Consider the following 56,354-nt stretch of genomic DNA (forward strand, 5'->3'; position numbering starts at 1 on the left):
GCCACCCCGCCCTGGCAGCCCCCGCACGCACCGGTATCCGACCCCACTCCCCCGCCCGTCCCGACACCGACAGCCACCCCGCCCTGGCAGCCCCCGCCCGGCTACGGCCGCACACCCACCCTGCCCGCCACGGACGTACCGGACAGCGCCCCCGCCACCGACGCCGCCGCCGGCACCGGCACTCGGCCCAACGGCCCGGAGGCAAGCGGCACATGACAACGCTCGACCCGACACCCGCACCCGCGCCCGCCCCCGCATCCGCCGACGCCCTCGTCCCCCTCTGTGAGCGCCTCCTCGCCGACCTGCGCACGGAGGTCGCCCGGGCCGACACCAAGGCGTCCGTGCTGGTCGCCGCCCTCGGTATGACCGCCGGTGTCCTCAGCGGACTGCTGGTCGGCCGGGACTGGACGCCGGCCGCGCTGTCCGCCGTCGGCACCGTGATGTGGTGGACGGGAGCTGCCGCGCTCGTCCTGTCGCTCTTCGCCCTGCTGCTGGCGGTCCTGCCCCGCTACCGCTCCCCGCACTGGTCCCCCGGCCGCCCGCTGTCCTACTTCGGCGACATCCAAGAGGCCGTCCGACAAGGGCAGTTGGAGACGGCGCTGACGGAGACCCGCCGCGCCCCCGTCGCCGCACTGACCCTCGCGCTCACCGAGATGAGCCGCATCGCCGTACGCAAACACCAGTGGATCCGAACCGGCCTGATCGCCTTCTGCGTCGGCACGGTCCTGCTCCCCGCCTCGCTGCTGCTCGGCTGACACCCGGCCGACCGGCCACCGCTCCCGTGAAGGACCCGAGATGACCCAGCCGCCCCAATACCCCGACCAGCCGCCGCCCCGGTACCCCGAGCCGCCACCGCCGCATCCCCACCAACAAATCCCACGGCAGTACCCCCAGCAGACCCCGCCCCAAGCCCCGCCGCAGTACCCCCACCAGCCCTACGCCCCCATACCCCCGCAGTACACCCAGCCCGCAACGCCCCCCGACACCCCACCCGCACCCACCGACCCGGCCCACCCCAACCACATCAGCACGGCCCCCCGCCGGATCCACCTCTCCAACCAGCAGCGCCGCACCGACGCCACAGCCGTCGGCAATCTCCTTCTCCATCTGCCGAACTTCCTGTGCAGCCTCTTCGTCGTCGGTCTGGTCTCCGCACTCTTCGGCGACTTGGCCCTCGTCGTGATCCTGCTCTGGATCGCCAGCGGCGCACTCGTCTTCCACCGCCCCACCGAAAGCGCCCTCGCGCGCCATCTGCTCCGTCTGCGCTACCCCACGCCGCAAGAACGAGCCAAACTCGAACCGGTCTGGCGCGAGGTGACGGCACGTGCCGGCGTCGAGGGCCGTACCTACGAGCTGTGGGTCGAGGACAGCGACAGCCTGAACGCGGTCGCCGCCGCGGGCCACATCGTCGGCGTCACCCGCTTCGCGATGAACCAGCTCCCCAACGGCGAGCTCGCCGCCGTCATGGCCCATGAACTGGGCCACCACGTCGGCGGTCACGCGTGGTCAGGTCTCCTCGGCTACTGGTACGCCCTGCCGGGCCGTATCGCCTGGCGCGTACTCAAAGCGGTCTCCACGGTCGCCTTCCACGTCTCGAAGGCCTTCGGCTGCTTCGGCGTGGCCTTCGTCGTCCTGCTCGTCGGCGGTCTGGCCTTCGCGACCATCAGCACCCTGTACGGGCTCCCGCTGCTGATCCTCGGTGTGCCGTACGCCCTCGCCGCCGTCGGCCGCCGTTCCGAGCTCCGCGCGGACGAGCACGCGGCCGCCCTCGGCTTCGCCCCGATGCTGGCCGCCGTCCTCGACAAACTGCACCGGCAGGAGCAGTACGACCAGGCCGAGGTCACCGCCCGCAACGGCGGCATCCCCGTCGAGGAGGGCGCCTTGAGCCGCCTCCTGTCCTCGCACCCGGACCACCACACCCGGCTCCACCATCTACAGCCGTACCTCCAGCCGCAGCAGCCGTACTGAGCCCGGACGTCCGGACACGCCCGCGGGCGGCCGCCCCGAGAGGAGACCGCCGCCCTACGGAACACGTCCGCGCGGAACACGTCCGCGCACCGCTCACCCGCTCCCGATGGCCACCGCGAGCATCAGCGTCAGGATCACGGTCCAGGCCGCGACCGACATCCACCCCAGGACCAGCCCGATCAGCGCCAGCCCGTCGCCGCCCTCCCCCGTGCGCTGGATCTCCGAGCGCGCCGCCTGTCCGAGCACGACCGCCGGAATGCCGGTGAACCCGAAGGTCGGCAGACACAGCACGCCGCACACGGCGGCCCCCACGGCCTTCCCGTTGGTCCGCGGCCGGGGCAGGGCCACGAAGGTCCGCGGCACGGCCATGGGCTGCGTCAAGGGCCCCTGAGGCAGATCCCCGACGAGCAGGGCCAGCTCCCCGACGGTCCGGGCCGCGTACGCCCGGGCGACCCGCTTGTCGAACTCCGCCTTCTCCAGCCGCCCCTCCCCGTACCCCGCCCTGAGCACGTCCACGGCCCGCTCCCGGTCGGCGTGGGAGGCGAGCATAGGCGACGGAACGGAATAGGGCTGCCAGGGCTGCGGGACGCCGCCCTGCCCCGGCTGCCACGAAGGATTCGACACGGAGTACCTCCCCAACCCCCCGAGCTCACTCCATGATGCGCCGAACCGGCATTCCGGGACAGACGGCGTAGCCATTCCGGGCATGCCGAAGGGCGGCCACCCGTACGAAACGGGGTGACCGCCCTTCAGTGCTTCAGAGCCGACGCCTACTGGTTGTACGGACCGTAGTCGTAGTCCTCCAGCGGAACGGCCTGGCCGGAGCCGGTGCCGAACGGCGAGTAGTCGATGTCGTCGTAACCGACGGCCGAGTACATCGCGGCCTTGGCCTCCTCGGTCGGCTCCACCCGGATGTTGCGGTAGCGGGACAGACCCGTACCGGCCGGGATGAGCTTACCGATGATGACGTTCTCCTTGAGGCCGATGAGGCTGTCGGACTTGGCGTTGATCGCCGCGTCCGTCAGAACTCGGGTCGTCTCCTGGAAGGAGGCGGCCGACAGCCAGGATTCCGTCGCCAGCGAGGCCTTGGTGATACCCATCAGCTGCGGACGACCGGAGGCCGGGTGACCGCCCTCCTGGACCACACGACGGTTCTCGGTCTCGAACTTCGAGCGCTCGACCAGCTCACCGGGCAGCAGCTCGGCGTCGCCGGACTCGATGATCGTCACACGGCGGAGCATCTGCCGGATGATGATCTCGATGTGCTTGTCGTGGATCGACACACCCTGCGAGTTGTAGACCTTCTGGACCTCGCCGACCAGGTGGACCTGGACGGCACGCTGGCCCAGGATGCGCAGCACGTCGTGCGGGTTGGTGGCACCCACGGTGAGCTTCTGGCCCACCTCGACGTGCTCGCCCTCGCTGACCAGGAGACGGGCACGCTTCGAGATCGGGAACGCCGTCTCGTCGCTGCCGTCGTCCGGGGTGACGACGATCTTCTTGGTCTTCTCGGTCTCCTCGATCCGCACGCGGCCCTGGGCCTCGGAGATCGGGGCGACACCCTTGGGCGTACGAGCCTCGAAGAGCTCGACGACACGGGGCAGACCCTGGGTGATGTCGTCACCGGCCACACCACCGGTGTGGAAGGTACGCATCGTCAGCTGGGTACCGGGCTCACCGATGGACTGGGCGGCGATGATGCCGACCGCCTCACCGATGTCGACCAGCTTGCCGGTGGCCAGCGAACGGCCGTAGCACATCGCGCAGGTGCCGACCTGGGACTCGCACGTCAGGATCGAGCGGGTCTTGACCTCCTCGACACCGTGGTGCACGAGCTGGTCGATCAGCACGTCGCCGAGGTCCACGTTGGCCGGCGCGATCACCTTGCCGTCGATGACGACGTCCTCGGCGAGCATGCGGGCGTAGACGCTGGTCTCGACGTCGTCCGCCTTGATCAGGACGCCGGCGGCGTTCTTCGAGGCGATCCGCAGCTTCAGACCGCGCTCGGTGCCACAGTCCTCCTCGCGGATGATGACGTCCTGCGAGACGTCCACCAGACGACGGGTCAGGTAACCCGAGTCGGCGGTACGCAGGGCGGTGTCCGCCAGACCCTTACGGGCACCGTGGGTGGAGATGAAGTACTCCAGCACGGACAGGCCCTCACGGAACGACGCCTTGATGGGACGAGGAATCGTCTCGTTCTTGGCGTTGGACACCAGACCACGCATACCGGCGATCTGACGCATCTGCATCATGTTTCCTCGGGCACCCGAGTCAACCATCATGAAGATGGGGTTCGTCTTGGGGAAGTTCGCGTTCATCGCCTCGGCAACCTCGTTGGTCGCCTTGGTCCAGATCGCGATGAGCTCCTGAGTGCGCTCTTCCTTGGTGATCAGACCGCGCTCGTACTGCTTCTGGACCTTCTCGTCCTGCGCCTCGTAGCCCTTGACGATCTCCTTCTTCGCCTCGGGAACGACGACGTCGGAGATGGCGACGGTGACACCGGAACGGGTCGCCCAGAAGAAGCCGGACGCCTTCAGGTTGTCGAGCGTCGCCGCCACGATGACCTTGGGGTAGCGCTCGGCCAGGTCGTTGACGATCTCGGAGAGCTGCTTCTTGCCCACCGAGTAGTCGACGAACGGGTAGTCCTCGGGAAGCAGCTCGTTGAAGAGCGCGCGGCCCAGGGTGGTGTTCAGACGGAACGAGTCACCGTTCTGCCACTCCGGCTCACCCTCCTCGCGCACCGGTGGGGTCCAGCCGCGCGGCGGGATGGTGCCCACCGGGAAGCGGATGTCGACCTGCGACTGGAGCGCGAGCTCGCCGGCGTCGAACGCCATGATCGCCTCGGCCGTGGAGCCGAAGGACCGGCCCTCGCCCTTGGTGTCACGCAGTTCGCCGTCGGTGGTGAGGAAGAACAGACCGAGGACCATGTCCTGGGTCGGCATCGTCACCGGACGGCCGTCGGCGGGCTTGAGGATGTTGTTCGAGGACAGCATCAGGATGCGGGCCTCGGCCTGCGCTTCCGCGGAGAGCGGCAGGTGGACGGCCATCTGGTCACCGTCGAAGTCCGCGTTGAACGCGGTGCAGACGAGCGGGTGGATCTGGATGGCCTTGCCCTCGACCAGCTGCGGCTCGAAGGCCTGGATGCCGAGGCGGTGCAGGGTGGGAGCACGGTTCAGCAGAACCGGGTGCTCGGCGATGACCTCTTCGAGGACGTCGTACACGACCGTGCGGCCGCGCTCCACCATGCGCTTGGCGCTCTTGATGTTCTGCGCGTGGTTCAGGTCGACCAGGCGCTTCATCACGAACGGCTTGAAGAGCTCCAGCGCCATCGCCTTCGGCAGACCGCACTGGTGCAGCTTCAGCTGCGGACCGACGACGATCACGGAACGCGCGGAGTAGTCCACACGCTTGCCGAGCAGGTTCTGACGGAATCGACCCTGCTTGCCCTTCAGCATGTCGCTGAGGGACTTCAGCGGGCGGTTACCGGGACCGGTGACCGGACGGCCACGACGACCGTTGTCGAACAGCGCGTCGACGGCCTCCTGAAGCATGCGCTTCTCGTTGTTCACGATGATCTCGGGAGCACCGAGGTCGAGAAGCCGCTTCAGACGGTTGTTGCGGTTGATCACACGGCGGTACAGGTCGTTCAGGTCGGAGGTCGCGAAGCGGCCACCGTCCAGCTGCACCATCGGGCGAAGGTCCGGCGGGATGACCGGGACGCAGTCGAGGACCATGCCCTTGGGGCTGTTGGAGGTCTGCAGGAAGGCAGACACGACCTTCAGCCGCTTCAGCGCACGGGTCTTCTTCTGGCCCTTGCCGGTACGGATGATCTCGCGGAGGCGCTCGGCCTCCTCGTCGAGGTCGAAGGTCTCCAGGCGCTTCTGCAGCGCCGCGGCACCCATCGAACCGTCGAAGTACGTGCCGAAGCGGTCGCGCAGCTCACGGTAGAGCAGCTCGTCGCCCTCGAGGTCCTGGACCTTGAGGTTCTTGAACCGGGTCCACACCTCGTCGAGACGGTCGATCTCGCGCTGCGAACGGTCGCGCAGCTGCTTCATCTCACGCTCGGCACCCTCGCGCACCTTGCGGCGCACATCGGCCTTGGCACCCTCGGCCTCGAGCTCGGCCAGGTCGGTCTCGAGCTTCTTGGCGCGGGCCTCGAGGTCGGCGTCGCGACGGTTCTCGACCTGCTGACGCTCCACGGAGACGTGCGCCTCCAGGGAGGGCAGGTCGCGGGTGCGGCGCTCCTCGTCGACGTACGTGATCATGTACGCCGCGAAGTAGATGACCTTCTCGAGGTCCTTCGGGGCCAGGTCGAGCAGGTAGCCCAGACGCGACGGGACACCCTTGAAGTACCAGATGTGCGTGACGGGCGCGGCGAGCTCGATGTGGCCCATCCGCTCACGACGCACCTTGGCGCGAGTGACCTCGACGCCGCAGCGCTCACAGATGATGCCCTTGAACCGGACACGCTTGTACTTGCCGCAGTAGCACTCCCAGTCCCGGGTCGGACCGAAGATCTTCTCGCAGAAGAGTCCGTCCTTTTCGGGCTTGAGCGTGCGGTAGTTGATCGTCTCGGGCTTCTTGACCTCGCCGTGGCTCCACTGACGGATGTCGTCAGCGGTGGCCAGACCGATCCGGAGCTCGTCGAAGAAGTTGACGTCGAGCACTATGCGTCAATCCCTCTCAGGGTTGTAAGTCATGGGGTCTGATACGGGGGTCCTGGGGCCGGAGGCCTTCATGGTGAAGGCCTCCGAACTCCCGTCAGACCTCTTCGACGCTGCTCGGCTCGCGCCGGGACAGGTCGATGCCAAGCTCCTCCGCAGCGCGGAAGACATCCTCGTCGGTGTCGCGCATCTCGATGGACATGCCGTCCGAGGACAGCACCTCCACGTTGAGGCACAGGGACTGCATCTCCTTGATGAGCACCTTGAAGGACTCGGGGATGCCGGGCTCGGGGATGTTCTCGCCCTTGACGATGGCCTCGTAGACCTTCACGCGGCCGGTGACGTCGTCGGACTTGATGGTCAGCAGCTCCTGGAGGGCGTACGCGGCGCCATAAGCCTCCAGCGCCCACACCTCCATCTCACCGAAGCGCTGGCCACCGAACTGGGCCTTACCACCCAGCGGCTGCTGGGTGATCATCGAGTACGGACCGGTCGAACGGGCGTGCAGCTTGTCGTCGACCAGGTGGTGGAGCTTGAGGATGTACATGTACCCGATGGAGATCGGGTCCGGGAACGGCTCACCGGAGCGGCCGTCGAACATCCTCGCCTTGCCGGTCGGCTGCACCATGCGCTCGCCGTCGCGGTTCGGGATGGTGTGGTTCAGCAGACCCGCGAGCTCGTCCTCACGCGCACCGTCGAACACCGGGGTGGCGACGTTGGTGCCGGGGGCGACCTGGTCGGCGCCGATGACCTGCAGGCGCTGCGCCCAGTCCTCACCGAGCCCGGAGACGTCCCAGCCGCGGCTGGCGAGCCAGCCGAGGTGGATCTCCAGAACCTGTCCCGGGTTCATTCGGGACGGCACACCCAGCGGGTTGAGGATGATGTCGACCGGAGTTCCGTCCTCGAGGAACGGCATGTCCTCGATGGGAAGGATCTTCGAGATAACACCCTTGTTGCCGTGACGGCCGGCGAGCTTGTCACCGTCGGTGATCTTGCGCTTCTGCGCCACGTACACGCGCACCAGCTGGTTCACACCGGGGGGAAGCTCGTCGCCCTCCTCGCGGTCGAAGACGCGGACGCCGATGACCTTGCCGATCTCGCCGTGCGGGACCTTCAGCGAGGTGTCACGGACCTCACGGGCCTTCTCACCGAAGATCGCGCGCAGCAGGCGCTCCTCCGGGGTCAGCTCGGTCTCACCCTTGGGCGTGACCTTGCCGACGAGGATGTCACCGGCGACGACCTCGGCACCGATACGGATGATGCCGCGCTCGTCGAGGTCGGCGAGGACCTCCTCGGAGACGTTCGGGATGTCCCGGGTGATCTCCTCGGGGCCGAGCTTGGTGTCACGGGCGTCGACCTCGTGCTCCTCGATGTGGATCGAGGAGAGGACGTCGTCCTGCACGAGGCGCTGCGACAGGATGATCGCGTCCTCGTAGTTGTGACCCTCCCACGGCATGAACGCCACGAGCAGGTTCTTGCCCAGGGCCATCTCGCCGTTCTCGGTGGCCGGACCATCGGCGAGCACCTGGCCCGTGATGATGCGGTCGCCCTCGTTGACGATGACCTTCTGGTTGACCGAGGTGCCCTGGTTGGAGCGGGCGAACTTGGCCAGGCGGTACGTGATGTACGTGCCGTCGTCGTTGGCGGTGGTGATGTAGTCCGCGGAGACCTCCTGGACCACACCGTCCTTCTCGGCCTTGACCACGTCGCCGGCGTCGACCGCGGAGCGGTACTCCATGCCGGTGCCGACGAGCGGGGCCTCGCTCTTGATGAGCGGCACGGCCTGACGCATCATGTTCGCGCCCATGAGGGCACGGTTGGCGTCGTCGTGCTCGAGGAACGGGATCATGGCGGTCGCGACCGACACCATCTGGCGCGGCGAGACGTCCATGTAGTCCACGTCGTCACCGGGGACGTAGTCGACCTCGCCGCCACGACGGCGGACCAGGACGCGGTTCTCGGTGAAACGCATGTTGTCGTCGAGCGTGGCGTTGGCCTGCGCGATGACGAATCGGTCCTCTTCGTCGGCCGTGAGGTAGTCGACCTCGTCGGTGACGACGTCGCCGTCGACCTTGCGGTACGGCGTCTCCACGAAACCGAACGCGTTGACGCGGCCGTAGGAGGCGAGCGAACCGATCAGACCGATGTTCGGGCCTTCGGGCGTCTCGATCGGGCACATACGGCCGTAGTGAGACGGGTGCACGTCACGGACCTCGAAGCCGGCCCGCTCACGGGACAGACCACCGGGGCCCAGCGCCGAGAGACGACGCTTGTGGGTGAGACCCGACAGCGGGTTGTTCTGGTCCATGAACTGCGACAGCTGGCTGGTGCCGAAGAACTCCTTGATGGAGGCGACGACCGGCCGGATGTTGATCAGGGTCTGCGGCGTGATCGCCTCGACGTCCTGGGTCGTCATGCGCTCACGCACGACGCGCTCCATACGAGCCAGACCCGTACGGACCTGGTTCTGGATGAGCTCGCCGACGCTGCGCAGACGACGGTTGCCGAAGTGGTCGATGTCGTCGGTCTCGACGACGATGCTCGTACCCCGGTCGCCGACCGTCTCGGTCTCGCCCGCGTGCAGCTTCACCAGGTACTTGATCGTCGAGATGATGTCCTCGACGGTCAGGATGCCGGCGTCGAGCGGAGCGTCCGCGCCCAGCTTCTTGTTGACCTTGTAACGGCCGACCTTGGCGAGGTCGTAGCGCTTCGGGTTGAAGTAGAGGTTCTCCAGAAGCGTCTGCGCGGCCTCGCGCGTGGGCGGCTCGCCCGGACGCAGCTTGCGGTAGATGTCGAGCAGCGCGTCGTCCTGGCCCTGGGTGTGGTCCTTCTCCAGAGTGGCGCGCATGGACTCGTACTCGCCGAACTCCTCGAGGATCTGCTCGGTGGTCCAACCGAGAGCCTTGAGGAGGACGGTCACGGACTGCTTGCGCTTGCGGTCGATGCGCACACCGACCATGTCGCGCTTGTCGATCTCCATCTCCAGCCAGGCACCCCGGGACGGGATGATCTTGGCCGAGAAGATGTCCTTGTCGGACGTCTTGTCGATGGAGGAGTCGAAGTAGACACCCGGCGAACGGACCAGCTGCGACACCACGACACGCTCGGTGCCGTTGATGACGAAGGTGCCCTTGTGGGTCATGAGCGGGAAGTCGCCCATGAAGACCGTCTGGGACTTGATCTCGCCGGTCTCGTTGTTCGTGAACTCTGCCGTCACGAAGAGCGGGGCCGCGTACGTGAAGTCGCGGTCCTTGCACTCGTCGATGCTGTTCTTCGGCGGCTCGAAGCGGTGGTCGCGGAATGTCAGCGACATCGACCCGGAGAAGTCCTCGATCGGAGAGATCTCCTCGAAGATCTCCTCCAGACCGGACTTGGTGGGGACGTCCTGACCTGACTCCAGAGCCTCCTCGACCCGACTCTGCCAGGCGGTGTTCCCGAGCAGCCAGTCAAAGCTCTCGGTCTGCAGCGCGAGCAGGTTGGGAACCTCGAGAGGCTCCTTGATCTTTGCAAAAGAGATGCGCAGCGGGGCAGTGCTGGCGCCATTGTTCGTATTCGCGTTCGAGGCAGTGCGCGAGGCGGCCAAGAGGGGGTCCTTCCGAGGGCTCGGACTCACTACGCGCGTACCGGTCCCACTCCTGCACACGAAGACAGGTACCCCCTGATCTGGCTTTATACGGCCAGGTCAGAGAAGTTCTGATCATCGATGCTGAGGCGAGGGCAGACCCCTGGTGACGGGCAGGGGACAGCTAACAGGCAGCGCAAAGGGTCAGTGTAGCCACATGGCGCACTGATGTCCAGCCCCGATTTTCTGTGACCCTCGTTGTCCTCAACGCCTTCGATGCGCTCGCCCTCAACGCACGTTGATACTGCCCTCTTCGTCGCCGATCCATGCCTCGGATTCGGACCGTTCTGGCGACGCGTCCTGAGAATTGCGCGCCGCGTGCGGTTCGTCAAGGCCTGTCTTGCCCAAACCGGGTGCTGCGCTCGTCACTTGCGGTCTGCCTCCGGCCTGCCACCAGGGGCGCTCAAGGGGCACGACGAAGATCACCATACTCCCCACGACCACGGTCGCAAGGCAGCCGCCACGACGCCCTCGGGAACGCCGAAGAGCGACCACCCGGATGGATGATCGCTCTTCGGTGCGTCAGCGTTACAGCCCTCTTACGAGGCCCGTAGCTCGCGCGAGTCCGTGCGGACCGTGAGGTGTTACTTGACCTCGACGGACGCGCCGGCGCCCTTGAGGGCCTCGGCGGCCTTCTCAGCGGCCTCCTTGGCGACCTTCTCGACGACGGGCTTCGGGGCGCCGTCCACGAGGTCCTTGGCCTCCTTCAGACCCAGGGAGGTCAGCTCACGCACGACCTTGATGACCTGGATCTTCTTGTCACCGGCGCCGGTGAGGATGACGTCGAACTCGTCCTGCTCCTCCGGGGCGTCGGCAACGGCGGCGGGGCCGGCCGGGGCAGCGGCGACCGCGGCGGCGGCGGTGACGTCGAACTTCTCCTCGAACGCCTTCACGAACTCGGAGAGCTCGATGAGGGTGAGGGACTCGAACTGCTCGAGCAGCTCTTCCTGGGACAGCTTCGTCGCCATGTGGGCGATCCTTCCACTAATTCGGCTGGTGCCGGATGTACATGTGAGGCGGGCGTACGTTCGGCCCGCTGCGACCGTCGCCTCAGGCGGCGGTCAATGCGCGAGCCGAATTACTCGGCACCGCCCTGCTCGGCCTTCTTGGCACGAAGCGCCTCCGCGGTGCGGACGAACTTCGAGGGGAGCGCCTGGAAGAGCGAGGCAGCCTGGGACTGCTTGCCCTTGAACGCACCAGCCAGCTTGCTGAGCAGAACCTCGCGGGACTCGAGGTCCGCGAGCTTCTTGATCTCATCGGCGGACAGCGCCTTACCGTCAAGGACACCGCCCTTGATGATGAGGTTCGGGTTGTCCTTGGCGAAGTCACGAAGACCCTTCGCCGACGTCACCGGGTCACCGGAGATGAAGGCAACCGCCGTCGGACCGTTGAACAGGTCGTCGAGCGTGGAGATCCCGGCCTCGTTGGCCGCGATCTTGGTCAGCGTGTTCTTCACCACGGCGTACTGGGCGTCGTCACCGAGCGAACGGCGCAGCGTCTTGAGCTGCGCCACGGTGAGACCCCGGTACTCGGTCAGCACAGCGGCGTTCGAGCTACGGAACTGGTCCGCGAGCTCGGCTACCGCGGCAGCCTTGTCGGGCCTTGCCATAAGCGTGGCCTCCTTCCGGGTGATGAGGACCGCTCAGAAGGGGCTACAGAAAACGAAACGCCCCGGCGCAGGCGCACGGGGCGTAGCTCGACCGGGAATCGCACGCTGTCGAGCAGCGAACTCCGGGAGCACATCCACAGTCACCTGCGCGGGTCGTCCGCGATTTTCAGCGGATCCTTCGGCCACCGAACCCTCTTGCGAGAGCACGGCAACGACCAGCGGTCTTTGGCTTCTGTAGGAGAGTACGTGACCCCGTCGCCGTCAAGCAAATCGGGTCCTACGACGCTCAGCTCCCGCTGAGATCGCCGCTCTCCGCGAGCTCCTTGAACATCTCCATCAGGTCGAAGGTCTCGTCGGCCGACGGCAGCTCGACCTCGGCCTTCGCACCGTAGTCGGAGAGCTTCATGCTCATCTCGACGGTGCCCTCCGGGCTGTCGATGCCGACGTCCATGCGGACCGGGAGGTCGTCCTCGTTGACCCAGACCTCGGTGTCGTAGCCCTTGATGCCGGCCTTCTTCATACCGGCCAGGAGCTCCTTGCGCTCCTTGGGCTCCAGGACGTCCAGCGACTTGTTGGTCGCCATCATCTCCTCGACGGTGAGGGTGCCCTTGTAGTGCTCGGTGTCGGCCCCGTCGATCTTCTCGCTGCCCACGTGCTTGAGGTTGGGCGAGTCGAGGAGCATCGCCAGCTGCTGGGCGGGGTCCTGGTTCATGTCCTCCAGGCCGCCGGTCAGCTGCTTGGTGAGCTCCTTGTCCCCGGACTTCGCGGCCTGCTCGGCCACGGCCCCGAGGTCGAGCTTCATCCAGCGCTTGCCGTCCATCTCCTTGGCGGCGGCCGTGCCCGCGTCGACGTACACGACGTCGTTCTGCCAGATGATGCGGGCGTTCTTGGGCATGTCCGCGTCCGCGGCGAGCCCGGAGCCCTTCATCGTCATGTCCATGAGGGTCGGGTCCCAGCCCATGATCCCGCTCATGGTCATTTTGCCGCCGTCCGCGCCCGGCACCGACATGGTCATGTTGACCCGGGCGGACTTGGCCTCGGCCGTCTTCTTGTACGCCGCGGTGATGACCTGCGTGACGGAACGCTTCTTGCCCGTCTTCGCGCCCGTGTCCGTGGCGTCGTTCTTCTCTCCCCCGCCGCTGCAGGCCACGGCGCCCGCCAGCAGCATGGCCGCCGCGGCGGCCCCCGCACCTCTACGGCGTACCGAGCCGCCTATGGACATGCTCATGAGTCCCCCCTGGACCGAGTGATGCCTGTTGAAAGTTCGACCAGGACCATATCCCCCGCAGGACTCCCCCGTCCCCCGGGTTTCCGGCCCCCTCAGGACGTGGTGCCGGCGACGGTGCCGCCCTGCTTCTCCAGCAGCTCCTTGAAGTCCTGGGTGTCGCTCGCCGCGGGCTCCTCGGCGGAGATCTTCACGCCGTAGTCGCTGTAGTAGGCGGTCTGGGTCAGGTCACCGGTGGCCATCCGGCCCTTCTCGACCTTCTTGACCAGCAGATCCTGATCGTCGACCCAGATGTCGACCTGCTGTGTGGTCACGCCCGCCTGCTCGAGCTGCTTCTTGAGGTCGGCGAGCTGGCTCGCGCTGAGGCTGGAGTTCTTGCCGGCGAGGTCGGCGACGTCGACGGTGCCCGAGTAGTGCGTGGTCTCCTGGCCGCGGACCTTCTCCGCGCCGACCTTCTTCACGTCCCCCGAGGCCAGCAGCAGCTTCACCGACTGGTTGGGCGTGGTGTTCTGCATCTGGTCCCTGAGATAGGCACCGGAGCTGCCACCGAGGTCAGCGAGGTCGTCGTAGTCGTACCGGATCCAGTGCTTGCCGCCGGCCTGCTCGGCGAACTTGTCGCCCATCCTCGCGTAGTAGGCGTCGGGCAGATAGCGGGCCTCCATCGACGTGGTGCCGAGCCGGCGCATGGTGTCGGCCATGGTGCCGCCGGTGTACTCGATGGTCATGGTGCCGGTGATGCCGTCACCCCAGCCGAGGGCTCCGTCGGCGGTCATGGACATCATCGTGCCCATGGTGGTCGTGGACTCGACCTTGGCGGAGTCGGCGGCGTCCGTGGACTTCTCGGCGGAGCGCAGGGCCGCTACGGGGCTGAGGTTGCTCGTGTCCTTGCCGGACGCCTTGTCGTCCTTGCCGGAGCTTTTCGAGTCATCCGAGGACGTACAGGCAGCCAGGCCGGTCAGCGCGGTCGCTGTCGCGATCGCCAAGGCCGTCCGGCGCATGGTCGTGCTCTTCATTCGTCCCACCCCAATGCGGTTGCTGTGTCCGCACGTTAGCGCGGAGCACTGACACACGTACCCGGAAAAGAGACGGGCCCCGCACCTCGAAAGGTTGCGGGGCCCGCGTCAAGAACGCGTATCGCGACGCGACTGCCGTCAGGATCAGACGGCGGCCGGGTCCTCCTCGACGAGGAGGTTGCGGGTGCGGTTCGGGTCGACCGGGATGCCGGGACCGATGGTGGTGGAGACCGCGGCCTTCTTGATGTAACGACCCTTGGCGGCGGACGGCTTCAGACGGAGGATCTCCTCCAGCGCGGCGCCGTAGTTCTCCACCAGCTTCTCGTCGTCGAAGGACGTCTTGCCGATGATGAAGTGCAGGTTCGAGTGCTTGTCGACGCGGAACTCGATCTTGCCGCCCTTGATCTCGGTGACGGCCTTGGTCACGTCCGGGGTCACGGTGCCGGTCTTCGGGTTCGGCATCAGACCACGCGGACCGAGCACGCGGCCGAGGCGGCCGACCTTGCCCATGAGGTCCGGGGTGGCGACGACGGCGTCGAAGTCCAGGCGGCCCTTCGAAACCTCGTCGATGAGCTCGTCGGCGCCGACGATGTCGGCGCCCGCGGCACGCGCGGCCTCGGCACGGTCGCCGGTCGCGAAGACCAGGACCCGGGCGGTCTTACCGGTGCCGTGCGGAAGGTTCACGGTGCCACGGACCATCTGGTCGGCCTTACGCGGGTCGACACCCAGACGGAAGGCGACCTCGACGGTGCCGTCGAACTTGGTCGTGGAGGTCTCCTTGGCGAGACGGACGGCCTCGAGCGGGGCGTAGAGCTTTTCCCGGTCGATCTTGGCGTCCGCAGCGCGGAGGGACTTGCTGCGCTTGCTCACTACTGCTCCAGTGTGTCTTGAGGAGTCGTGGTATGGGCCGAGCAGGCCCTGCCACGGTGCTACGAAGGTGCTACGAGGCTGGGGTTCAGCCCTCGACCGTGATGCCCATGGAGCGGGCGGTGCCGGCGATGATCTTCGACGCGGCGTCCAGGTCGTTGGCGTTCAGGTCGGGAAGCTTGGTCGTGGCGATCTCGCGGACCTGCGCCTCGGTGATCTTGGCGACCTTGGTCTTGTGCGGCTCGCCAGAGCCCTTCTCGACACCCGCGGCCTTGAGGATCATCTTCGCGGCCGGCGGCGTCTTGGTGATGAAGGTGAAGGAGCGGTCCTCGTAGACCGTGATCTCCACCGGGATCACCCAGCCACGCTGCGACTCGGTCGCGGCGTTGTAGGCCTTGCAGAACTCCATGATGTTGACGCCGTGCTGGCCGAGCGCGGGGCCGACCGGCGGAGCGGGGTTGGCCGCACCGGCGTTGATCTGGAGCTTGATGAGCCCCGTGACCTTCTTCTTCTTGGGAGGCATTGCTCTCTCCGGGTCCTAGTGAGAGTTTTCAGCCGTCCGGTCCGGATGATCCGGATGGAGGCATACCGCACAACGATAACGGGTATCTCTGCGCGGCCAAAAACCGAGCAGGTCAGACCGGCTGCGAAAGCCTGTCTGACCTGATCGGAGGCTTGTGCTCCAGACGAAGCTAGTTCTTCTGGATCTGGTCGAAGGAGAGCTCGACCGGCGTCTCGCGGCCGAAGATCTCGACGAGACCCTTGACCTTCTTCGAGTCGGCGTTGATCTCGTTGATCGTGGCCTGCAGCGTGGCGAACGGGCCGTCGGTGACGGTGACCGAGTCGCCGACCTCGAAGTCCAGCACCTGGACCTCGACCTTGCGCTGCGGAGCCGGCTTGCCCTCGGCCTCGGCGGCCTCGCGGGCGGCCTTCTCCTCGGCCTCCGGGGCGAGCATCTTGACGATCTCGTCCAGGGTCAGCGGGTACGGGTCGTAGGCGTTGCCCACGAAGCCGGTGACACCGGGAGTGTTGCGGACGACGCCCCAGGACTCGTTCGTCAGGTCCATGCGTACCAGCACGTAGCCGGGGAGCTTGTTCTGACGGATCGTCTTGCGGTCGCCGTTCTTGATCTGGACGACCTCTTCCTGGGGCACCTCGGCCGCGAAGATGTAGTCCTCGACGTTGAGCGAGACGGCGCGCTGCTCCAGGTTGGTCTTCACGCGGTTCTCGTAACCGGCGTAGGTGTGGATGACGTACCACTCGCCGGGGAGGGTGCGCAGTTCCTCGCGCAGGGCGACGACGGGGTCGACCGGCTCGGCCGGCTCCTCCTCGGCGTCCTCTTCCTCGTCCTCGACGGCCTCGACGTCGCCGCCGGACTCGGCCTCGGCGTCTTCGTCGGACTCGTCCTCGACGTGGAGAGCGGCTTCCTCGGCGGGCTCGCCCGCCTCGGCGTCGGCAGCCTCGACCTCGTCCAGGTCCTCGTCCGCGCCCTCGATGATGTCGAGCTCGTCTTCCACGGACTCGTCCGGCTCGATGGCGTCGTTCAGGTTCTGGTCAGACACGGTGGCTGCTTCTTCCTGGATACATAGGGGTGGAACATGCGAAAGGGGCGCCGGTAACCGCGGCGCCCTTCGCAACGTTGCTCAGCCGAAAACGTACTTGGCGGCGTGGTCGAGTCCATAGTCAATCACGGTGACCAGGCCGATCATGACGATCACGAAGACGATCACCACGGTCGTGTAGGTGGTCAGCTGGCCTCGCGAAGGCCAGACGACCTTGCGAAGCTCCGCGACGATCTGCCGGTAGAAGAGGGCAAGACGCTTCAGCGGGCCCTTCTTGGCACGCTTACCGCCCTTGCGGGTCTTCTTCGACTCTGACGCCTCATCCTGGGCATCAGGCGTGTCGATGGAGCCCACGGCGTCCGCCATTCGTCCTCACCTGTTCCCGGGTCGTGGCCGTGCCGCGCCCGGTCTGAGCCGCACGGCGGTGCATTACCTGTACGTACATGCGTACACATCCTGGCGGTGTGTGTAGCAGGGCCGGAGGGACTTGAACCCCCAACCGCCGGTTTTGGAGACCGGTGCTCTACCAATTGAGCTACGACCCTTTGTGGTTCTCCCCAAACGTACCGCATCCGCCCGGGTGCTCGGTGTGCACCGGATGAGTGCGGCCGTTGTGAGGCCAACGAGGTGAGAGTGTACGTGTTCCGGAGGCCCCCGTCGAACAGAAAGCGCCCGTAAGGGCTTTGCCGACGGAAGATCGTCAGCACGGCGGCCGAAGATCACCCAGGCCACCGCGCGAATCCGGACGGTTGTTCAGCACGTGTTCAGTCTGTGAAACCCGTGTGCCACTGGCGTTTCCGGTCTGGAACGATGGGCCCATGAGCGCTGCAACCCCTCCCACCGCGCGCCGGGTCTCCGCCCGAGTCGGCGCGATCTCCGAGTCCGCCACCCTCGCCGTGGACGCCAAGGCCAAGGCCCTCAAGGCCGCCGGGCGTCCGGTGATCGGCTTCGGCGCCGGTGAGCCCGACTTCCCGACCCCGGACTACATCGTCCAGGCCGCCATCGAGGCCTGCTCGAACCCGAAGTACCACCGCTACACGCCGGCCGGCGGTCTGCCCGAGCTGAAGGCCGCGATCGCCGCGAAGACACTGCGCGACTCCGGCTACGAGGTCGACGCCTCCCAGGTCCTGGTGACCAACGGCGGCAAGCAGGCCATCTACGAGGCATTCGCCGCGATCCTCGACCCGGGCGACGAGGTCATCGTCCCGGCCCCGTACTGGACGACGTATCCGGAGTCGATCCGCCTCGCGGGCGGTGTCCCGGTCGACGTCGTCGCGGACGAGACGACCGGCTACCGCGTCTCCGTGGAACAGCTGGAGGCGGCCCGTACGGAGAACACGAAGGTCCTGCTCTTCGTCTCCCCCTCCAACCCGACCGGCGCCGTCTACACCCGCGCTCAGGTCGAGGAGATCGGCCGCTGGGCCGCCGAGAAGGGCCTGTGGGTCCTGACCGACGAGATCTACGAGCACCTGGTCTACGGCGACGCGGAGTTCCACTCCCTGCCGGTGGTCGTGCCGGAGCTGGCCGACAAGACGATCGTGGTCAACGGTGTCGCGAAGACGTACGCGATGACCGGCTGGCGCGTGGGCTGGGTCATCGGCCCGAAGGACGTGGTCAAGGCCGCGACGAACCTCCAGTCGCACGCCACGTCGAACGTCTCCAACGTCGCCCAGGTGGCTGCCCTGGCCGCGGTCTCCGGCGACCTGTCGGCCGTCGAGAAGATGAAGGAGGCCTTCGACCGGCGTCGCAAGACGATCGTGCGGATGCTCAACGAGATCGACGGCGTGCTCTGCCCGGAGCCGGAGGGCGCCTTCTACGCCTACCCGTCGGTCAAGGGTCTGCTCGGCAAGGAGATCCGCGGCAAGCGCCCGCAGGACTCGGTCGAGCTGGCCGCGCTGATCCTGGAGGAGTCCGAGGTCGCGGTCGTGCCGGGTGAGGCCTTCGGTACGCCGGGCTACCTGCGGCTGTCGTACGCCCTGGGCGACGAGGATCTCGTCGAGGGCGTCTCGCGGATCCAGAAGCTGCTGGCGGAGGCGCAGGACTGAGCCCGCCGTGAAAAGGCACCCCCTCACGTGAGGGGGTGCCTTTTTTGTGCGAGCAAGACCACTAAAGGGGAAAGCGGTACCGGGACACCGGTGACGTACGGCAGGATCCTCGAATGGAGCGTGTACGTGATGTCTCTGAGCTGCCGAAAGCCCATCTGCACCTGCACTTCACCGGGTCGATGCGCCCGGCGACGGTTCTGGAACTGGCCGACAAGTACGGAGTACGGCTGCCCGAGGCGCTGACCGAAGCACTGACCAGCGGGGAACCGCCGAGACTGCGGGCGACGGACGAGCGGGGCTGGTTCCGTTTCCAGCGGCTGTACGACGCGGCCCGCTCGTGTCTGCGCGAGCCCGAGGACATCCGGCGGCTGGTGCGGGAGGCCGCGGAGGAGGATGTGCGCGACGGCTCGGGGTGGCTGGAGATCCAGGTCGACCCGACGTCGTACGCGCCCCGGCTCGGCGGGCTGATCCCGGCGCTGGAGATCATCCTGGACGCGGTGGAGACGACCTCGCGCGAGACCGGGCTCGGGATGCGGGTGCTGGTCGCCGCGAACCGGATGAAGCATCCCCTGGACGCCCGCACGCTGGCCCGGCTGGCGGTGCGGTACGCGGACAAGGGCGTGGTCGGCTTCGGCCTCTCGAACGACGAACGCCGGGGCATGGCACGGGACTTCGACCGGGCCTTCAACATCGCGCGCGAGGGCGGGCTGCTGTCGGCGCCGCACGGTGGCGAACTGGCCGGACCGTCGTCGGTACGGGACTGTCTCGACGACCTGGACGCGAACCGGATCGGGCACGGGGTGCGCGCGGCGGACGACCCGCGGCTGCTGAAGCGGCTCGCCGACCGGGGCGTGACGTGCGAGGTCTGCCCGGCCTCCAACGTGGCGCTGGGCGTCTACGAGAAGCCCGAGGACGTGCCGCTGCGGACGCTGTTCGAGGCGGGGGTTCCGATGGCGCTCGGCGCCGACGACCCGCTGCTCTTCGGGTCGCGGCTGGCCGCCCAGTACGAGATCGCACGGCAGCACCACGGTTTCACGGACCAGGAGTTGGCGGAGCTGGCCCGGCAGTCGGTCCGGGCCTCCGCGGCGCCCGAGGGCGTCAAGGCGGGGATGCTGGCCGGGGTGGACGAGTGGCTGGCTCGCCCGGCCGCCTGAAGTGGGCGTAGGGCGGATACGGCTTGTGGCAGATCATCACCTCGATGGGATGCCCTCCGCCGGGCGGATCGACCAGCTCGGGCAGGGCCGCCATCAGCGACATGTGTCCCTTCGCCGCCCTCTTCTCGCGCGGCCCCCAGCCGGCCGCGAAGGCGAAGTCCGTGGCGGCCTGGGCGAAGACGTCCCTGCTGCCGAAGAGGAAGAACGTCCGGGCGTGGGTGGCGTGCCGCAGGTCCTCGCGGAAGTCCGTACGCCCGCTCCGCGCCCGCCAGGACTCCGCGTCCCGCGCGGTACGTGCCTCGTCGGTGCGTGCGGTCAGCGGGACGCCGTTCTTGAGCTTGCGGCGCAGTTCGGGCCAGTCCCCGGCGCGCAGTCCGAGGCTGTGGTGGGCCATCACGAGGTCGACCAGCTCGCCTTGGCCCTCGTCCGGCGGGACGCCGTCACGCAGCGGCACATGGACGATCGTGTGCCGGGAGTAGGCGGCGAAGGAGAACAGTCCGGAGAGTCGGTTCAGCCCGTCGTGGTCGCCCAGCAGCAGGCCGATCGGGTCGGGGGCGCGCAGTGACGTGTGGCGCAGGGGCTGCCGGGGCTGGACGACACGGTGCTCCTGCGGCCCGGTCCTGGGCCTGAACTGGCGCAGCCTCAGCTGCATACAGGGTCCCTCATGGGCCCAGGGTCGGGGGTGGGCGGGGTGCTCCGCAACGGAGATTCCCGGAGGGGCGGACCTACTACAGGCTGACGCCGACCGTCACCGGCTCGTTGACCAGCGTGATGCCGAAGGTCTCGTGGACGCCGGCGACGACCTCGCGGGCCAGGGTGAGGAGGTCCTCCGTGGTGGCCTCACCGCGGTTGGTGAGGGCGAGGGTGTGCTTCGTGGAGATGCGGGCGGGGCCGGTGCCGTAGCCCTTGGTGAAGCCCGCCTTGTCGATGAGCCAGGCCGCGGAGGTCTTGGTGTGCCCCTCCCCGGCCGGGTAGGCGGGCGGTTCGGCGGTGTCGCCGAGGTGGGTCCTCACGCGCGCGTGGAACGCGGTGAACTGCTCGTCGGTGAGGATCGGGTTGGTGAAGAAGGAGCCCGCCGACCAGGTGTCGTGGTCCTCCGGGTCCAGCACCATGCCCTTGCCCGCGCGCAGCTTCAGTACGGTCTCCCGGGCGGCGGCGAGGGGGACGCGGTCGCCGGGTTCCACGCCGAGGGCGCGGGCGGTCTCGGCGTACTTGATCGGCGCCGAGAGCCCGTCGGCGTCCTCGAGCTCGAAGGCGACGCGCAGGACGACGTATCGCTCGGGGTCGGCCTTGAAGCGGCTGTGGCGGTAGGAGAAGCCGCAGTCGGCGTTGCTGACGGTGACCGCTTCGCGGGTCCGGCGGTCGTAGGCGATCACCTCGGTGATCGTGGCGGAGACCTCCTGGCCGTAGGCACCGACGTTCTGGATGGGGGTCGCGCCCGCGGAGCCGGGGATGCCGGCGAGGCACTCGATGCCGGCGAGTCCTGCCTCCACGGTGCGGGCGACGGCCTCGGTCCAGACCTCGCCGGCGGCGAGTTCGAGACGGGTGCCGGTGAGCTCGAAGCCCTTGGTCGCGATGACCAGGGCGGTGCCGTCGAAGCCCTTGTCGCCGATGACGAGGTTCGATCCGCCGCCGATGAGCAGAAGCGGCGTACCGCTGTCGTCGGCCTCGCGCACGGCCGCGATCACCTCGGCGTCGGTGGTCGCCGTGATCAGCCGGGCGGCGGGACCGCCCAGGCGGAAGGTGGTCAGCGGGGCGAGGGGGGCGTGGTGTCGTTCCTGCACGGGCTCAAGAGTACGAGACGCCTCTGACGGCGAGTGGGGGGATGCCTGCGGCGGCCCGTCGCGGTTCGGTGGGGGCGTGCGTCGCGCACTACTCACCGTCGGGGTCGGCGCCGCACCGGGGGTGTCCGTCCTCGGTCGGGCGGTGCTGTGTGCCGGGGCAGTGCGGTTGGTCGGTCGCCCGACGCCGCGGGCGGACACCCCCGGTACGTCCCGTCCCCTGCTCACCGTTGCGCCGGTGCGGGTGGTGCCCCGCCTGGGGCCTCAGGAGACGGCTCTACGGGCCGGCCGCTCCGGTGTCAGGGGACAGGGCTCGCCATCTTGCAGCCCGTCCGACGTTCGAGGACGAGGCCCTGCCGCCTGATCCCCCACCCATCCGTGCCTTTCGTCCCCCCCCCGGCGTCCGCGGACAAGGACTCACCATCCCAATCCCCCACCCGCAGGCGGCTCCGCCTCCCAATACCTGCTGGCATCTTTCAGCCCGTCCGGCGTTTGAGGACGAGGCCCTTCAGGGGCCGACGGGGGTCTGGGGCGCAGCCCCCAGGAACCGGGGTCGAAGGGGCAGCGCCCCTGGGGATGGGAACGGGTAAGGGCGGCGGGGGCGAAAGACCTCGGACGCACGCCACAGCGACGGGCCACACGCGAGACGGCCCCGCCCCGCAGGGCAGAGCCGTCTCGTGGGGGGGGGGAGGTCAGCCGGCGACGCTCTCCAGCACCGGCGCCCGCTCCTCCGTCGGCGTACCCGCCGCAACCCGCACGGACCGCCTCGACGGGATCAGCAGAGCCGCGACACCCGCGAGCCCCACCACCGCCGCCCCCGTCACCAGCGCGGGCCGCAGGCCGTCCACGAAGGTCTGGCCCGTCTCATAGCCACCCTGGGCGGAGAAGATCGACCCCATGATCGCGATACCGAGGGCACCACCGACCTCGCGAAGAGCGTTGTTCGCACCGGACGCGACACCCTGTTCGGACCCTCGGACGCTGGACATGACCAGGTTGGAGGCGGGAGCGAAGAAGAGGGCCATGCCGATGCCGCTGATGATCAGGCCGGGCAGCTGGATCGAGTAGGAGGCGTCCACCGTGATGACGTATGCCAGGTAGGCGAGTCCTGCCGCCTGGAGGAAGAGGCCGGTGGCGACGACCGGCCGGCCGCCTATCCGGTCGGAGAGGATGCCCGCGATCGGCGCGACCAGCATCGGCATACCGGTCCAGGGCAGCATCCGCAGCCCCGCCTCGGTGGGCGAGTACCCGAGAACACCCTGCATGTACTGACTGAGCAGGAAGATCGACCCGAACATGCCGAGGAACATCAGAAGGCTGGCCGCGTTGATGCCGGCGAAGGCCCGGGAGCGGAACAGCCGCATCGGCAGCATGGGGTTCTTGGCACGGGCGCTGTAGAGGACGAAGCCGACGAGGAGCGCCGCACCGGCGAACAGGGACGTCAGGACGAGGTTGTCCGTCCAGCCGTCCGCGGGACCGCGTACCAGGCCGTAGACGATGCCGAAGAGGCCGCCGCTGGCGAGGAGGGTGCCGGGGATGTCGAGGGGCGCGCCGGTGCCGTAGGACTCCGCGAGGCGCAGACGGGCGAGGGGGAGGAGAGCGACGCCCAGCGGGACGTTCAGCCAGAAGATCCACTGCCAGGAGATGTGCTCGGTCAGGCTGCCGCCGATGAGGGGGCCGGAGGCCACCGCCAGTCCGTTGACGGCGCCCCAGATGCCGTACGCCATCCCGCGCTTGGCCGCCGGCACGGCCGCCGTCAGGAGGGTGAGGGTCAGCGGCATCATGACGGCCGCGCCCACACCCTGGACCGCGCGGGCCACGATGAGGCTGTCGATGCCGGGGGCCAGCGCCGCCGCGGCGGACGCCCCGGTGAAGACCACCAGTCCGGCGAGGAAGAGCCGGCGGCGGCCGAAGCGGTCGCCCAGGGCCGCGCCGAACATCAGCAGAACGGCGAAGGTGAGGGTGTAGGCACTCACCGTCCACTCCAGGTCGTGCAGTCCGCCGCCGAGGTCCTCGCGGATGGAGGGCAGGGCGGTGGTGACTACGAGGTTGTCGAGGGCCGCCATGAACCCGGCGACGCTGGTGATGACGAGAGCCCAGACGGCTCCCCCACGTGGTGTCTTCTGTGCGGCTGGCTGTGACATCGCTCCCCCAGAGCTCCCTGGATAGTTATTGATTACTAACTTTCACGCTCATGAAAAAGGGCGCCGATGACGCCCGTCCCGCTCAGTGCTCCAGTCGGCCCTTGGTCCGCGCCGACGGATAAAGCCCTTCCCACACCCGGTGCCCGGGCGGAAACCCCATGGCGACCAGGCAGTTGACGAGCATCCCGTACGCCATGAAGGTCGTCGTGTCGTCGACATCGGCGCCCAGCGGCAGGTGGACCGTGTCCCACAGCCGCATCCAGCCTTCGCGCACCTCCGTGCCGAACTCGTGGTCGCCCTCCTGCTCGGCGGCCGCCACCGCGACGTACATCTGCATCTGCATCATCAGCCGCTCCGGCCGCTCCGCGATGACCTTGGTGTACGCGTTCGCCATGGAATGCAGGGCGTCTTCGCCCTCCAGCCCCTCGGCGGCCTCCGCGAACGTACGGATCGTGTCCTCCATGCACCGCTGGGCGGCCGCCAGGAAGATCGCCTTCTTGCCGGGGAAGAGCCGGAAGAGATACGGCTGCGAGACCCCGACCCGCTTGGCGATCACCTCGGTCGAAGTGCCGTGGTAACCGCCACGGGCGAACTCGATCGTCGCCGCGTGGATCACGCTCTCGCGCCTCTCCCCTGCGCTCATCCTGACCATGTCCAGTAAGTTAGTACTCAATCACTAACTACGTCAAGAGGGTGCGGAAGAAAGCACGTAAGGGGCGTCCCACCATGGAGAACGCCCCTTACAACACGCAAAGGTCAGGCCAGCCGTACGACCGCCCGGGACATCCCCAGCACCTTCTGCCCGGCGCTGGTCGCCGTGAGGTCCACGCGGACCGAGTTGTCGTCGAGCTTGGCCGCGACCTTGCCGCTGACCTCGATGACGGCGCCCTGGTCGTCGTTGGGGACGACAACGGGCTTGGTGAAGCGGACGCCGTACTCGGCGACGGCGGCCGGGTCGCCGACCCAGTCCGTCACCACGCGGATCGCCTCGGCCATGGTGAACATGCCGTGCGCGATGACGTCCGGCAGCCCGACCTCCTTGGCGAACTTCTCGTTCCAGTGGATCGGATTGAAGTCACCGGAGGCGCCCGCGTACTGGACGAGAGTGGCGCGGCTCACGGAAAAGGTCTGGGCGGGCAGTTCGGTGCCGACCTCGACGTCGTCGTATGCGATCTTCGCCGTCATCCTCGTCACGCCCCCTCTGCCGCGCGCGCGACCAGCTTGGTCCAGGCCGTCACGACATGCTCGCCGGCCTCGTCGTGAACCTCGCCACGGATGTCCACGATGTCGTTGCCCGCCATGGACTTGATCGCCTCGATGGTCGAGGTGACCGAGAGGCGGTCACCGGCGCGGACCGGGCGGGTGTAGGCGAACTTCTGGTCGCCGTGCACGACGCGGCTGTAGTCCAGACCCAGTTGCGGGTCCGCCACGACCTGTCCGGCGGCCTTGAACGTGATAGCGAACACAAAGGTCGGCGGGGCGATCACATCGGGGTGGCCGAGCGCCTTGGCGGCGTCCGGGTCGGTGTACGCCGGGTTGGCGTCCCCCACGGCCTCCGCGAACTCGCGGATCTTCTCCCGGCCCACCTCATAGGGGTCGGTGGGCGGGTAGCTCCGCCCCACGAAGGACTGGTCGAGCGCCATGGGCTCGGCACCTCCTGGTGTCGATAACGAACGTTCGCTGAAGTGACGAAACGACGCGAGGCCGCCCCCTGGAGTACAGGGGACGGCCTCGCGTACGAGCCTGATTTATCGCGTTTCGCGGTGCGCGGTGTGCGCGTTGCAACGCGGGCAGTGCTTCTTCATCTCCAGTCGGTCCGGGTTGTTACGCCGGTTCTTCTTGGTGATGTAGTTCCGCTCCTTGCACTCCACGCAGGCCAGCGTGATCTTCGGGCGGACGTCGGTGGCAGCCACAGGAGTGCTCCTTGACGAACGGATGGGACGATTAACGCATGAAAGAGTAGCCGATCGAAGGACCGACCCCGCAATCGGCTACTGTCAGTAGCGGTGACCGGACTTGAACCGGTGACACAGCGATTATGAGCCGCTTGCTCTACCGACTGAGCTACACCGCTGTGATGTGATCGGTTCCCACCTTGCGGCGGGAACCTCTCACACCAGAGCCCCAATACGGAATCGAACCGTAGACCTTCTCCTTACCATGGAGACGCTCTACCGACTGAGCTATTGGGGCGAGCGATGAAGACATTACACGCTCGGCCGCCGTTCACCCAAATCCGTTTCCGGCCCTCGTCCATGGCCCGTCCGCGGCCCGTCCGGAGGGCCGTCCGGCCGCCTGTCGAGCGGCTTGTCCAGGGGCTCTCCCACCGGCCCCTGAGGCCTCTCCCGTACGACGAACCACACCGGTACGACTATTGCGCTCCTCCCCGCCGCGAGCGGATCACCGCCCTAGGCTCGACTCACTCTGCGTGATCTTGCGTCCCCGTCCGCAGCCCCGAGCCACGAGCCTTGAGCCCCTGGAGCGCGATGCCCGACAGCCAGCCGCAGCCGCCCCACTCCTCGTCCCCGTCGGGCCCGGCCGACACCACCTCACTCCTGCTGTGCGGGGCACGGCTGACCGACGGCCGGACCGTGGACGTACGGCTGGGCGGCGGGCGCATCGAGGCGGTCGGCACGGCGGGCAGCCTGGCGGCGGACGGCACGCGCGCGTGCGGTGCTCGAGTGGACCTCAGCGGCTATCTGCTGCTCCCGGCTCCGGTCGAGCCGCACACCCATGGCGACACGGCCCTGTCGGCCGACGAGGGCGGCCCGGTCTCCTACGACCCCCAGGACGTCCAGCGCCGGGTCACCGAGGCGGCCCTGCTGCAGCTCGGACACGGGGCGACCGCGCTGCGGGCACACGTGCGCGTGGGCGACGTCCAGGGGCTGGGCGCGCTGGCCGCCGTACTGCAGGCGCGGCGTTCGCTTCGCGGGCTCACCGAGCTGACCGCGGTGGCGATGCCTCGGGTGCTGACCGGGGTGGCCGGGGCGGAGGGGCTCGCGATGCTGCGGGACGCGGTGAAGATGGGCGCCTCGGTGGTGGGCGGCTGCCCGGACCTCGATCCCGATCCGACGGGGTATGTGCAGGCGGTGCTGGATGTCGCCGCCGAGCAGGGCTGCCCCGTCGATCTGCACACCGACGGCACCGAGCCGGCCCGCCTCGCCCGCCTCGCGGCGATGGCCGGCGGACTGCGTCCCGGGGTGACCATCGGCCCGTGCGGCTTCCTGGGCCGGCTGCCCTCCGAGATCGCCTCCCGCACCGCCGACCAGTTCGCCGCGGCCGGGGTGACCGTGGTGTGCCTGCCGCAGGGCGGCTGCGGGAGCGTGGAGCGGCGCGGCACGGCTCCGGTACGGCTGCTGCGGGCGGCCGGGGTACGGGTGGCGGCGGGCAGCGGCGCACTGCGGGACGTGTCGAACCCGGTGGGCCGCGGGGACCCGCTGGAGGCGGCCTATCTGCTGGCCTCGCGCTACGGCCTGCGCCCCGAGGACGCCTACGACGCGGTGAGCACCTCCGCTCGGGCCGTGCTGGGGCTGCCCGAGGTGCGCGTGGAGGCTGGATTTCCGGCCGAGTTGCTGGCGGTGCGCGGGGATCGGCTCGCGGGGGCGCTGTCACTGGCGTACAGCCGGATCGTCGTGCATCGAGGGCGCGTGGTGGCGCGGACGAGCGCGGTGCGGGAGTTCTGCGACTCGGCGGTGGCGGTGGAGTTGGGGCTGCCGCGGCAGGGGCGGGGGGAGTTGCCGTAGGCGGGGGCGGGTTGAGGTCGGGCGCGGGCGGGCGTTTCGCGCGGTTCCCCGCGCCCGTGGGTGCCTGCGGCGGCCTGTGCGGCCCCGGTGGGGGCGGGCGCTGCCCGAACCCACCCAGGGGCGCGAGGAACCGCGCGACCAGCCACGACGGCGCCGCACCGAACAACCGGACCCGGCAATCACAACCGTTCCGGCGTACGGTCGAGGCATGCGCATTGTCATCGCTGGTGGTCATGGTCAGATCGCGCTGCGGCTGGAGCGACTGCTCGCCGCGCGCGGGAACGAGGTCGCGGGAATCATCCGCAAGGCCGAACAGGGCGACGACCTGCGGGAAGCCGGTGCCGAACCGGTGCTCCTGGATCTGGAGTCGGCCTCGGTCGAGGAGGTCGCGGCCCGTCTGCAGGGCGCGGACGCGGCGGTCTTCGCGGCGGGCGCGGGCCCGGGCAGCGGCGTGGCCCGCAAGGACACGGTGGACAAGGGTGCGGCGGTGCTGTTCGCGGACGCGGCGGTCCGGGCCGGCGTACGGCGTCATGTGGTCGTGTCGTCGATGGGCGCCGACGCGAACCACCAGGGCGACGACGTCTTCGACGTCTATCAGCGCGCCAAGGGTGAGGCCGACGACCACGTCCGCGGGCTCGACGCCCTGGACTGGACGATCCTGCGCCCCGGTTCGCTGACGAACGACGCCGGTACGGGCCTCGTACGGCTCGAGGCGCGCACGGGTCGCGGTCCGGTCACACGCGACGATGTGGCCGCCGTGGTGGCGGAGTTGCTGGAAACCCCGGCGACGGCCGGTCTGACCCTGGAGCTGGTCGGCGGGTCGACCCCGGTGTCGGTGGCGGTGAAGGCCGTGGCCGGGAACTGAGGGTGGCCGCGGAGGGGGTCCCGGCCGCGCAGGAGGAGCTGCTGCGGCGGATGTACGAGGTCTTCTCGACCGACGGCCGGGACGCCTTCGTACCGCACTGTCTGGCCCCGGACGTGGACTGGCCGAACGTCCTGGACGGGGTCCGGTTGCACGGGCGTGCGGCGGTACGGGCCTACTGGGCGCGGCAGTTCGCGGCCGGGCATCCCCTCGTACGGCTGGAAGGGCTGCGGCTCGACGGGGACGGCACGTCGGCGGTGGCGAGCGTGCGGCAGGGGATGCGGGACGCGGGCGGGGATCACTGGGCGGACGGGACGGTCGAGCATGTGTACCGGTTCGACGGGGACGGGTTGGTGGCTCGTATGGATGTACGAGCAGGGTCGTAAGAACCGTCCCTCAGAGGAGTCGTGGGAACCGGCCGTCAGAACAGGGGCATCTGGCCCGGGATCTCGGGGATCACGTAGCCGTCCAACGACGGCTGGGCGGCGCCCAGTTGAGCCTGGCGGCGGGAGCCCGGACAGGAGGTGAGCGCGCCGTTCTCGCGGGCGCCGGGCGGGTCGTGTCGCGCGAAGCGACCGGCGACGACGGCGATCTCGCGGCGGCATTCGGGGCAGTTCCTACGGCGGCTGGACATGTGATCAGTGTGCCCCGCGCGGGCTGGTGTTGTGCGTGTCAGACGGGTGGCAGCCAGGGCCCTCGGCGGCGCGGGCGACGACGTCGGATCCAGCCGGCTTCCCGGCCACCCGACAACTTACGGAGACCCCATGGACGAGGACCACGGCACGGATTTCGACGGACTCGCCGAGGCGTACGAACGTATGGCCACGGCTTTGCCGCTGCGCGAGTACGTCGAGGCCCACACCTTGTTCGGGTTGCTGGGCGATGTCGAGGGCAAGGCCGTCCTGGACCTGGGCTGCGGCAGCGGCCTCTACACGCGCCGGCTGCGCGAGCTCGGCGCCTCGGCCGTGACCGGGGTCGACAGTGCCGAGGGCATGCTCGACTTCGCCCGGCGCCGCGCGGCCGCCGCGGGACTCGACATCACGTACCTGGAGCGTGCGGCCACGGACCCGCCCGCCGCGGCCGATCCCGAGCTCGACGGCCGCTTCGACCTGGTGTCCTCGGTCTATGTGCTCTGCTACGCACCCACCCGCGAGGCCCTGACCGGCTTCTGCCGCACCGCGCGCCGGGCCCTGCGCCCGGAGGGCGGCCGGTTCGTCTTCGCCACGCTCAACCCCGACGTCGCCGTCGAGCCCGGCTGGTACACGCACTACGGCATCGATTTCACCATCGCCCCGGCCACCCGGGACGGCGAAGAGGCCCCGGCGGTGATGAGGGTGCCCGGCTTCGACGAGTTCCCGCTCCTCCCCTACCGGTGGTCGCGGCGGACGTACGAGGAGGCGCTGCGGGAGGCGGGGTTCGGCAGCGTCGACTGGGTGTGGCCGCGGGTCTCGGACGAGGGGGTCGCGGTGCACGGCGCGGGGCACTGGGCCAACTACCTCGATATTCCTCATGCGTTGTACGTCGAGTGCGCGACGTGAGGCGGGGCGCCCAGGACCGTCGGGCTTCCCCCGTTCCCCGCCGAACTGCCGGGTGGTCTACCCCACAGGATGGCCCTGCCATCCACGACGTGATCTCGCGGGCCTATCGGCTCGGCATGAAATGGACAGCCGGACGGAAGTAGCTCGCCAGAGGTAAGGCCCTCCGCAACGGCCTGCGTTCGTCTCCAGAAAGGCGTTCGCCCCGGGCGCCTGGCGATCCCTGGGTACGCGGTCCTTGGGCATGCCCCCTGACCCAGCGCTGCTCCGTCGATGACCACTCACGTGCGTGCCGTGACCGAGGGGGTCAACCGAGTCTTCACGTGGGAGGAAAGCGCGCGCATCGAGGTCCGCAACCTGGGCGGAGAGACCGCCATCGAGGCCAATGCCGCCGGGCCGAAGACCCTGGCCGGCCACCTCCTCGGACTCGCCCAGGACGGCACACCGGATGGCGTTCATCTCCACTCGGAGGAGAACAACGGACTCGAAGAAGGCTCAGCAGCCCTGGAATTGGAGAGGTGCGACGACGAATGACTCCGGCCAGATCGTGGGGGGGTGCTTCTATCTGTTCGGTCAAGGTCTGCTGGCTTGGTCAGGCTGCTTGCTGGTGCCCGGGTTGGTAGGGGGTGCGGTGCTTGAGCATGGCGTGCAGGACGTCGACGCGGCGGCGGGTGAGGCAGATGAGGGCGGCGTTGTGGCGTTTGTTTTCCGCCCGTTTCTTGTCGTAGTAGGCCCGCGATTCGGGACTGCTCAGCGAGGCGAACGAGGCCAGGAACAGGGCCCGTTTGAGGGTCTTGTTTCCGCCGCGGGGCGGTCCTTCGCCGCGGATGGAGGTTCCCGAACGACGGGTGGTGGGGGTCAGTCCCGCGTAGGAGGCCAGGTGGGCGGCGGTGGGGAATGCGCTGGCGTCGCCGACCTCGGCCAGGATGCGGGCACCGGTCCTGACCGCGACCCCGGGCATGGAGGTCAGGACCTTCGCGAGAGGGTGGGCCTGCAGCAGGGCCGTCATGCGGGTCTCCAGGATCTCGCGGCGCTTGAGGAGCACGGTGAGAGACTCGGCCAGACCGGAGATGATCTCCCCGGCCGAGCCGGTGCCGGGGACCTGGACGCTCTGCTCGGCCAGGGCGGCATGGATCTGTCCGGCCAGCTCCCGCGGGGTCCGCATCCGTGGGGCGGCGTCGGTCATGACCTCGATGAGTTCCTCGGTGCCGGCCTGAGCCAGTGCCGCCGGGGAGCCGAACGTCTGCAGCAGGGCCAGGACCGCCGGGTGACGCAGCCGCGGTCCCAGGACGCGTTCCAGGGCCGGATGGATCGAGGTGAGCGGGCCGCGCAGCCGGTTGGAGGTGCGGGTGGCGTCCTGGGCGAGGTCGTCGTCATAGCCCAGAACCATGGTCAGTTCGGCCCGCACGCCCTCGGCGGGGTCGATGGAGTGCAGCAGGTGGGGCATGGTGCGGGCGGCGTCGGCGATGACGTAAGCGTCGCGGGCGTCGGTCTTGCCGGTGCCGGGATGGCAGTCGGCCAGGCGGCGCATGGACAGGCCGGGCAGGTAGGCCACCTCGCATCCGCTGGCGCGGGCCACGGCCACCGCCAAGGTCCCCACGGACGCAGGCTGGTCGACCACGACCAGGACTTTCCCCCGCCGTCCCAGGCGGGCGAACAGCTCCCGCAGCTGGGGCTCGCCGTTGGGCAGCGGCTTGTCGAAGACCGTACGGCCGTCGGCCAGCAGGGCCGTGCCGTGATGGGCGGACTTGCCCACATCCAGGGCGCAGAACACATCGATCGACGTGAAGTCGTTGCTGGTCACCGGGCTTTCCCTCCCCGGAGTCACCGCCGGTGGCCCGACCGGCACCGGAGATCGGCAGCCACATTACGCAGCCCTGCCTGTCGGCGGACACGCTTCCATCAGCGACCATCCGGTGCCGCCAGGACCGGCGACAGCACCCCCCGGATCATCAAGGACAGGGGCAACGAGTCATACCGGCCCCGAGGGCCACGAGCCCGAACCGGGCTCTACAACGAAGGTAATGGGCGCCACAGGGAACAGCGGGAACCCCTTGATCGCCCACCAGCCGCCTGCGGTCCTCCGTCGCAGGTCAGGCAAGAAGCAAGCCCCTGGATGCGCTGAGCTTCCCAAGCTGAGAGCGCGTCGAATCGCTGCGCACCGAACGGCCGCATAGCTCTCCAAGGCACCTCGCCTTCAACGTGTCAGCTGCTCAGCTCCGGCCCCCAGCGCTCGGGCCCCGCTCCGCGCCATTCGATCCACGGCGACTCCGCCACCTCCGCCGGGTCGATCTCCCACCCAGCTCGACGAAGGAACTCCGCGACATCGATCACGCTGTGGGCCAACCCGAGAATCTCGCCGTCCACACGCACCCGCCGGCCACCTGCGGGCGACGGTGGAAGCACGATCACTCGAATCGGTCCGGACACGCCTTCATGATCATCCGGGACATGCGGCCCCGCACCCCAGCGCGTCATCGAGGGAGCCGCTCACTCGCGTCCCCATCCGGCCACCCCAGGCTGCGCAGCTCCCACCACGCCGCGGGACCTGGACGCCGGTCCTGCCAATAGGGGTGGAAGAACAGCCGAGTCGACAGCCGGTACAGCCGCCGACGCAACTCGGTACGACCGGGCCGCTCCGCGAGCTGCTGGTAGGTGGCGCTCCACTCCTGCTGCGCCTGGGAGAGATCCTCAGGGAACGGTCGCATGACTGAATTCAATCATGTGTTCGATTTCCTGGGCCAGCGGAGCCACTCGCGTCCCACCCAGCAGGTGCGGCCGGCGCCGACCGAAGGGCCATCGATGCGCCGGCCTCAGGCAGTTGCCTCCAGATGACGAGACCCGCGAACTCCGAACGCAGCACCGGACCCACGAAGTTGGTCCGCGTATGGCCCGGAAACCCTGATCAGCCCCGGGATCCACGCGTCACAGAGTGAGACAAGTCACCCTGTTTCGACTCGACTCGAAAGATCGCCCCGGAACATGAAGAGACCCCCTCCGCGCCGCGTTTCCGCAGTTCGGAGGGGGTCTACCTTCATGTGGCGGCGCCAGGATTCGAACCTGGGAAGGCTGAGCCGGCAGATTTACAGTCTGCTCCCTTTGGCCGCTCGGGCACACCGCCGGGGTTTGCCGCCCTTCGAACCGTCTTTCGGCGGTCCTCCGTGGCAACGACGTAAACAATACCCGATGTGGAGGGGTGCTTCGCCACCCGATTGATCAGCGCTCCGGGGGCCTGGGGTGGCTAGGCTTGTCCGGATGCGGCCCGGGGACTGTACCGGGCTCGGCGGCTGCCCCACCTACGCCGATACGCACCCGATACGCCCCCCGATACAAGGAGCCACAGGACATGGCCGACTCCAGTTTCGACATCGTCTCGAAGGTCGAGCGGCAGGAGGTCGACAACGCCCTCAACCAGACCGCCAAGGAGATCTCCCAGCGCTACGACTTCAAGGGCGTGGGCGCCTCGATCTCGTGGTCCGGCGAAAAGATCCTCATGGAGGCGAACTCCGAGGACCGGGTGAACGCTGTCCTCGACGTCTTCCAGTCCAAGCTGATCAAGCGCGGCATCTCGCTGAAGGCGCTGGACGCCGGTGAGCCGCAGCTGTCCGGCAAGGAGTACAAGATCTTCGCGTCGATCGAGGAGGGCATCTCCCAGGAGAACGCGAAGAAGGTGGCGAAGATCATCCGTGACGAGGGTCCGAAGGGTGTGAAGGCCCAGGTCCAGGGCGACGAGCTGCGTGTCAGCTCGAAGAGCCGTGACGATCTGCAGGCCATCATCTCCCTGCTGAAGGGCAAGGACCTCGACTTCGCCGTCCAGTTCGTGAACTACCGGTGAGCAACGCCTGATTCGGTCGCGCAAGGAAGCACGCGGAAGTACGCGGCACTACGAGGAAGGGTGGGCACCTGGCCGGTGCCCACCCTTCTCGCCTGCTGGCTGCGGTTCGGGGGTGTGCTCAGTTGCGCGAGTTGCCGAACAGGATGCGGTAGCCGATCAGGAGGACGAGTGAGCCTCCGATCGCGGCCGCCCAAGTGGTGCCGTCGTAGAAGTCCTTGGTGACCGGGTGGTCCAGCCAGCGAGCCGATATCCAGCCGCCGATGAACGCACCCGTGATGCCGATGAGGGTCGTACCGATGAAGCCGCCCGGATCGCGGCCCGGCAGCAGGAACTTGGCGATGGCCCCGGCCAGAAGTCCCAGGATGATCCAACCGATGATGCTCATGCCCTGAACCTGCCCTTTCGCGCTGTGCCCGCACTGTCCCGGCCCTGTGATTCTGGTCCCGGCCGACTGTGCGCTCACGGGTTGTGCGTGGTGCGTTCATCGCCTGGCGGCGGCACTTGTTCGTGCCGTGTTGCTGAAGAGGACGTCACGGATGCACCCGGCGGTTGCACTGATCAGTAGGGTGCGGCGCATGACACCCTCCGGTTCCCCCTCCGAGCTGCGACGCACCCTGGGCGTGGGGGATGCCGTGGTCATCGGGCTCGGCTCCATGGTCGGGGCCGGCATCTTCGCCGCCCTGGCACCCGCGGCTCGCGCGGCCGGGTCCGGGCTGCTGCTCGGGCTCACGGTCGCCGCCGTGGTCGCCTACTGCAACGCCACCTCGTCGGCACGGCTGGCCGCTCTCTATCCCGCCTCCGGCGGCACGTATGTGTACGGGCGCGAGCGGCTCGGTCCGTTCTGGGGCTATCTGGCGGGCTGGTCGTTCGTGGTCGGGAAGACGGCCTCCTGTGCGGCGATGGCGCTCACCGTGGGCGCGTACGTCTGGCCGGAGCAGGCGCACGCCGTGGCGGTCGCGGCCGTAGTGGCGCTGACCGCGGTGAACTACGGCGGGGTCCAGAAGTCCGCCTGGCTGACGCGGGGAATCGTGGCAGTAGTACTGGCTGTCCTCGCCTCCGTGGTGGTCGTGTGTCTGGGATCCGGGACGTCCGAGGCCGGGCGGATGGACAGCGGGGCCTCAGGTGGCCTGGGCGGGGTGCTGCAGGCCGCCGGTCTGTTGTTCTTCGCATTCGCCGGGTACGCCAGGATCGCGACCCTCGGGGAAGAGGTACGGGACCCCGCGCGCACCATCCCGCGTGCGATCCCGCTGGCTCTGGGCATCGCATTGGGCGTGTACGCGTGTGTGGCGGTGGCCGTCCTTTCCGTGCTGGGAGCGGAGGAGCTGGGTCAGGCGGGCGCGCCGTTGGCCGATGCGGTGCGGGCCGCAGGCGTGCCGGGGCTGGTGCCGGTTGTGCGGGCGGGTGCCGCCGTGGCTGCGCTGGGCTCGTTGCTCGCCCTGATCCTGGGTGTCTCTCGGACGACGCTGGCCATGGCCCGTGACCGTCATCTGCCCGGCGCGCTGGCGGCCGTGCATCCGCGTTTCCAGGTGCCGCACCGGGCGGAGCTGGCCGTGGGCGCGGTGGTCGCGGTTCTTGCCGCCACGGTGGATGTGCGGGGCGCGATCGGGTTCTCCTCCTTCGGTGTGCTGGCGTACTACGCGGTGGCCAACGCCTCGGCCTGGACGCTCGGTTCCGCTCCGACGGCGCGGGTGGTGCCGGCGGTGGGGCTCCTCGGGTGCGTGGTGCTGGCGTTCGCGCTGCCGGGGGTTTCGGTGGCCGTGGGCGCGGGTGTGCTGGTGGTGGGTGTGGGGGCGTACGGCGTACGGCGTTGGATGGCGGCGCGGTGAAAGCGGCGTACGCCGATGGATGAGGCGGCGGTCCTCACCGAGGCAGCACTTGGCTCCCGTCTACGCCAAGTCCCCGTCAGGCCGCGTGCATACGGATGCCGAGCACAGCGGGCTGCTGGACGGATATGTCCGCACGACGAAGGCCGGTGTGGTCATGGGACTCGGGGGAAGCGCGGGCCCACGGGCGGGCGTTACGAATCCCGGCATTCCCCTGTACCCGCAACTGCTCGTTCGCGGTCATGAGTTCATGATGCGGCCCGCCGCTGACAATCGGGCGGGCCTGTGGACAACCGTCGGGCTGTGGAAAACCCTGCGCCGTACCGGCGCTCGGCCTACCAGCGCGAGGAGAACGGCTGGTCGGTCCGCACGATCTCGCGGCCCAGCGGAAGCAGCGAGACCGGGATCAGCTTGAAGTTGGCGATGCCGAACGGGATGCCGATGATCGTGACGCACAGGGCGATGCCGGTGACGATGTGGGCCAGGGCCAGCCACCAGCCCGCGAGGACCAGCCACAGAACGTTGCCGACACAGGAGGGTGCGCCGGCGTCACGGCGTTCGACCGTCGTGTACCCGAAGGGCCACAGGGCGTAGACACCGATTCGGAAGGCAGCGATGCCAAAGGGGATGCCGATGATCGTGATGCACAGCAGCACACCGGCGAGCAGATAGCCGAGGAACAGCCAGAAGCCGCTCAGGACGAGCCATATGACGTTCAGGATGGTTTTCACTGGTGGCGACCTGCCATCTTTTCGAGGCGAGCAATGCGGTCCGCCATCGGCGGGTGCGTGGAGAACATCTTCGAGAATCCCTGGCCCGGACGGAAGGGGTTCGCGATCATCATGTGGCTCGCGGTCTCGATACGCGGCTCAGGGGGCAACGGAAGCTGCTTGGTGCCCATCTCGAGCTTGTGCAGCGCGCTGGCCAGGGCCAGGGGGTCGCCGGTCAGCTGGGCGCCGGACGCGTCGGCCTCGTACTCCCGGGAGCGGCTGACGGCCAGTTGGATGAGGGTCGCGGCGAGCGGGCCAAGGATCATGATGAGCAGCATGCCGAGGATGCCGGGGCCGTCGTCGTCGTTGGAGCGGCCGATGGGGATCAGCCAGGCGAAGTTGACCAGGAACATGATCACGGAGGCGAGGGCTCCGGCGACGGACGAGATCAGGATGTCGCGGTTGTAGACATGGCTGAGCTCGTGGCCGATGACACCGCGCAGTTCGCGCTCGTCGAGGATGCGCAGGATGCCTTCGGTGCAGCAGACGGCGGCGTTGCGCGGGTTGCGGCCCGTCGCGAAGGCGTTCGGGGCTTCCGTGGGGGAGATGTACAGGCGCGGCATGGGTTGGCGGGCCTGGGTGGAGAGTTCACGGACCATGCGGTAGAGCGCAGGGGCTTCGAACTCGCTGACCGGGCGGGCGCGCATCGCGCGTAGCGCCAGCTTGTCGCTGTTCCAGTACGCGTACGCGTTGGTTCCCAGGGCGATCAGGACCGCGACCACGAGCCCCATACGGCCGAAGAAGCTGCCGATGACGATGATGAGTGCGGACAGTCCCCCGAGGAGTACTGCGGTCCTGAGCCCGTTGTGCCGGCGGTGCACGGTACGCCCTCCAAATCGTGCAGCAGGGGAACCCTTTGCTTGCTGATCTGCGGTCCTTCTGGTGTCACCACCAGTGGACCCTCCTGTTCTGGTCAACGCCAGGCGAGAGCAGCTAGTTCCCTTGTGCGTGCGGAGGCGGGCGTGGGCCGTCCGGGTGAGGGCTCGGAAGTTGTCCGGCCGTGGGCTCAGAAGAGTCCGGTGTCGGTGAAGCGCAGGATCAGCTGGGGCGCGCCCGACAGGGCGACTCCGAGGACGCCTGTGAGGGCGATCGCCGCGGTGAGCGGGGCCGGGATCCGGTGCCGTACGGGTTCGCCTTCTGGGGTGCGGAACAGCAGGGCCGTCCACTGGAGGTAGTAGAACAGCGCGATCACGACGTTGGCGGCCATGACCACGGCGAGCCAGCCGAGGCCCGCGTCGACGGCCGCGGAGAAGACGGTGACCTTCGCGAAGAGGCCGATGATGCCCGGCGGCAGTCCGGCGAGGCAGAGCAGGAAGAAGGCCAGGAGGAGGGCGGCCAGGGGGTTCGAGGCGTACAGGCCGCGGTAGTCGGTGAGACGGTTGAGGGCTCTCGTGCGGCCCACCAGGGCGGCCACCGCGAAGGCGCCCAGGTTCACGGCGGCGTACATGAGGGCGTAGGCGACGGTGGAGCCGATGGAGCGCTCGGCGTCGTCGGAGTACGCGGCGGCGGCGATCGGCACGAGGAGGTAGCCGGCCTGGCCGACGGAGGACCAGGCGAGCAGGCGTACGGCGCTGTACGCGCGCGTGGGCTGCTGTCGGAGGGCGCCGACATTGCCCACGGTCATCGTGAGTGCGGCCAGCGCCGCAAGTGCCGGGCCCCAGACGTCGGCGTACGACGGGAGGGCGACGACCGTGACGAGGATCAGGCCGGAGAAGCCGACCGCCTTGCCGACGACCGACAAGTAGGCGGCGATCGGGAGCGGCGCCCCTACGTAGGTGTCCGGGACCCAGAAGTGGAAGGGGACGGCGGCCGTCTTGAAGGCGAAGCCGACGAGGGTGAGGACGACGCCGGCCTGGGCGAGGGTGTGGAGCTGGCTGTCGACGTTCTGGATGCGGTCGGCGATCTGGGTGAGGTAGAGGGTGCCTGTGGAGGCGTACACGAAGCTGATCCCCATGAGGCTGACCGCGGTCGCGGTGACCGAGGACAGGAAGAACTTCAGGGCCGCTTCGGAGGACTTGCGGTCGCCGTGACGCAGGCCGACGAGGGCGAAGGCCGGCAGAGAGGCGACCTCCAGGGCGACGATCAGGGTCGCCAGGTCCCGCGAGGCGGGCAGGAGGGCGGCACCGGCGGCGGAGGAGAGCAGCAGGAACCAGTACTCGCCTTCGGGGAGTCCCTTGTCGGCGTCCTTGAGGGCGGTGACGGACAGGAGGGCTGTCAGCAACGCTCCCCCGAGCACCAGGAGCTGGAGGACGAGGGTGAAGCGGTCTGCGGTGTAGCTGCAGACGTCGGGGGTGCCGGTCAGGCAGAAGGTGGCGCGGTCGCCGTCCAGGAGGGGCAGCAGCATCGCCGTGGAGGCAGCCAGACCCGCGACGGACAGCCAGCCGAGCAGCGCCTTCTTGTGGTCGCCCACGAAGAGGTCTGCGACGAGGACGACGAGGCCGACCACCGCCGCGATGGTGGGCGGTGCGATGGCGAGCCAGTCGACGGACTGGACGAGGTTCTCGGCCATCGGCTGGGCCATGGAGGCCAGGGAGCTCATCGGGTGCCTCCTGCGAGGAGCTGCTGTACGGCCGGGTCGGTCAGGCCGAGGAGGACCTTCGGCCACAGGCCGGCCACGACGGTGAGGGCGACGAGCGGTGTCCAGGCCGCGAACTCGTACGTGTGGACGTCGGCGAGCTTCGGGGCGTCCTGCGGCACGACGCCCATGCAGACGCGGCGGACCACGACGAGGAGGTAGGCGGCCGTGAGGAGGGTGCCGAAGGCCGCGATCGCCATGAACGTGAGGAACGCCGGGCGGCTGAGGCCGTCTGCGGGGTCGAACGCGCCGAACAGTGCCAGCATCTCGCCCCAGAACCCGGCGAGTCCCGGCAGGCCGAGGGAGGCGACCGCGGCGAACGCGAGCAGGCCGCCGAGGCGCGGTGCCTTGCCGTACAGCGCGGCGCCGGTCTGCTCGGCGAGGGCGTCGAGGTCGGTGCTGCCCGTACGGTCCTTCAGCGCGCCGACCAGGAAGAACAGGAGGCCGGTGATGAGGCCGTGGGCGATGTTGGCGAACAGGGCGCCGTTCACACCGGTCGGGGTCATGGTGGCGATGCCGAGCAGGACGAAGCCCATGTGGCCGACGGAGGAGTAGGCGATGAGGCGCTTGAGGTCGCCCTTCGCGCCCTGCTTGGCGAGGGCGAGGCAGGCCAGGGATCCGTAGATGATCCCGACGACGGCGAAGGCGGCGAGGTAGGGCGCGAAGTCGCGGAATCCGTCCGGCGCGATGGGGAGGAGGATCCGGACGAACCCGTACGTACCCATCTTCAGCATGACGCCGGCCAGCAGGACCGAGCCGACGGTCGGCGCGGCGGTGTGGGCGTCGGGCAGCCAGCTGTGCAGCGGCCACATCGGGGTCTTCACCGCGAGCCCGATCCCGATCGCCAGAACCGCGATGACCTGCACGGATGAGGTGAGGGACCGGCCGTTGTCAGTGGCGAGTGCCACCATGTCGAATGTGCCCGCCTTGATCCCGATCAGGAGCAGGCCGAGCAGCATGACGACCGAACCGAGCAGTGTGTAGAGGATGAACCGCCAGGAGGCCTGGGTCCTGCCCTCGCCGCCCCAGCGGGCGATGAGGAAGTACATCGGGATGAGCACCATCTCGAACGCGAGGAAGAACAGGAGCAGATCGAGGACGGCGAAGGTCGTGAGAGTGCCGGACTCGAGGACGAGCAGCAGCGCGACGAATGCCTTCGGGGTCGGGCCCGCAGGCATTTTGAAGTACGAGTAGAGCGCGCACAGGAAGGTCAGCAGCGCGGTCAGGACCAGAAGGGGGAGGGAGATGCCGTCGATGCCTAGGTGGATCCGCACGTCGAGTGCGGGGATCCAGCTGATGTCGGTCGTGGCCTGCATCTTCGACGGGTGGTCGTGGTCGAAGCCGAGCGCGAGGACGATCGCGGCGACGAGAATCACGCCGGTCACGGTCACGCCGTGCCGCAGCACCGCCTGCTCGGGCGACTTCCCCTTCAGTCCCGGCGGGGCCGGCAGGAGAGCGGCGACGGCGCCTAGGAGCGGGCCGACGACGACGAACGCCAGAAGGAACTGCATCACGGACTCGTTGATATCGATCACGCCTGCTCACGCTCCCGTGGCGACGAGGACGGCGGCGACCACCAGGACGACGGTGCCGGCGAGCAGCGCGCTCACATAGGTCTGCACATTTCCGGTCTGGGCACGCCGTACGGCCGTGCCCAGCAGTCGGGGTAGAGCGCCCGCACCGCGTACGTAGGTCTCGACGACCTCGCGGTCGAGGAATCGGACGAGGGTGGCGCCGGCCTGGACCGGGCGGACGAAGAGGGCCGAGTACACGGCGTCGAGGTGGAAGCCGACGGCCGCGTGCCGGTGCAGCGGGCCGAGCAGCAGTCGGCCCGGATCGGCCGGGTCGGGTGCGTGGGCCACGTCTCCGTACACGGGCTCGTGGCTGGCGATGGCCTCGGCCTCGACGAGTCCGGCGTCGCCGTCCGGGTGGGCCGCGACCGCACCCATCGGGACGCGGACGGCGAGCGCAGTGGTGTGCCGCCAGGCGGCATAGGTGACGATGCCGCCGACCAGGGCGACGCCGGTGCCGACGACGGACGTGGTGAGGGTCGGGGCGAGGTCGTTGCCGTCGAACCAGTCCGGGAGCACGCGGTAGGCGAGTCCGCCGACGGCGAGTGACGGGATCGCGAGGACCCACAGGACCGTGGTCATGGTGAGCGGCTGGCGGCCGTGGTCGGGGGCCTCCACACCCTGGCCGTGGAAGGCCAGCAGCCACAGGCGCGTCGCGTACGCCGCGGTGAGCAGGGCGGTGAGCAGGCCGGCGACGAGGACGACCCAGCCGGCGGCGCCGGGGGCGTACTCGGTGTGGCCGGTGGCGACGTGCTCCGCGGCGCCGAGGACGGACTCCTTGGAGAAGAAGCCGCTGAAGGGCGGGATCGCGGCGAGCGCGAGGAGCGCCACGGTCATCGTCCAGAAGGCGTCCGGCACACGGTCGCGGAGGTGGCCCATGCGGGACATGGCGGCCAGTGAGTTGGTGCCGGCGGCGTGGATGATCACGCCTGCCGCGAGGAACAGCAGCGCCTTGAAGGCGCCGTGCGACAGGAGGTGGAAGACGGCGGCACCGCGGTCGCCGACGGCGAGGGCGCCGGTCATGTAACCGAGCTGGCCGATCGTCGAGTAGGCGAGGACGCGCTTGATGTCGTCCTGGGCGAGTGCGGCGAGCGCCGAGCCCGTCATCGTGACGGCGGCCATCACGGCGAGGACCACCATCGCGGCCTGCGAGGCCTCGAAGACCGGGAGGAGACGGGCGATGAAGTAGACACCGGCAGCGACCATGGTCGCGGCGTGGATGAGCGCGGAGACGGGCGTCGGGCCCGCCATCGCGTCCGGGAGCCAGGTGTGCAGCGGGAACTGCGCCGACTTGCCGGCCACGCCCGCCAGGAGCAGCAGGGCGATCAGGGTCGGGTGGTCGAGCCCGCCGTGCGCGACGGCGCCGAGGACCTTCGTGATGCGGAAGGAGCCGGCGTCGGTGGCGAGCGCGAACAGACCGATCAGGAACGGAACATCGCCCAGCTTGGTGACCAGGAATGCCTTGATGGAGGCGGCTCGGGCCTCCGGGGTCTCCCAGTAGTGGCCGACCAGGAAGTACGAGCAGATGCCCATGATCTCCCAGCCCACCAGCAGCACCATCAGGTCGCCGGAGTAGACGACGAGGAGCATCGCGGCGGTGAAGAGGGAGACGAGGGCGGCGTAGGAGGGATAGCGCGGGTCGTCGCGCAGATAGCCCGTCGAGTAGATCTGCACGCAGGTGGCGACGAGGCCGACGAGTACGGCGACCAGGGCGGCGAAGCCGTCGATGTGCAGGGCGAGTTCGATGGGGATCGAGCCGGTGGGCGTGAGCTCGGTGGCGGCGTTCACGGCCTCGTCGCCGCCCTGGCGTACGGCGACGACAGCGGCCAGTACGAGGGAGGTGAGCGTCGGCAGGACGGCGAGCGGGCGGACGAAGCCGGGTGCCGTGCGGCCCATGAGCAGGCCGGCGGCCGCGCCCAGGAACGGAAGGAGGGGGACGATGACGGCGAGGGTGGTGGTGGTCACGCGGTGGCCTCAGCCTTCTCGGCCGCGGGGGCGTCGGAGTCGTCGGCGTGGTCGGGCTCGTGGCCCTCGGCGGTGTCGCGGAGTCTGTCGATGTCCGCGGTGCCGCGGTTGCGGTGGACGGCGAGGACGATCGCCAGACCGATGCCGATCTCGGCGGCGGCGATGGCGATGGTGAACAGGGTCAGCGCCTGACCGGAGTGGAGGGTCTCCTCGGCGGTCCTGCTGAGCCAGACGTCGAAGGCGACCAGGTTGAGGTTGACGGCGTTGAGCATCAGCTCGACCGACATCAGGACCAGGATCGCGTTGCGGCGCGCGAGGACGCCGTACAGGCCGGTGCAGAACAGGAGGGCGGAGAGTACGGCGGGATAGGCGAGGTGCATCAGCGGGCGCCTTCCTGCTCGGCCGCGGTGCCGGGCTGGGCCGGGGTGGTGCGCTCGGCGGGGGCGCTGGGTTCGACCGGTTCGGTTCGCTCGACCGACCTGTTTCGCCCGATCGGGTGATTACGGGAATTCGGGGCGGATGGGGAACTACCGCTCGCGGGCCGGGAGTTCACAGGGGGAGAGCTCGACTCCGCCTTCGCCTTGCGGGACAGGACGATCGCGCCGACCAGTGCGGCGAGGAGGAGGACGGAGAGGGCCTCGAAGGGGAGGACCCAGTTCTGGAAGAGGCTCGCTCCGGTGGCCTCGGTGGAGCCGGCGGCGGGGCCGTCCAGGTCGATCCAGGTCGCGCGGAAAGCGTCGACGACGACCCACACCAGGGCGGCGGCCGAGGCGACGGCGACCGTGAGAGCCGCCCAGCGGTTGCCGGAGTCGGCGTCCGGGGAGCGGCCGATGGGTGCCTTGGTGAGCATCAGACCGAAGAGGAGGAGAACGACGACGGAACCCACGTAGATGAGGACCTGCACCCAGGCGATGAACTCCGCGGTGAGCAGGAGGTACTCGACGGCGAGACCGCCGAGGGTCACCACCAGCCACAGGGCGGCGTGCACCAGTTGCCGGGTGGTGACGGTGACGATGGCGGCACCGAAGGTGACCAGGCCGACGAGGAGGAAGGCGATCTCGACGCCGGTCGGCGAGAGGAAGCCGTGGGTTTCGGTGGCGGCGACGACGGTGGCGTGAGCCTTGGTCAGCGTGGCCTGCGCCGTGGTGGCGGTGGCTGCGGCGAGGGTCATGACGCACCTTCCTCGGGTGCGGTCGGCCCGGTCGACTGCCCGGACCGGGGCTCGGTCGGTTCGGCCTGGGCCGCTGCCAGTTTCTCGGCGGTCTTGCGGGCGGCCGCGATCTCCTTCGGCTCCTCGGCCGCGGGGTCGAGGGCCGGTGGGGCCGGGACGGTCCACATCCACTCGCGGAGCTTGTCGCGTTCGTGGGTGAGTTCACGGATGTCGGTCTCGGCGTACTCGAACTCCGGGGACCAGAACAGGGCGTCGAAAGGACAGACCTCGATGCAGATACCGCAGTACATGCACAGGGAGAAGTCGATGGCGAAGCGGTCGAGGACGTTGCGGCTGCGCTCACGGCCGCCGGGGGCGGCCGCCGGGACCGTCTCCTTGTGCGAGTCGATGTAGATGCACCAGTCCGGGCACTCCCGGGCGCACAGCATGCAGACGGTGCAGTTCTCCTCGAACAGGCCGATGACACCGCGGGTCCGGGGCGGGAGGTCGGGCTGAACGTCGGGGTACTGCTCGGTGACGGTCTTCTTCGTCATCGTCCGGAGGGTGACGGCCAGGCCCTTGGCGAGGCCGGCGCCGGGAAACCGGGACCGGGTGGGCGGGAGCGACTCAGCCATCAGGAGATCACCACCTTGACGATGCCGGTGAGGGCGATCTGAGCGAGGGAGAGGGGGACGAGGAGGGTCCAGGCGAGCTTCTGGAGCTGGTCCTCGCGCAGGCGGGGATAGGTCACACGCAGCCAGATGACGAGGAAGGCGAGGATCGCGGCCTTCAGCAGGGTCCAGACCCAGCCGAGGCCGTCGGCACCCCAAGGGCCGTGCCAGCCGCCCAGGAAGAGGACGGTGGTCAGGCCGCACAGGACGACGATGCCGGCGTACTCGGCGAGGAGGAACAGAGCGAAGCGGAGGCCGGTGTACTCGGTGTACGCGCCGAAGATGATCTCCGAGTCGGCGACCGGCATGTCGAAGGGCGGGCGCTGGAGTTCGGCGAGGCCGGCGACGAAGAAGACGATCGCGCCGACGATCTGCCAGGGCAGCCACCACCACTCGAAGGCGTCGACGATGCCGGGGAGGGAGACCGTGCCGGCCGCCATCGCGACGGAGGCGGCGGTCAGAAGCATCGGGAGTTCGTAGGCGAGGAGTTGGGCGGCGGTGCGGAGACCGCCGAGGAGGGAGAACTTGTTGGCGCTGGCCCAGCCGGCCATGAGTGAGCCGAGGACGCCCACGCCCATGACGGCCAGGACGAAGAAGACGCCTGCGTCGATGACCTCGCCGACGGCACCCTCGCCGGGGCCGATGGGGATCGCGAGGAGGACCAGGAGGTAGGGCAGGAGGGCGACTGCGGGGGCGAGTTGGAAGATACGGCGGTCCGCGCCCGCGGGCACGACGTCTTCCTTCTGCACGAACTTCACGCCGTCCGCGACGAGTTGGGCCCAGCCGTGGAAGCCGCCGGCGTACATGGGGCCGAGGCGGCCCTGCATGTGAGCCATGACCTTGTGTTCGGTCTGGCCGACGATCAGGGGGAAGGTGAGGAAGACGACGAAGACGATCAGGAGTCGCAGGGCGACGTCGAGAGCGTCGTTCACTGCGGGCCTCCTGCGGGGTTCTCGGGAGTTGCGGGATCTTCGGGCGCTTCAGGCTTTACGGAGGTTCCCGGGGGTTCTTCGGGGGTGGGGGCGGAGTCGGCCTCGGGGGCTGGAGCGGAGGTGGGGGCCACGCTGGGCGGGGCCTCTGGCTCAGCCATCGACTCCGGGCGCGGCTTCGGCCCTGGCTCCGGCTCCGGCTCCGGGAGCGGGAGCGGGAGCGGTTTGGTCTCGGGCTTTCGGTCGGTTGGCAGCTCGTCGAAGGCCGGGCGGGCGTGGTGCCACGGGGCGTCGGGGCTGCGGGGGGCCGTGGCGGGCTTCGGGGGTGTGGCCTCGGCGCTTGAGGTGTCCTCGGTCGGGGCGGGCGATGACGGGTCGTCGGGCGTGGTCAGTTGGCTCGCCGAGCCGTCTGAGGCGCTGCGGGACCGGCGGGGGCCGGAGGGGGCGGTGGCCGGTCCGGGACGCTGGGACGCCGAGCGCTCGCTCGCGCTGCGCGCACGACGTGGTCCGGCTGGCGTGCCGGTGCCCGACGGAGAGTCGTCGGTGCCCGGAGCCGGAGGCTCGGGGGGCGCGGCGGCCTGGCTGGCGGACCCCTCCGCAGCAGTACGAGCGCGGCGCGGCCCGGCCGCCGTACCCGAAGACGCGGGCGTCTCTGACTGGCTTACCGAGCCCTCAGCTGCCGTTGCGTCGCCCTGACTCGCCGAGTCCTCCGCCGTACCAGCGCCACGCGGCCCAGTCGTCGGCGCACCTGACGACGAGGGCGTCTCCGTCTGGCTCGCCGAGCCCTCCGCCGCGGTGCGGGAACGGCGCGGTGCGGCAGCCGGAGGCGCGCCCCCCTCCGCCTGACTCGGACGCGGAGCGGCAGCCGGATCCTCGGCTCCCTCCGCCTGACTCGCCGAACCTGCCGCCGCGGTGCGAGCGCGGCGTACCGGGCGTTCGCCGGCCGCTCGGGGCGGACGTTCTGCCGCTGTCCCGGTTCCCGCCGCTCGGGCTCCGGCGGCTCGGGCGGGGCGGGTCGGGGCTGGGGGGAGTTGGCCTTTCAGGGGGCCCCATTCGTTCGGGTCGGGGACGCCTGGGGGGAGCATCTGGCGGCGTTTGGGGCCGCCGTGTTCGGACTCGCCCGGTTCCTTGGCGCCGGGCCAGGCCTTGGCGACCCGGGCTGCCAGGACGAAGTCCTTGCGCAGGGGGTGGCCCTCGAAGTTCTCGGGGAGGAGGAGGTGGTCCAGGGCGGGGTGGCCCTCGAAGACGACGCCGAACATTTCGTGCGTCTCGCGTTCGTGCCAGGCCGCGCCCGCGAACACGTCCACGGCGCTGGGCAGGGTCGGGGACTCGTGCGGGACGGTGGTGCGCAGCAGCAGGCGGCGTACCGGCGACAGGGCCGCGACGTGTACGGCGACGCGGAAGCCCGTGCCCGGCTCGTCGACCGCGCTCAGCCAGTCGAAGTAGGTGCAGCCCAGTTCGTCGCGTGCCGTCTCCAGCGCCGTGATCCAGGATGCCGGCGGCACGTCCACCGTCAGGACCTCGTACGACTCCTCGGCCGTGGCCTCGGCACCGAAGAGTTCCTCGGCGGGGGCGGGCAGCCAGCCGACCGCGGTCATCGTTCCTCCCCCGAGGCAGGACCGTCGGACGAACCGGAAGCCGAGCCCGAGGCGGGGCCGGACGTCGCGCCCGAGCTCGGATCAGTAGCCGTACCTGAAGCGGAGCCCGAAGCCGACTCCGAACCCGAAGCCGCGCCCGGAGGCGACCCAGCCGCCGAGCCCGAAGCCTCTTCCGAAGCCGACCCGACCGCCGAGCCCGCACCCGCACCGGCACCCGCACCCGCACCGGCACCGGCACCGGCACCGGCAGCCGATCCCGCACCCGACCCGGCCACCGCCCCCGAAGCCCCGCCCGAATCCGGCCCAGCCGCCGTCCCCGAAGCCGACCCCGGCCCCCGCACCAACCCGCTCTGCAGCGCAGCCGTCGACGCTCGCCCGCCAGTCACCCCGTACCGCTCCCCCAGCGACTCGCGGGCGATCTTCTCCTGGAGTTTGAGGATTCCCTGGAGCAGGGCCTCGGGGCGGGGTGGGCAGCCGGGGACGTAGACGTCGACCGGGATGATCTGGTCGACGCCCTTCGTCACGGAGTACGAGTCCCAGTACGGGCCGCCGCAGTTGGAGCAGGCGCCGAAGGAGATGACGTACTTGGGCTCCGGCATCTGCTCGTAGAGGCGCTTGACCGCCGGGGCCATCTTGTCGGTGACGGTGCCGGAGACGACCATGAGGTCGGCCTGGCGGGGGCCCGGTGCGAAGGGGATCACGCCGAGGCGGATGAAGTCGTGGCGGGCCATCGACGCGGCGATGAACTCGATCGCGCAGCAGGCGAGGCCGAAGTTGAAGACCCAGAGCGAGTAGCGGCGGCCCCAGTTGAGGACCACCTTCATCGGCTCGGGGGCGAGGCGAGCCAGGGCGCCCAGCCGTTTCGGCTCGGGGAGCAGCACCGGTTCCGAGGGGGTCACGTCCATGTCAGGACGCCCTTCTTGTATGCGTACAGCAGACCCACGGCCAGGAAGCCGAGGAAGATGAACATCTCTACGAGCGTGGCCGCGCCATAACCGGGGGCGGCGAAGACCGTGGCCCACGGGAACAGGAAGATCGAGTCGACGGCGAAGATGACGTAGAGAAAGGCGTAGACGTAGTAGCGGACCTGGGTGTGGGCCCAGCCCTCGCCGACGGGGTCGACGCCGCACTCGTACGTCAGGAGTTTCTCGGGGGTCGGGACGACGGGGCGCAGCAGGCGGCTCGCGCCGAAGGCCACGGCGACGAACAGCACGCCGACGACGGCGAGCAGTCCGACGACCGAGTACGACTGGAAGTAGTCCGCCGCAACGACGACGGTCGACCCGACGGTCTGTTCCGGCACGTCCGACCCCTCGCTCCCTGTGAACACACCGAAGATCGCTGGACACCCGCTGTTCGACGATCTGTACGCACGGGAGTCTAGGGCCTGCTAAAGAGACCGTAAGCAGCCCGTCAGGGCTGAACCTGCCGGGGTGGGGTTTTCCCCAGGGCATCATGGCGGCCCGCCTCATGGCGCCGCGGCGCGTCGCGCGGCACGCTAGCCCATATGACCGAACGCCCCAGATACTCCCCGGAACGGAAAGCCGAGGCCACCGCGCCGCTTCCGCCCGTCCGGTTCGCCTACGACGCGCACACCTGGAAGGAGATCACGCATCTCCTCGTCAACCTTCCGGTGGCGTTGCTCGGGTTCGTCTATGTGACGACAGTGCTGTTCACCGGCTTCATGCTGACGGTGACCGTGATCGGGTTCCCCGTGCTCGCGGCCGGGCTGATGGGCGCGCGGAAGCTGGGCGCGATGGAGCGGGCGCGGGCCCGGAAGCTGCTCGGGGTGCGGATCGACGAGCCGAGTCCGCTGCCGTTGAAGACCAGTAACTCGGGCTTCTTCCAGCAGCTGTGGATGATGCTGAAGGACCCGGTGGGCTGGCGCACGATCCTGTACGACTTCATCCGGCTGCCGTGGGGCATCCTCACCTTCACCATCACGCTGACCTCGCTGTTCGTGCTGTGGCCGGTGCTGCCGTTCATCGCGCGGGGCCTCGCCAACGCGGACCGGGCGATGGTGCGCGGACTGCTGTCGCCCTCCGACGAGTTGGAGCGGCGGATCGCCGAACTGGAGTCGGACCGGGGGGTCGTGGTGGACGCGGCCGCGTCCGATCTGCGGCGCATCGAGCGCGATCTGCACGACGGGGCGCAGGCCCGGCTGGTCAATCTGGCGATGGGCCTGGGTCTGGCGAAGGAGAAGCTGCTGGAGGACCCCGAGTACGCGGCGGCGATGGTCTCGGAGGCGCACGGCGAGGTGAAGCTCGCGCTCCAGGAGCTGCGGGATCTGGCGCGGGGCATCCATCCCGCCGTACTCACCGACCGCGGGCTCGATGCCGCCCTGTCCTCCGTCGCCTCGCGCTGCACGGTGCCGGTGAAGGTGACGGCCGATCTGAACGCCAGACCGGCCGCGGCCATCGAGGGCATCGCCTACTTCACGGTGTCCGAGCTGCTGCAGAACGTCAGCAAGCACAGCGGGGCGAGGACCGCATCCGTCGACGTGTGGCGCACGGAGGAGCGGCTGCTCATCCAGGTGTGGGACGACGGCCGCGGCGGCGCCCGCCTCGACGGCGGCACCGGTATGCAGGGCCTCGCGGAACGTCTCGACGCCGTCGACGGTCTGTTCGTCATCGACTCCCCGCCGGGTGGTCCTACGACGGTGACGGCGGAGCTGCCGTGGCGGGACCGGTCGTTCGACACCGGCCGCAGGTGACGCAGGTCAGGCCGGGGTAGGGAAAACCCCCCTCCCAAGACGCCGACGGACTCCATGGTCCGCCGACCTGCGGCCCAGCAGGGTGGAGGTACGACAGCGACACCACACTCCAGGCACCCCGGGCGGGGGACGAGAGAAGGACGACGCCGATGGCCACGGACTACGGACAGAGCTACGGGTTCCTCGACGAGGGGACGCGGCGGCGCCGGCTGCCGACGGGGCTGCGGGCGCCGTTCGAGGGGCGCACCTGGCGGGAGTTCGGATATGTGCTGCTGGGCCTGCCGATCAGCATCGTGCTGTTCACGTACGCCGTCACGATGGTGGCGGTCGGCGCCGGGCTGCTGGTGACGTTCCTCGGGATTCCGGTCATGGCGGCGGGGCTGGCCGGGTGCCGGGGGTTCGGGGCGCTGGAGCGGGCGCGGGCGCGGGGGCTGCTGGAGCTCGATGTCGCCGACCCGGAGCCGCTCCGGATGCGGGGGAACGGGTTTCTGGCGTGGATGGGGGCCGTGCTGAAGAGCGGCACGTCCTGGCGGACGTTGCTGTACTCGGTGATCCATCTGCCGTGGGCGGTGTTCTCGTTCGTCGTCGCCGTGAACTTCTGGGCGTACGGGTGGGCGCTGCTGACGTATCCGCTGTGGTTCTGGCTCTTTCCGGTGTACGGCGGTCAGGACGGGCTTCAGTTGTACGGCGACGAGACCCACCACATCTATCTCGACAACCCGTTCGAGATCGGGGTGACCGCGCTGGTGGGGCTGTTGTTCACGCTGGCCACGCCGTGGATCGTGCGGGCGTTGACGATGGTGGACCGGGTGATGGTGCACGGGCTGCTCGGGCCGTCCCGGCTGGCCACGCGGGTGGTGGAGCTGGAGTCGGACCGGGGGGTCGTGGTGGACACGGCGGCGGCGGATCTGCGGCGGATCGAGCGCGATCTGCACGACGGGGCGCAGGCCCGGCTCGTCGCGCTGGCGATGGATCTGGGGCTGGCGAAGGAGAAGCTCACGGAGGATCCGGAGGCCGCGGCCCGGATGGTGGACGAGGCGCACGGTGAGGTGAAGACGGCGCTGCAGGAGCTGCGGGATCTGGCGCGCGGGATTCATCCGGCGGTGCTGACGGATCGCGGGCTGGATGCGGCGTTGTCCTCGGTGGCGTCGCGGTGCACGGTGCCGGTGCAGGTGGAGGTGGATCTTCCGGCTCGGCCGGCGCCGGCGATCGAGGGGATCGCCTACTTCACGGTGTCGGAGCTGCTGCAGAACATCAGCAAGCATTCGCGGGCGACGTGGGCGGCCGTGGACGTGTGGCGGGTGGAGAACCGGTTGATGCTGCAGGTCGTGGACAACGGGGTGGGGGGTGCCGATACGGCTGCGGGGTCCGGGCTGGGTGGGCTGGCGGAGCGGCTGGGTGCGGTGGACGGGATTCTGGTGGTGGATTCGCCGGTGGGAGGGCCTACGCGGGTCACGGCGGAGTTGCCTTGGCGGGGGGAGCGGGCGTTGGGGTGAGCAGGCGCCCAGGTGAGGGCGGCGGGGGGCTTTTTCGCCCCCCGCCGCCCTCACCCGTTCCCATCCCCAGGGGCGCTGCCCCTTCGACCCCGGTCCCTGGAGGCTCCGCCTCCAGCCCCCAGCCCCCCCATCGGCCCCGAAAGGGCCTCGTCCTCAACGCCGGACGGGCTGAAAGACGAAGACACGGACCCGTCCTTGCGCGGGTCGACGGCGTCGGGGAGGCGCACTCGGCCGGTACGACCGCGTACTCCGCGTAACCGCCGCGGTCGAGGTACCTGGCGCCCTTCTCGCCTCCAGTCCCGTCACCGTCTCGATGCCCGCGTGGGCCTTTCCCCTCGCTTTCGGCACCGGATGATCGACAACAGGCCTAGCAGGAGGCCGAAACCCGCCGTGCCATGCACGTATTCCCATTGATTCCCGTCGCCCCGGCGCACCGGGATGGGAATGCTGGAATGCTGGACTTCGCCCGTCGGGGAGTCGGGCGCGGAGGCGGGCTGTGGGGGGACCGAGGATCGTGGAGGACAGGGTGCGGGTGGTCATCGCCGAGGATTCGGTTCTGCTCAGGGAAGGGCTGACCCGGCTGCTGACCGACCGTGGGCACGACGTCGTCGCCGGTGTCGGCGACGGGGAGGCACTGGTCAAGACCATTACCGAGCTGGACGCACAGGGGGAGCTGCCCGACGTCGTCGTCGCCGATGTGCGGATGCCTCCGACGCACACCGACGAAGGGGTGCGGGCCGCCGTACAGCTGCGGAAGGCCCATCCCGGACTCGGGGTCCTGGTGCTGTCGCAGTACGTGGAGGAGCGGTACGCGACGGAACTGCTCGCCGGTTCCAGTCACGGCGTCGGCTATCTCCTCAAGGACCGGGTAGCCGAGGTTCGTGAGTTCGTGGACGCGGTTGTACGGGTCGCCGAGGGCGGTACGGCGCTGGACCCGGAGGTCGTCGCGCAGTTGCTGGGCCGCAGCCGCAAGCAGGACGTGCTCGCGGGACTCACCCCGCGGGAGCGGGAGGTGCTCGGGCTGATGGCCGAGGGACGGACGAACTCGGCGATCGCGCGGCAGCTCGTGGTGAGCGACGGCGCTGTCGAGAAGCACGTCAGCAACATCTTTCTGAAGCTGGGCCTCTCCCCGAGTGACGGGGATCACCGACGTGTTCTTGCGGTCCTCACCTATCTGAACTCCTGACGCCCTGACACCGTGTCAGCCATATGGGTGACACCCGATAAGGGGGTCCAGAACCGAACGTCAGCGGGGAGCGTCTTGTAGGGAAGCGCCGGGGGGCGAGTAAATCATGACAAGTCAGGGCGACGGACCGTCTCAAAATCGTGTCCATCATGCGAATGGCCACAGGAAGGCGACCCTTACGGACGTAGGGTTGATCCTGGGTGGGCCTGCGGGAGGGCCTGTCCCGGACAGCTGCCTCGAAGGAGGTCCAGTTCAGTGACCAGCCAGGTCAGTAGCCCAGCGGAGCAGGCCGACGAAGCCGTCGTGGGAGAGCAGCGCAAACCGGCAGGGACCAAGGACGTCCGCCGGCTGGACCGGGTGATCATTCGCTTCGCGGGCGACTCGGGTGACGGTATGCAGCTCACCGGCGACCGCTTCACCTCCGAGACAGCGACCTTCGGCAACGACCTCTCCACACTGCCGAACTTCCCCGCCGAGATCCGGGCGCCCGCCGGAACCCTGCCCGGAGTCTCGTCCTTCCAGCTGCACTTCGCCGACCACGACATCCTGACTCCGGGCGACGCGCCGAACGTCCTGGTCGCGATGAACCCGGCCGCCCTCAAAGCCAACATCGGCGACCTGCCACGCGGCGCCGAAATCATCGTCAACACCGACGAGTTCACCAAACGGGCCATGCAGAAAGTCGGGTACGCGGCCTCACCGCTGGAAGACGGCTCCCTGGACGGCTACAGGCTCCACCCCGTCCCCCTGACCACCCTGACCGTCGAGGCCCTCAAGGAATTCGACCTCAGCCGCAAAGAAGCCGAACGCAGCAAGAACATGTTCGCGCTCGGCCTCCTGTCCTGGATGTATCACCGCCCCACCGCGGGCACCGAACGCTTCCTGAAGACCAAGTTCGCCAAGAAACCCGAGATCATGAAGGCGAACCTGGCCGCCTTCCACGCCGGCTGGAACTTCGGCGAGACCACCGAGGACTTCGCCGTCTCCTACGAGGTCGCACCCGCCGCCACCGCGTTCCCCACCGGCACCTACCGCAACATCTCCGGAAACCTGGCCCTGTCCTACGGACTGGTCACCGCATCCCGCCAGGCGGACCTGCCACTGTTCCTGGGTTCGTATCCGATCACCCCGGCGTCCGACATCCTGCACGAGCTGAGCAAGCACAAGAACTTCGGCGTCCGCACCTTCCAGGCGGAGGACGAGATCGCGGGCATCGGCGCGGCACTGGGCGCGGCCTTCGGCGGCAGCCTCGCGGTGACGACGACCAGCGGTCCGGGCGTCGCCCTGAAGTCGGAGACCATCGGCCTGGCCGTCTCCCTGGAACTGCCGCTGCTGGTCATCGACATCCAGCGCGGCGGGCCGTCCACGGGCCTGCCGACCAAGACCGAGCAGGCGGACCTGCTCCAGGCGATGTACGGCCGCAACGGCGAGGCGCCGGTTCCGGTGATCGCGCCCATGACGCCGGCGGACTGTTTCGACGCGGCGGTGGAGGCGGCACGGATCGCGCTGACGTACCGCACGCCGGTGATGCTGCTGTCCGACGGCTATCTGGCCAACGGCTCGGAGCCCTGGCGGATCCCGGACGTCGACGAACTCCCCGACCTGACCGTCCAGTTCGCCCAGGGGCCGAACCACACCCTGGACGACGGCAGCGAGGTCTTCTGGCCGTACAAGCGCGACCCGCAGACCCTGGCCCGCCCGTGGGCGATCCCCGGCACGCCCGGCCTGGAACACCGCATCGGCGGCATCGAGAAGCAGGACGGCACCGGCAACATCTCCTACGACCCCGCCAACCACGACTTCATGGTCCGCACCCGGCAGGCCAAGATCGACGGCATCGACGTACCGGACCTGGAAGTCGACGACCCCCACGAGGCACACACCCTCGTCCTGGGCTGGGGCTCGACCTACGGACCGATCACGGCAGCGGTACGGCGACTGCGAGCGGCCGGGGAGTCCATCGCACAGGCTCATCTGCGCCACCTCAACCCGTTCCCGCGGAATCTCGGCACGGTCGTGAAGCGTTACGACAAGGTGGTGATCCCCGAGATGAACCTCGGGCAGCTCGCCACGCTGATCCGGGCGAAGTACCTGGTCGACGCCCACTCGTACAACCAGGTGAACGGCATGCCGTTCAAGGCCGAGCAGCTCGCCACGGCTCTCAAGGAGGCCATCGATGGCTGAGACGTCCACGGAAGGCACGGGCGCGATCGAGGCACTCTCGCTCGTTCCCAAGGCCGAGGGCCGGCAGTCCATGAAGGACTTCAAGTCCGATCAGGAAGTGCGCTGGTGCCCCGGCTGCGGTGACTACGCGATCCTCGCCGCCGTGCAGGGCTTCATGCCGGAACTGGGCCTGGCCAAGGAGAACATCGTCTTCGTCTCCGGCATCGGCTGCTCCTCCCGCTTCCCGTACTACATGGACACCTATGGCATGCACTCCATCCACGGACGTGCGCCCGCGATCGCGACCGGACTGGCCACCTCCAGGCGGGACTTGAGCGTGTGGGTGGTGACCGGCGACGGCGACGCGCTGTCGATCGGCGGCAACCACCTCATCCACGCCCTGCGCCGCAACGTCAATCTCAAGATCCTGCTGTTCAACAACCGGATCTACGGCCTGACCAAGGGCCAGTACAGCCCGACGTCGGAGGTCGGCAAGATCACCAAGTCGACGCCGATGGGCTCGCTGGACGCCCCCTTCAACCCGGTGTCCCTGGCCATCGGCGCGGAAGCGTCCTTCGTGGCGCGCACGGTCGACTCCGACCGCAAACACCTCACCGAGGTACTCCGCCAGGCAGCCGCCCACCCGGGCACGGCGCTCGTCGAGATCTACCAGAACTGCAACATCTTCAACGACGGCGCCTTCGAAGTCCTCAAGGACAGGCAGCAAGCCGAGGAGGCCGTGATCCGGCTGGAGCACGGGCAGCCGATCCGCTTCGGCACCGACGGCTCGCGCGGCGTGGTCCGCGACGTGGCGACGGGTGACCTGAAGGTCGTCACGGTCACGCCGGAGACCGAATCCCAGGTCCTGGTCCACGACGCCCACTCCACGTCCCCGACCACCGCCTTCGCCCTCTCCCGCCTCGCCGACCCGGACACCCTCCACCACACCCCGATCGGTGTCCTCCGCTCCGTCGAACGCCCCGTCTACGACACGCAGATGGCCGACCAGCTGGATGCGGCGATCGAGCAGAACGGCAAGGGGGATCTGGCGGCGCTCCTCGCCGGCGGCGACACCTGGACGGTCGTCGGCTGACGGTCGGCGAACATGCGGAGGGCCCGGATGCGGTACGGCATCCGGGCCCTCGGCGTCAGGCGTCGGGGATGTCTCTCTTGGCACGGAGGAGGGTGTCTCGCGTGATGACGACGATGCGTTCGTAGTCGGCGCGGGCGGCGTCCGCCGGCAGCTGCGCATCCAGTTCTTCGGTGCGATCCGTACCGATGACCGCGAAGCTGCCGTCACTCAGCTCGAAGAGATCGGGGCAGGTCTCGCCTGTCATGGACCCTCGTAGGCGAGGCGAGTCGCCGATACGGCGGAGGATGCTGACGGCAGGGAGTTCGCTGTGCACGCGGGAGCCCTTTTCTATGGCCACATAGATGAAGTCCGGTTCCGAGGAGCCACAGGAACCGGACACGATGACATCGAGCCCAACTGTTTATCACTGCCCGTCAGGACGGGAATGGCTCCCCAATCCACTCAATGCAGTGATAAATCTCACACGTTGGAAGTAACTGGCCACACGGCCGTGTCCGGCCGCGGTAGCACGAGAAGATGACGCTCCGTCAGGCGTCAGGCTCCCCATCAGGGCCCACGACCCACCACTCGTCCGGATCGTCGCCAAGCTCCTCGACGATCACGTCGACTGCGTCCCCGACCTTCGCCTCCATCGAGTGACGAGGCAGGCTGCGGCGGTGTTCGCGGGTCGTCTCCCAGTACTCGCCGAAGATCGGGTTGCGAGCCAACACCCTCAGATGGCCGATGAGTTCCTCCCAGCCGTAGGCGCCGATGCGATGGCCGAGGAGGATCGCGCTGTACTCGCGATTGACGAACAGCGCTTGGCGACGTTTGCGGTCGGAGAGTTCCTCAAGGGTGCTCATGGCCTCCGCCAGCGCGGGGTCCGACATCGCCCGGTCCACCTGCTCCGCCGCGATGCGGTGCAGCTGAAGCAGGTTCGCGTTCCTGATCTCCTCGGTGAGGAAGGCGAGTTGGCGCAGGACGTCCAGCAGCAGCTCTTCCTGACGCTGGCGCCGCAACGGACGCGGAAACGGCCGACG

General features: G+C 69.0%; 53 protein-coding genes, 4 tRNA genes and 2 pseudogenes. 17 read left to right on the forward strand and 42 right to left on the reverse strand.

The window, feature by feature from the left end; genetic code table 11:
* From ACWD3I_RS38620 to ACWD3I_RS38630, 3 genes and pseudogenes are all read left to right on the forward strand, one after another.
* Window positions 1–216 (forward strand): annotated as a pseudogene (locus ACWD3I_RS38620) (hypothetical protein); the annotation flags it as partial.
* Window positions 213–755: a Pycsar system effector family protein gene (locus ACWD3I_RS38625; protein WP_365409143.1), complete on the forward strand. Its 543-nt coding sequence runs from the start codon at window positions 213–215 to the stop codon at window positions 753–755. The pseudogene ACWD3I_RS38620 and the gene ACWD3I_RS38625, both read left to right, overlap by 4 nt.
* Before the next feature lie 40 nt (window positions 756–795).
* A complete protein-coding gene (locus ACWD3I_RS38630) occupies window positions 796–1,968 on the forward strand; it encodes a M48 family metalloprotease (protein ID WP_365409140.1) in 1,173 nt (390 codons plus the stop codon).
* A gap of 93 nt (window positions 1,969–2,061) precedes the next feature.
* Here ACWD3I_RS38630 and ACWD3I_RS38635 read toward each other — a convergent pair whose 3' ends face one another.
* The 12 genes from ACWD3I_RS38635 to ACWD3I_RS38690 form a co-directional block, all read right to left on the reverse strand.
* Window positions 2,062–2,592: a DUF1707 and DUF4190 domain-containing protein gene (locus tag ACWD3I_RS38635; protein WP_365409137.1), complete on the reverse strand. Its 531-nt coding sequence runs from the start codon at window positions 2,590–2,592 to the stop codon at window positions 2,062–2,064.
* Window positions 2,593–2,738: 146 nt separating this feature from the next.
* The gene (locus ACWD3I_RS38640; RefSeq protein ID WP_365409134.1) at window positions 2,739–6,638 is read right to left on the reverse strand and encodes a DNA-directed RNA polymerase subunit beta'; all 3,900 of its coding nucleotides are present in this window, start codon (window positions 6,636–6,638) and stop codon (window positions 2,739–2,741) included.
* A gap of 94 nt (window positions 6,639–6,732) precedes the next feature.
* On the reverse strand, window positions 6,733–10,218 hold the full coding sequence (rpoB, locus tag ACWD3I_RS38645; protein WP_266888978.1) for a DNA-directed RNA polymerase subunit beta: 3,486 nt from the start codon (window positions 10,216–10,218) through the stop codon (window positions 6,733–6,735).
* Window positions 10,219–10,841: 623 nt separating this feature from the next.
* A complete protein-coding gene (gene rplL, locus ACWD3I_RS38650; protein WP_365409131.1) occupies window positions 10,842–11,225 on the reverse strand; it encodes a 50S ribosomal protein L7/L12 in 384 nt (127 codons plus the stop codon).
* Window positions 11,226–11,335: 110 nt separating this feature from the next.
* Window positions 11,336–11,866: a 50S ribosomal protein L10 gene (rplJ, locus tag ACWD3I_RS38655; RefSeq protein WP_361481110.1), complete on the reverse strand. Its 531-nt coding sequence runs from the start codon at window positions 11,864–11,866 to the stop codon at window positions 11,336–11,338.
* A 286-nt stretch (window positions 11,867–12,152) separates the two neighbouring features.
* Window positions 12,153–13,094, reverse strand: coding sequence for a hypothetical protein (locus ACWD3I_RS38660; protein ID WP_451084298.1), 942 nt, complete (start codon window positions 13,092–13,094; stop codon window positions 12,153–12,155).
* A 92-nt stretch (window positions 13,095–13,186) separates the two neighbouring features.
* Entirely contained in the window at window positions 13,187–14,104 is a 918-nt protein-coding gene (locus ACWD3I_RS38665; RefSeq protein ID WP_365409127.1) for a hypothetical protein, read from the reverse strand.
* Between the two features lie 144 nt (window positions 14,105–14,248).
* On the reverse strand, window positions 14,249–14,974 hold the full coding sequence (gene rplA / locus ACWD3I_RS38670) for a 50S ribosomal protein L1 (RefSeq protein ID WP_046262541.1): 726 nt from the start codon (window positions 14,972–14,974) through the stop codon (window positions 14,249–14,251).
* Window positions 14,975–15,059: 85 nt separating this feature from the next.
* Window positions 15,060–15,494, reverse strand: coding sequence for a 50S ribosomal protein L11 (gene rplK, locus ACWD3I_RS38675; RefSeq protein ID WP_020132675.1), 435 nt, complete (start codon window positions 15,492–15,494; stop codon window positions 15,060–15,062).
* 169 nt (window positions 15,495–15,663) lie between these two features.
* Window positions 15,664–16,533, reverse strand: coding sequence for a transcription termination/antitermination protein NusG (gene nusG / locus ACWD3I_RS38680; RefSeq protein ID WP_365409122.1), 870 nt, complete (start codon window positions 16,531–16,533; stop codon window positions 15,664–15,666).
* A gap of 81 nt (window positions 16,534–16,614) precedes the next feature.
* On the reverse strand, window positions 16,615–16,899 hold the full coding sequence (secE, locus tag ACWD3I_RS38685) for a preprotein translocase subunit SecE (protein ID WP_171145963.1): 285 nt from the start codon (window positions 16,897–16,899) through the stop codon (window positions 16,615–16,617).
* A 106-nt stretch (window positions 16,900–17,005) separates the two neighbouring features.
* Window positions 17,006–17,078 (reverse strand) — tRNA-Trp (locus tag ACWD3I_RS38690).
* A 273-nt stretch (window positions 17,079–17,351) separates the two neighbouring features.
* Between ACWD3I_RS38690 and ACWD3I_RS38695 the strand changes: the two genes are divergently transcribed.
* Together ACWD3I_RS38695 and ACWD3I_RS38700 are read left to right on the forward strand one after the other, a co-directional pair.
* Window positions 17,352–18,578 carry a pyridoxal phosphate-dependent aminotransferase gene (locus ACWD3I_RS38695; protein ID WP_365409118.1) on the forward strand — a complete coding sequence of 409 codons (1,227 nt, stop codon included), beginning with the start codon at window positions 17,352–17,354 and terminating at the stop codon, window positions 18,576–18,578.
* Window positions 18,579–18,691: 113 nt separating this feature from the next.
* Window positions 18,692–19,732, forward strand: coding sequence for an adenosine deaminase (locus ACWD3I_RS38700; RefSeq protein WP_365409115.1), 1,041 nt, complete (start codon window positions 18,692–18,694; stop codon window positions 19,730–19,732).
* Here ACWD3I_RS38700 and ACWD3I_RS38705 read toward each other — a convergent pair.
* The 9 genes from ACWD3I_RS38705 to ACWD3I_RS38745 all read right to left on the reverse strand — a co-directional run bounded on the left by ACWD3I_RS38705 (window position 19,677) and on the right by ACWD3I_RS38745 (window position 25,850).
* Window positions 19,677–20,384: a hypothetical protein gene (locus ACWD3I_RS38705; protein ID WP_365409112.1), complete on the reverse strand. Its 708-nt coding sequence runs from the start codon at window positions 20,382–20,384 to the stop codon at window positions 19,677–19,679. The genes ACWD3I_RS38700 and ACWD3I_RS38705 overlap by 56 nt on opposite strands.
* Window positions 20,385–20,460: 76 nt before the next feature.
* A complete protein-coding gene (locus ACWD3I_RS38710; RefSeq protein ID WP_365409109.1) occupies window positions 20,461–21,612 on the reverse strand; it encodes a UDP-N-acetylmuramate dehydrogenase in 1,152 nt (383 codons plus the stop codon).
* Between the two features lie 593 nt (window positions 21,613–22,205).
* Window positions 22,206–23,657: a DHA2 family efflux MFS transporter permease subunit gene (locus ACWD3I_RS38715; protein ID WP_365409106.1), complete on the reverse strand. Its 1,452-nt coding sequence runs from the start codon at window positions 23,655–23,657 to the stop codon at window positions 22,206–22,208.
* A gap of 82 nt (window positions 23,658–23,739) precedes the next feature.
* Complete coding sequence (locus tag ACWD3I_RS38720; RefSeq protein ID WP_365409103.1) at window positions 23,740–24,309, reverse strand: TetR/AcrR family transcriptional regulator; 570 nt, start codon at window positions 24,307–24,309, stop codon at window positions 23,740–23,742.
* 104 nt (window positions 24,310–24,413) lie between these two features.
* Window positions 24,414–24,842 (reverse strand): MaoC family dehydratase, encoded by a 429-nt coding sequence (locus ACWD3I_RS38725; protein WP_365409100.1) that lies wholly within the window; start codon window positions 24,840–24,842, stop codon window positions 24,414–24,416.
* 5 nt (window positions 24,843–24,847) lie between these two features.
* Window positions 24,848–25,300, reverse strand: a complete 453-nt coding sequence (locus ACWD3I_RS38730) for a MaoC family dehydratase N-terminal domain-containing protein (RefSeq protein ID WP_046262533.1) — start codon at window positions 25,298–25,300, stop codon at window positions 24,848–24,850.
* A 105-nt stretch (window positions 25,301–25,405) separates the two neighbouring features.
* Window positions 25,406–25,570 (reverse strand): 50S ribosomal protein L33, encoded by a 165-nt coding sequence (gene rpmG, locus ACWD3I_RS38735; protein WP_003948671.1) that lies wholly within the window; start codon window positions 25,568–25,570, stop codon window positions 25,406–25,408.
* A gap of 88 nt (window positions 25,571–25,658) precedes the next feature.
* Window positions 25,659–25,731, reverse strand: a tRNA-Met gene (locus tag ACWD3I_RS38740).
* A gap of 46 nt (window positions 25,732–25,777) precedes the next feature.
* Window positions 25,778–25,850 (reverse strand) — tRNA-Thr (locus tag ACWD3I_RS38745).
* Window positions 25,851–26,143: 293 nt separating this feature from the next.
* Here ACWD3I_RS38745 and ACWD3I_RS38750 point away from each other — a divergent pair.
* The 3 genes from ACWD3I_RS38750 (at window position 26,144) to ACWD3I_RS38760 (ending at window position 28,648) form a co-directional block, all read left to right on the forward strand.
* Entirely contained in the window at window positions 26,144–27,400 is a 1,257-nt protein-coding gene (locus tag ACWD3I_RS38750) for an amidohydrolase family protein (RefSeq protein WP_365409095.1), read from the forward strand.
* 208 nt (window positions 27,401–27,608) lie between these two features.
* Window positions 27,609–28,265 carry an SDR family oxidoreductase gene (locus ACWD3I_RS38755; protein ID WP_365409092.1) on the forward strand — a complete coding sequence of 219 codons (657 nt, stop codon included), beginning with the start codon at window positions 27,609–27,611 and terminating at the stop codon, window positions 28,263–28,265.
* Between the two features lie 2 nt (window positions 28,266–28,267).
* Entirely contained in the window at window positions 28,268–28,648 is a 381-nt protein-coding gene (locus ACWD3I_RS38760; RefSeq protein WP_365409089.1) for a nuclear transport factor 2 family protein, read from the forward strand.
* Window positions 28,649–28,683: 35 nt separating this feature from the next.
* Here the strand turns inward: ACWD3I_RS38760 and ACWD3I_RS38765 are convergent, their stop codons facing one another.
* On the reverse strand, window positions 28,684–28,896 hold the full coding sequence (locus ACWD3I_RS38765; protein ID WP_365409086.1) for a hypothetical protein: 213 nt from the start codon (window positions 28,894–28,896) through the stop codon (window positions 28,684–28,686).
* Window positions 28,897–29,026: 130 nt separating this feature from the next.
* Between ACWD3I_RS38765 and ACWD3I_RS38770 the strand changes: the two genes are divergently transcribed.
* Together ACWD3I_RS38770 and ACWD3I_RS38775 are read left to right on the forward strand one after the other, a co-directional pair.
* Window positions 29,027–29,800 (forward strand): class I SAM-dependent methyltransferase, encoded by a 774-nt coding sequence (locus ACWD3I_RS38770; protein WP_365409083.1) that lies wholly within the window; start codon window positions 29,027–29,029, stop codon window positions 29,798–29,800.
* Window positions 29,801–30,091: 291 nt separating this feature from the next.
* Window positions 30,092–30,331 carry an Imm32 family immunity protein gene (locus tag ACWD3I_RS38775; protein ID WP_365409080.1) on the forward strand — a complete coding sequence of 80 codons (240 nt, stop codon included), beginning with the start codon at window positions 30,092–30,094 and terminating at the stop codon, window positions 30,329–30,331.
* A 58-nt stretch (window positions 30,332–30,389) separates the two neighbouring features.
* Here the strand turns inward: ACWD3I_RS38775 and ACWD3I_RS38780 are convergent, their stop codons facing one another.
* The 4 genes from ACWD3I_RS38780 to ACWD3I_RS38795 form a co-directional block, all read right to left on the reverse strand.
* Complete coding sequence (locus tag ACWD3I_RS38780; protein ID WP_451084299.1) at window positions 30,390–31,601, reverse strand: IS110 family transposase; 1,212 nt, start codon at window positions 31,599–31,601, stop codon at window positions 30,390–30,392.
* 401 nt (window positions 31,602–32,002) lie between these two features.
* A complete protein-coding gene (locus ACWD3I_RS38785) occupies window positions 32,003–32,227 on the reverse strand; it encodes a hypothetical protein (RefSeq protein ID WP_365412105.1) in 225 nt (74 codons plus the stop codon).
* Window positions 32,228–32,271: 44 nt separating this feature from the next.
* The gene (locus ACWD3I_RS38790; protein ID WP_365412108.1) at window positions 32,272–32,505 is read right to left on the reverse strand and encodes a hypothetical protein; all 234 of its coding nucleotides are present in this window, start codon (window positions 32,503–32,505) and stop codon (window positions 32,272–32,274) included.
* A 331-nt stretch (window positions 32,506–32,836) separates the two neighbouring features.
* A tRNA-Tyr gene (locus tag ACWD3I_RS38795) sits at window positions 32,837–32,918 on the reverse strand.
* A gap of 225 nt (window positions 32,919–33,143) precedes the next feature.
* Here ACWD3I_RS38795 and ACWD3I_RS38800 point away from each other — a divergent pair.
* Entirely contained in the window at window positions 33,144–33,632 is a 489-nt protein-coding gene (locus tag ACWD3I_RS38800) for a YajQ family cyclic di-GMP-binding protein (protein WP_307027136.1), read from the forward strand.
* Between the two features lie 118 nt (window positions 33,633–33,750).
* Here ACWD3I_RS38800 and ACWD3I_RS38805 read toward each other — a convergent pair whose 3' ends face one another.
* Window positions 33,751–34,017 (reverse strand): GlsB/YeaQ/YmgE family stress response membrane protein, encoded by a 267-nt coding sequence (locus ACWD3I_RS38805; protein WP_365412112.1) that lies wholly within the window; start codon window positions 34,015–34,017, stop codon window positions 33,751–33,753.
* A gap of 190 nt (window positions 34,018–34,207) precedes the next feature.
* Here ACWD3I_RS38805 and ACWD3I_RS38810 point away from each other — a divergent pair, with 190 nt between their 5' ends.
* Window positions 34,208–35,458, forward strand: coding sequence for an APC family permease (locus ACWD3I_RS38810; RefSeq protein ID WP_365412115.1), 1,251 nt, complete (start codon window positions 34,208–34,210; stop codon window positions 35,456–35,458).
* 76 nt (window positions 35,459–35,534) lie between these two features.
* On the opposite strand, the gene ACWD3I_RS38815 is transcribed toward ACWD3I_RS38810, so the two are convergent.
* From ACWD3I_RS38815 to ACWD3I_RS38875, 13 genes and pseudogenes are all read right to left on the reverse strand, one after another.
* A complete protein-coding gene (locus tag ACWD3I_RS38815) occupies window positions 35,535–35,699 on the reverse strand; it encodes a hypothetical protein (RefSeq protein WP_365412118.1) in 165 nt (54 codons plus the stop codon).
* A gap of 91 nt (window positions 35,700–35,790) precedes the next feature.
* Complete coding sequence (locus ACWD3I_RS38820) at window positions 35,791–36,186, reverse strand: YccF domain-containing protein (RefSeq protein ID WP_365412121.1); 396 nt, start codon at window positions 36,184–36,186, stop codon at window positions 35,791–35,793.
* The gene (gene htpX / locus ACWD3I_RS38825) at window positions 36,183–37,046 is read right to left on the reverse strand and encodes a zinc metalloprotease HtpX (RefSeq protein WP_365412124.1); all 864 of its coding nucleotides are present in this window, start codon (window positions 37,044–37,046) and stop codon (window positions 36,183–36,185) included. The genes ACWD3I_RS38820 and htpX overlap by 4 nt, the downstream gene beginning before the upstream one ends.
* Before the next feature lie 185 nt (window positions 37,047–37,231).
* A complete protein-coding gene (locus ACWD3I_RS38830) occupies window positions 37,232–38,755 on the reverse strand; it encodes an NADH-quinone oxidoreductase subunit N (protein WP_451084302.1) in 1,524 nt (507 codons plus the stop codon).
* Between the two features lie 5 nt (window positions 38,756–38,760).
* A complete protein-coding gene (locus ACWD3I_RS38835) occupies window positions 38,761–40,335 on the reverse strand; it encodes an NADH-quinone oxidoreductase subunit M (RefSeq protein ID WP_365412130.1) in 1,575 nt (524 codons plus the stop codon).
* A gap of 6 nt (window positions 40,336–40,341) precedes the next feature.
* Window positions 40,342–42,336 carry an NADH-quinone oxidoreductase subunit 5 family protein gene (locus ACWD3I_RS38840; protein WP_365412133.1) on the reverse strand — a complete coding sequence of 665 codons (1,995 nt, stop codon included), beginning with the start codon at window positions 42,334–42,336 and terminating at the stop codon, window positions 40,342–40,344.
* Window positions 42,333–42,716, reverse strand: coding sequence for an NADH-quinone oxidoreductase subunit NuoK (gene nuoK / locus ACWD3I_RS38845; protein WP_365412136.1), 384 nt, complete (start codon window positions 42,714–42,716; stop codon window positions 42,333–42,335). The genes ACWD3I_RS38840 and nuoK overlap by 4 nt, the downstream gene beginning before the upstream one ends.
* Window positions 42,716–43,507 (reverse strand): NADH-quinone oxidoreductase subunit J family protein, encoded by a 792-nt coding sequence (locus ACWD3I_RS38850; RefSeq protein WP_365412139.1) that lies wholly within the window; start codon window positions 43,505–43,507, stop codon window positions 42,716–42,718. Before ACWD3I_RS38850 ends, nuoK begins: the two co-directional genes overlap by 1 nt.
* Complete coding sequence (locus tag ACWD3I_RS38855) at window positions 43,504–44,121, reverse strand: NuoI/complex I 23 kDa subunit family protein (protein WP_365412141.1); 618 nt, start codon at window positions 44,119–44,121, stop codon at window positions 43,504–43,506. The genes ACWD3I_RS38850 and ACWD3I_RS38855 overlap by 4 nt, the downstream gene beginning before the upstream one ends.
* The gene (locus tag ACWD3I_RS38860) at window positions 44,121–45,089 is read right to left on the reverse strand and encodes a complex I subunit 1/NuoH family protein (RefSeq protein WP_266823358.1); all 969 of its coding nucleotides are present in this window, start codon (window positions 45,087–45,089) and stop codon (window positions 44,121–44,123) included. Before ACWD3I_RS38860 ends, ACWD3I_RS38855 begins: the two co-directional genes overlap by 1 nt.
* Window positions 45,086–46,684 (reverse strand): NADH-quinone oxidoreductase subunit C, encoded by a 1,599-nt coding sequence (locus ACWD3I_RS38865; protein ID WP_365412145.1) that lies wholly within the window; start codon window positions 46,682–46,684, stop codon window positions 45,086–45,088. The genes ACWD3I_RS38860 and ACWD3I_RS38865 overlap by 4 nt, the downstream gene beginning before the upstream one ends.
* Before the next feature lie 328 nt (window positions 46,685–47,012).
* A pseudogene (locus ACWD3I_RS38870) lies at window positions 47,013–47,589 on the reverse strand (NADH-quinone oxidoreductase subunit B); the annotation flags it as partial.
* Window positions 47,580–47,987 (reverse strand): NADH-quinone oxidoreductase subunit A, encoded by a 408-nt coding sequence (locus ACWD3I_RS38875; RefSeq protein WP_046262868.1) that lies wholly within the window; start codon window positions 47,985–47,987, stop codon window positions 47,580–47,582. The gene ACWD3I_RS38875 and the pseudogene ACWD3I_RS38870, both read right to left, overlap by 10 nt.
* A gap of 204 nt (window positions 47,988–48,191) precedes the next feature.
* Between ACWD3I_RS38875 and ACWD3I_RS38880 the strand changes: the two genes are divergently transcribed.
* The 5 genes from ACWD3I_RS38880 (at window position 48,192) to ACWD3I_RS38900 (ending at window position 55,335) form a co-directional block, all read left to right on the forward strand.
* Window positions 48,192–49,397, forward strand: a complete 1,206-nt coding sequence (locus ACWD3I_RS38880; protein WP_365412148.1) for a sensor histidine kinase — start codon at window positions 48,192–48,194, stop codon at window positions 49,395–49,397.
* A 149-nt stretch (window positions 49,398–49,546) separates the two neighbouring features.
* Window positions 49,547–50,893: a sensor histidine kinase gene (locus ACWD3I_RS38885; RefSeq protein ID WP_365412151.1), complete on the forward strand. Its 1,347-nt coding sequence runs from the start codon at window positions 49,547–49,549 to the stop codon at window positions 50,891–50,893.
* Window positions 50,894–51,419: 526 nt separating this feature from the next.
* On the forward strand, window positions 51,420–52,079 hold the full coding sequence (locus ACWD3I_RS38890; RefSeq protein WP_346779923.1) for a response regulator transcription factor: 660 nt from the start codon (window positions 51,420–51,422) through the stop codon (window positions 52,077–52,079).
* A 255-nt stretch (window positions 52,080–52,334) separates the two neighbouring features.
* Window positions 52,335–54,263 carry a 2-oxoacid:acceptor oxidoreductase subunit alpha gene (locus ACWD3I_RS38895; RefSeq protein WP_451084300.1) on the forward strand — a complete coding sequence of 643 codons (1,929 nt, stop codon included), beginning with the start codon at window positions 52,335–52,337 and terminating at the stop codon, window positions 54,261–54,263.
* Entirely contained in the window at window positions 54,256–55,335 is a 1,080-nt protein-coding gene (locus tag ACWD3I_RS38900) for a 2-oxoacid:ferredoxin oxidoreductase subunit beta (protein ID WP_451084301.1), read from the forward strand. The genes ACWD3I_RS38895 and ACWD3I_RS38900 overlap by 8 nt, the downstream gene beginning before the upstream one ends.
* Before the next feature lie 55 nt (window positions 55,336–55,390).
* On the opposite strand, the gene ACWD3I_RS38905 is transcribed toward ACWD3I_RS38900, so the two are convergent.
* Together ACWD3I_RS38905 and ACWD3I_RS38910 are read right to left on the reverse strand one after the other, a co-directional pair.
* Window positions 55,391–55,579 (reverse strand): hypothetical protein, encoded by a 189-nt coding sequence (locus ACWD3I_RS38905; RefSeq protein ID WP_365411546.1) that lies wholly within the window; start codon window positions 55,577–55,579, stop codon window positions 55,391–55,393.
* Window positions 55,580–55,862: 283 nt separating this feature from the next.
* Window positions 55,863–56,333: a DUF6082 family protein gene (locus tag ACWD3I_RS38910; RefSeq protein WP_365411543.1), complete on the reverse strand. Its 471-nt coding sequence runs from the start codon at window positions 56,331–56,333 to the stop codon at window positions 55,863–55,865.
* Window positions 56,334–56,354 lie beyond the last annotated feature (21 nt).

It is taken from the genome of Streptomyces sp. NPDC002817, assembly GCF_053592055.1.

Bases quoted from the DNA above. Each gene is read 5' to 3' on its own strand.
- ACWD3I_RS38625 (WP_365409143.1), top strand. From the start codon at position 213: ATGACAACGCTCGACCCGACACCCGCACCCGCGCCCGCCCCCGCATCC.
- ACWD3I_RS38630 (WP_365409140.1), top strand. From the start codon at position 796: ATGACCCAGCCGCCCCAATACCCCGACCAGCCGCCGCCCCGGTACCCC.
- rplL (WP_365409131.1), bottom strand. From the start codon at position 11,225: ATGGCGACGAAGCTGTCCCAGGAAGAGCTGCTCGAGCAGTTCGAGTCC.
- rplJ (WP_361481110.1), bottom strand. From the start codon at position 11,866: ATGGCAAGGCCCGACAAGGCTGCCGCGGTAGCCGAGCTCGCGGACCAG.
- ACWD3I_RS38660 (WP_451084298.1), bottom strand. From the start codon at position 13,094: ATGAGCATGTCCATAGGCGGCTCGGTACGCCGTAGAGGTGCGGGGGCC.
- ACWD3I_RS38665 (WP_365409127.1), bottom strand. From the start codon at position 14,104: ATGAAGAGCACGACCATGCGCCGGACGGCCTTGGCGATCGCGACAGCG.
- rplK (WP_020132675.1), bottom strand. From the start codon at position 15,494: ATGCCTCCCAAGAAGAAGAAGGTCACGGGGCTCATCAAGCTCCAGATC.
- secE (WP_171145963.1), bottom strand. From the start codon at position 16,899: ATGGCGGACGCCGTGGGCTCCATCGACACGCCTGATGCCCAGGATGAG.
- ACWD3I_RS38695 (WP_365409118.1), top strand. From the start codon at position 17,352: ATGAGCGCTGCAACCCCTCCCACCGCGCGCCGGGTCTCCGCCCGAGTC.
- ACWD3I_RS38700 (WP_365409115.1), top strand. From the start codon at position 18,692: ATGGAGCGTGTACGTGATGTCTCTGAGCTGCCGAAAGCCCATCTGCAC.
- ACWD3I_RS38705 (WP_365409112.1), bottom strand. From the start codon at position 20,384: ATGCAGCTGAGGCTGCGCCAGTTCAGGCCCAGGACCGGGCCGCAGGAG.
- ACWD3I_RS38715 (WP_365409106.1), bottom strand. From the start codon at position 23,657: ATGTCACAGCCAGCCGCACAGAAGACACCACGTGGGGGAGCCGTCTGG.
- ACWD3I_RS38720 (WP_365409103.1), bottom strand. From the start codon at position 24,309: ATGGTCAGGATGAGCGCAGGGGAGAGGCGCGAGAGCGTGATCCACGCG.
- ACWD3I_RS38725 (WP_365409100.1), bottom strand. From the start codon at position 24,842: ATGACGGCGAAGATCGCATACGACGACGTCGAGGTCGGCACCGAACTG.
- ACWD3I_RS38730 (WP_046262533.1), bottom strand. From the start codon at position 25,300: ATGGCGCTCGACCAGTCCTTCGTGGGGCGGAGCTACCCGCCCACCGAC.
- ACWD3I_RS38750 (WP_365409095.1), top strand. From the start codon at position 26,144: ATGCCCGACAGCCAGCCGCAGCCGCCCCACTCCTCGTCCCCGTCGGGC.
- ACWD3I_RS38755 (WP_365409092.1), top strand. From the start codon at position 27,609: ATGCGCATTGTCATCGCTGGTGGTCATGGTCAGATCGCGCTGCGGCTG.
- ACWD3I_RS38765 (WP_365409086.1), bottom strand. From the start codon at position 28,896: ATGTCCAGCCGCCGTAGGAACTGCCCCGAATGCCGCCGCGAGATCGCC.
- ACWD3I_RS38770 (WP_365409083.1), top strand. From the start codon at position 29,027: ATGGACGAGGACCACGGCACGGATTTCGACGGACTCGCCGAGGCGTAC.
- ACWD3I_RS38790 (WP_365412108.1), bottom strand. From the start codon at position 32,505: ATGCGACCGTTCCCTGAGGATCTCTCCCAGGCGCAGCAGGAGTGGAGC.
- ACWD3I_RS38800 (WP_307027136.1), top strand. From the start codon at position 33,144: ATGGCCGACTCCAGTTTCGACATCGTCTCGAAGGTCGAGCGGCAGGAG.
- ACWD3I_RS38805 (WP_365412112.1), bottom strand. From the start codon at position 34,017: ATGAGCATCATCGGTTGGATCATCCTGGGACTTCTGGCCGGGGCCATC.
- ACWD3I_RS38810 (WP_365412115.1), top strand. From the start codon at position 34,208: ATGACACCCTCCGGTTCCCCCTCCGAGCTGCGACGCACCCTGGGCGTG.
- ACWD3I_RS38815 (WP_365412118.1), bottom strand. From the start codon at position 35,699: ATGACCGCGAACGAGCAGTTGCGGGTACAGGGGAATGCCGGGATTCGT.
- nuoK (WP_365412136.1), bottom strand. From the start codon at position 42,716: ATGCACCTCGCCTATCCCGCCGTACTCTCCGCCCTCCTGTTCTGCACC.
- ACWD3I_RS38850 (WP_365412139.1), bottom strand. From the start codon at position 43,507: ATGACCCTCGCCGCAGCCACCGCCACCACGGCGCAGGCCACGCTGACC.
- ACWD3I_RS38855 (WP_365412141.1), bottom strand. From the start codon at position 44,121: ATGGCTGAGTCGCTCCCGCCCACCCGGTCCCGGTTTCCCGGCGCCGGC.
- ACWD3I_RS38865 (WP_365412145.1), bottom strand. From the start codon at position 46,684: ATGACCGCGGTCGGCTGGCTGCCCGCCCCCGCCGAGGAACTCTTCGGT.
- ACWD3I_RS38880 (WP_365412148.1), top strand. From the start codon at position 48,192: ATGACCGAACGCCCCAGATACTCCCCGGAACGGAAAGCCGAGGCCACC.
- ACWD3I_RS38885 (WP_365412151.1), top strand. From the start codon at position 49,547: ATGGCCACGGACTACGGACAGAGCTACGGGTTCCTCGACGAGGGGACG.
- ACWD3I_RS38900 (WP_451084301.1), top strand. From the start codon at position 54,256: ATGGCTGAGACGTCCACGGAAGGCACGGGCGCGATCGAGGCACTCTCG.
- ACWD3I_RS38905 (WP_365411546.1), bottom strand. From the start codon at position 55,579: ATGACAGGCGAGACCTGCCCCGATCTCTTCGAGCTGAGTGACGGCAGC.